60 protein-coding genes and 2 tRNA genes are annotated in these 54,363 nt (G+C 56.9%); 32 read left to right on the top strand and 30 right to left on the bottom strand.

Features of this window, described 5'->3' with window-relative positions:
- Window positions 1–71: 71 nt before the first annotated feature.
- The 3 genes from gor to rpiA are packed head-to-tail and all read right to left on the bottom strand — an operon-like array spanning window position 72 to window position 2,828.
- Window positions 72–1,430, bottom strand: a complete 1,359-nt coding sequence (gene gor, locus AC2FH6_RS00310) for a glutathione-disulfide reductase (RefSeq protein ID WP_496690776.1) — start codon at window positions 1,428–1,430, stop codon at window positions 72–74.
- A 45-nt stretch (window positions 1,431–1,475) separates the two neighbouring features.
- Window positions 1,476–2,036: a hypothetical protein gene (locus tag AC2FH6_RS00305; protein ID WP_496700677.1), complete on the bottom strand. Its 561-nt coding sequence runs from the start codon at window positions 2,034–2,036 to the stop codon at window positions 1,476–1,478.
- A gap of 3 nt (window positions 2,037–2,039) precedes the next feature.
- A complete protein-coding gene (rpiA, locus tag AC2FH6_RS00300; RefSeq protein WP_271946345.1) occupies window positions 2,040–2,828 on the bottom strand; it encodes a ribose-5-phosphate isomerase RpiA in 789 nt (262 codons plus the stop codon).
- Between the two features lie 167 nt (window positions 2,829–2,995).
- Between rpiA and AC2FH6_RS00295 the strand changes: the two genes are divergently transcribed.
- Genes AC2FH6_RS00295 through AC2FH6_RS00280 form a run of 4 tightly spaced genes read left to right on the top strand, consistent with a single transcriptional unit; the run spans window position 2,996 to window position 6,466 of the window.
- Window positions 2,996–3,697 (top strand): glutathione S-transferase family protein, encoded by a 702-nt coding sequence (locus tag AC2FH6_RS00295; protein ID WP_496700675.1) that lies wholly within the window; start codon window positions 2,996–2,998, stop codon window positions 3,695–3,697.
- A gap of 1 nt (window position 3,698) precedes the next feature.
- Entirely contained in the window at window positions 3,699–5,072 is a 1,374-nt protein-coding gene (locus AC2FH6_RS00290; protein ID WP_496678195.1) for an L-serine ammonia-lyase, read from the top strand.
- A 19-nt stretch (window positions 5,073–5,091) separates the two neighbouring features.
- Window positions 5,092–5,508: a GFA family protein gene (locus AC2FH6_RS00285; protein WP_496700673.1), complete on the top strand. Its 417-nt coding sequence runs from the start codon at window positions 5,092–5,094 to the stop codon at window positions 5,506–5,508.
- A gap of 43 nt (window positions 5,509–5,551) precedes the next feature.
- The gene (locus tag AC2FH6_RS00280) at window positions 5,552–6,466 is read left to right on the top strand and encodes a DMT family transporter (protein WP_496700671.1); all 915 of its coding nucleotides are present in this window, start codon (window positions 5,552–5,554) and stop codon (window positions 6,464–6,466) included.
- On the opposite strand, the gene AC2FH6_RS00275 is transcribed toward AC2FH6_RS00280, so the two are convergent.
- Window positions 6,411–7,106: a thiamine diphosphokinase gene (locus AC2FH6_RS00275; RefSeq protein ID WP_496690781.1), complete on the bottom strand. Its 696-nt coding sequence runs from the start codon at window positions 7,104–7,106 to the stop codon at window positions 6,411–6,413. The genes AC2FH6_RS00280 and AC2FH6_RS00275 overlap by 56 nt on opposite strands.
- A gap of 134 nt (window positions 7,107–7,240) precedes the next feature.
- Here AC2FH6_RS00275 and AC2FH6_RS00270 point away from each other — a divergent pair, with 134 nt between their 5' ends.
- Window positions 7,241–8,836 (top strand): hypothetical protein, encoded by a 1,596-nt coding sequence (locus AC2FH6_RS00270; protein ID WP_496700669.1) that lies wholly within the window; start codon window positions 7,241–7,243, stop codon window positions 8,834–8,836.
- A gap of 113 nt (window positions 8,837–8,949) precedes the next feature.
- Here the strand turns inward: AC2FH6_RS00270 and AC2FH6_RS00265 are convergent, their stop codons facing one another.
- From AC2FH6_RS00265 to nthA, 5 genes are all read right to left on the bottom strand, one after another.
- Window positions 8,950–9,192: a DUF2842 domain-containing protein gene (locus AC2FH6_RS00265; protein ID WP_142634590.1), complete on the bottom strand. Its 243-nt coding sequence runs from the start codon at window positions 9,190–9,192 to the stop codon at window positions 8,950–8,952.
- Window positions 9,192–10,487: an adenylosuccinate synthase gene (locus AC2FH6_RS00260; protein ID WP_496700667.1), complete on the bottom strand. Its 1,296-nt coding sequence runs from the start codon at window positions 10,485–10,487 to the stop codon at window positions 9,192–9,194. Before AC2FH6_RS00260 ends, AC2FH6_RS00265 begins: the two co-directional genes overlap by 1 nt.
- 216 nt (window positions 10,488–10,703) lie before the next feature.
- Complete coding sequence (locus AC2FH6_RS00255; RefSeq protein WP_496700665.1) at window positions 10,704–11,039, bottom strand: nitrile hydratase accessory protein; 336 nt, start codon at window positions 11,037–11,039, stop codon at window positions 10,704–10,706.
- Entirely contained in the window at window positions 11,032–11,712 is a 681-nt protein-coding gene (gene nthB / locus AC2FH6_RS00250; protein ID WP_496700663.1) for a nitrile hydratase subunit beta, read from the bottom strand. Before nthB ends, AC2FH6_RS00255 begins: the two co-directional genes overlap by 8 nt.
- Window positions 11,709–12,323 (bottom strand): nitrile hydratase subunit alpha, encoded by a 615-nt coding sequence (gene nthA, locus AC2FH6_RS00245; RefSeq protein ID WP_496700661.1) that lies wholly within the window; start codon window positions 12,321–12,323, stop codon window positions 11,709–11,711. Before nthA ends, nthB begins: the two co-directional genes overlap by 4 nt.
- Before the next feature lie 151 nt (window positions 12,324–12,474).
- Between nthA and secG the strand changes: the two genes are divergently transcribed.
- From secG to AC2FH6_RS00195, 10 genes are all read left to right on the top strand, one after another.
- Complete coding sequence (gene secG, locus AC2FH6_RS00240; protein ID WP_142634600.1) at window positions 12,475–12,840, top strand: preprotein translocase subunit SecG; 366 nt, start codon at window positions 12,475–12,477, stop codon at window positions 12,838–12,840.
- A gap of 161 nt (window positions 12,841–13,001) precedes the next feature.
- A complete protein-coding gene (gene pyrG / locus AC2FH6_RS00235; RefSeq protein ID WP_142634602.1) occupies window positions 13,002–14,645 on the top strand; it encodes a CTP synthase in 1,644 nt (547 codons plus the stop codon).
- Window positions 14,646–14,747: 102 nt separating this feature from the next.
- Complete coding sequence (locus AC2FH6_RS00230; RefSeq protein WP_496690785.1) at window positions 14,748–15,512, top strand: isocitrate lyase/PEP mutase family protein; 765 nt, start codon at window positions 14,748–14,750, stop codon at window positions 15,510–15,512.
- A gap of 103 nt (window positions 15,513–15,615) precedes the next feature.
- Window positions 15,616–16,065: a tellurite resistance TerB family protein gene (locus AC2FH6_RS00225; protein WP_142634606.1), complete on the top strand. Its 450-nt coding sequence runs from the start codon at window positions 15,616–15,618 to the stop codon at window positions 16,063–16,065.
- Between the two features lie 20 nt (window positions 16,066–16,085).
- Entirely contained in the window at window positions 16,086–16,523 is a 438-nt protein-coding gene (locus AC2FH6_RS00220) for a tellurite resistance TerB family protein (RefSeq protein ID WP_142634608.1), read from the top strand.
- 5 nt (window positions 16,524–16,528) lie between these two features.
- A complete protein-coding gene (locus AC2FH6_RS00215) occupies window positions 16,529–17,251 on the top strand; it encodes a phosphate/phosphite/phosphonate ABC transporter substrate-binding protein (RefSeq protein ID WP_496701498.1) in 723 nt (240 codons plus the stop codon).
- Window positions 17,252–17,397: 146 nt separating this feature from the next.
- Complete coding sequence (locus tag AC2FH6_RS00210; RefSeq protein ID WP_271946306.1) at window positions 17,398–18,174, top strand: ABC transporter ATP-binding protein; 777 nt, start codon at window positions 17,398–17,400, stop codon at window positions 18,172–18,174.
- 33 nt (window positions 18,175–18,207) lie between these two features.
- Window positions 18,208–18,921, top strand: coding sequence for a transporter substrate-binding domain-containing protein (locus AC2FH6_RS00205; RefSeq protein WP_271946303.1), 714 nt, complete (start codon window positions 18,208–18,210; stop codon window positions 18,919–18,921).
- A gap of 72 nt (window positions 18,922–18,993) precedes the next feature.
- Window positions 18,994–19,881 carry an ABC transporter permease gene (locus tag AC2FH6_RS00200; protein ID WP_142635158.1) on the top strand — a complete coding sequence of 296 codons (888 nt, stop codon included), beginning with the start codon at window positions 18,994–18,996 and terminating at the stop codon, window positions 19,879–19,881.
- On the top strand, window positions 19,878–20,684 hold the full coding sequence (locus tag AC2FH6_RS00195) for an ABC transporter permease (protein ID WP_142634616.1): 807 nt from the start codon (window positions 19,878–19,880) through the stop codon (window positions 20,682–20,684). Before AC2FH6_RS00200 ends, AC2FH6_RS00195 begins: the two co-directional genes overlap by 4 nt.
- A 149-nt stretch (window positions 20,685–20,833) precedes the next feature.
- Here the strand turns inward: AC2FH6_RS00195 and AC2FH6_RS00190 are convergent.
- A tRNA-His gene (locus tag AC2FH6_RS00190) sits at window positions 20,834–20,910 on the bottom strand.
- A 47-nt stretch (window positions 20,911–20,957) separates the two neighbouring features.
- Entirely contained in the window at window positions 20,958–21,440 is a 483-nt protein-coding gene (locus tag AC2FH6_RS00185) for a GNAT family N-acetyltransferase (RefSeq protein WP_496690787.1), read from the bottom strand.
- A 77-nt stretch (window positions 21,441–21,517) separates the two neighbouring features.
- Here AC2FH6_RS00185 and AC2FH6_RS00180 point away from each other — a divergent pair, with 77 nt between their 5' ends.
- Window positions 21,518–21,706 carry a DUF6324 family protein gene (locus AC2FH6_RS00180; RefSeq protein ID WP_142634620.1) on the top strand — a complete coding sequence of 63 codons (189 nt, stop codon included), beginning with the start codon at window positions 21,518–21,520 and terminating at the stop codon, window positions 21,704–21,706.
- 4 nt (window positions 21,707–21,710) lie between these two features.
- On the opposite strand, the gene AC2FH6_RS00175 is transcribed toward AC2FH6_RS00180, so the two are convergent.
- Entirely contained in the window at window positions 21,711–22,142 is a 432-nt protein-coding gene (locus tag AC2FH6_RS00175) for an MmcB family DNA repair protein (protein WP_496690788.1), read from the bottom strand.
- Between the two features lie 113 nt (window positions 22,143–22,255).
- Between AC2FH6_RS00175 and AC2FH6_RS00170 the strand changes: the two genes are divergently transcribed.
- Entirely contained in the window at window positions 22,256–22,573 is a 318-nt protein-coding gene (locus AC2FH6_RS00170) for an ArsR/SmtB family transcription factor (protein ID WP_496700659.1), read from the top strand.
- Window positions 22,573–22,998 carry an SRPBCC family protein gene (locus tag AC2FH6_RS00165; protein ID WP_496678221.1) on the top strand — a complete coding sequence of 142 codons (426 nt, stop codon included), beginning with the start codon at window positions 22,573–22,575 and terminating at the stop codon, window positions 22,996–22,998. The genes AC2FH6_RS00170 and AC2FH6_RS00165 overlap by 1 nt, the downstream gene beginning before the upstream one ends.
- A gap of 275 nt (window positions 22,999–23,273) precedes the next feature.
- Here the strand turns inward: AC2FH6_RS00165 and AC2FH6_RS00160 are convergent, their stop codons facing one another.
- The gene (locus AC2FH6_RS00160) at window positions 23,274–24,170 is read right to left on the bottom strand and encodes a LysR family transcriptional regulator (RefSeq protein ID WP_496700657.1); all 897 of its coding nucleotides are present in this window, start codon (window positions 24,168–24,170) and stop codon (window positions 23,274–23,276) included.
- A gap of 90 nt (window positions 24,171–24,260) precedes the next feature.
- On the opposite strand from AC2FH6_RS00160, the gene AC2FH6_RS00155 reads away from it, so the two are divergent.
- Window positions 24,261–25,088, top strand: coding sequence for a TauD/TfdA dioxygenase family protein (locus AC2FH6_RS00155; RefSeq protein ID WP_496700655.1), 828 nt, complete (start codon window positions 24,261–24,263; stop codon window positions 25,086–25,088).
- A 112-nt stretch (window positions 25,089–25,200) separates the two neighbouring features.
- Here the strand turns inward: AC2FH6_RS00155 and AC2FH6_RS00150 are convergent, their stop codons facing one another.
- The 5 genes from AC2FH6_RS00150 to AC2FH6_RS00130 all read right to left on the bottom strand — a co-directional run bounded on the left by AC2FH6_RS00150 (window position 25,201) and on the right by AC2FH6_RS00130 (window position 28,417).
- Window positions 25,201–25,506, bottom strand: a complete 306-nt coding sequence (locus AC2FH6_RS00150; protein WP_142634632.1) for a hypothetical protein — start codon at window positions 25,504–25,506, stop codon at window positions 25,201–25,203.
- 59 nt (window positions 25,507–25,565) lie between these two features.
- On the bottom strand, window positions 25,566–26,048 hold the full coding sequence (nusB, locus tag AC2FH6_RS00145) for a transcription antitermination factor NusB (protein ID WP_142634634.1): 483 nt from the start codon (window positions 26,046–26,048) through the stop codon (window positions 25,566–25,568).
- Window positions 26,045–26,596, bottom strand: coding sequence for a 6,7-dimethyl-8-ribityllumazine synthase (locus AC2FH6_RS00140; protein ID WP_496700653.1), 552 nt, complete (start codon window positions 26,594–26,596; stop codon window positions 26,045–26,047). Before AC2FH6_RS00140 ends, nusB begins: the two co-directional genes overlap by 4 nt.
- A 2-nt stretch (window positions 26,597–26,598) precedes the next feature.
- Window positions 26,599–27,720, bottom strand: coding sequence for a 3,4-dihydroxy-2-butanone-4-phosphate synthase (gene ribB, locus AC2FH6_RS00135; RefSeq protein WP_496690792.1), 1,122 nt, complete (start codon window positions 27,718–27,720; stop codon window positions 26,599–26,601).
- A 109-nt stretch (window positions 27,721–27,829) separates the two neighbouring features.
- On the bottom strand, window positions 27,830–28,417 hold the full coding sequence (locus AC2FH6_RS00130) for a riboflavin synthase (protein WP_142634640.1): 588 nt from the start codon (window positions 28,415–28,417) through the stop codon (window positions 27,830–27,832).
- Between the two features lie 138 nt (window positions 28,418–28,555).
- Between AC2FH6_RS00130 and AC2FH6_RS00125 the strand changes: the two genes are divergently transcribed.
- The 3 genes from AC2FH6_RS00125 (at window position 28,556) to AC2FH6_RS00115 (ending at window position 33,086) form a co-directional block, all read left to right on the top strand.
- Window positions 28,556–29,854 (top strand): capsule polysaccharide biogenesis protein, encoded by a 1,299-nt coding sequence (locus AC2FH6_RS00125; protein WP_496700651.1) that lies wholly within the window; start codon window positions 28,556–28,558, stop codon window positions 29,852–29,854.
- Window positions 29,855–29,946: 92 nt separating this feature from the next.
- Window positions 29,947–31,080: a polysaccharide biosynthesis/export family protein gene (locus AC2FH6_RS00120; protein WP_142634645.1), complete on the top strand. Its 1,134-nt coding sequence runs from the start codon at window positions 29,947–29,949 to the stop codon at window positions 31,078–31,080.
- Window positions 31,080–33,086, top strand: coding sequence for a capsule polysaccharide biogenesis protein (locus AC2FH6_RS00115; protein WP_496701496.1), 2,007 nt, complete (start codon window positions 31,080–31,082; stop codon window positions 33,084–33,086). The genes AC2FH6_RS00120 and AC2FH6_RS00115 overlap by 1 nt, the downstream gene beginning before the upstream one ends.
- On the opposite strand, the gene ribD is transcribed toward AC2FH6_RS00115, so the two are convergent.
- The 6 genes from ribD to AC2FH6_RS00085 form a co-directional block, all read right to left on the bottom strand.
- Window positions 33,083–34,183 (bottom strand): bifunctional diaminohydroxyphosphoribosylaminopyrimidine deaminase/5-amino-6-(5-phosphoribosylamino)uracil reductase RibD, encoded by a 1,101-nt coding sequence (gene ribD, locus AC2FH6_RS00110; RefSeq protein WP_496700006.1) that lies wholly within the window; start codon window positions 34,181–34,183, stop codon window positions 33,083–33,085. The two genes, AC2FH6_RS00115 and ribD, sit on opposite strands and share 4 nt — an antisense overlap.
- Window positions 34,180–34,650: a transcriptional regulator NrdR gene (gene nrdR / locus AC2FH6_RS00105; protein WP_142634651.1), complete on the bottom strand. Its 471-nt coding sequence runs from the start codon at window positions 34,648–34,650 to the stop codon at window positions 34,180–34,182. The genes ribD and nrdR overlap by 4 nt, the downstream gene beginning before the upstream one ends.
- A gap of 121 nt (window positions 34,651–34,771) precedes the next feature.
- Window positions 34,772–35,185, bottom strand: coding sequence for a secondary thiamine-phosphate synthase enzyme YjbQ (locus tag AC2FH6_RS00100; RefSeq protein ID WP_142635160.1), 414 nt, complete (start codon window positions 35,183–35,185; stop codon window positions 34,772–34,774).
- 19 nt (window positions 35,186–35,204) lie between these two features.
- The gene (locus AC2FH6_RS00095; RefSeq protein ID WP_142634653.1) at window positions 35,205–35,603 is read right to left on the bottom strand and encodes a hypothetical protein; all 399 of its coding nucleotides are present in this window, start codon (window positions 35,601–35,603) and stop codon (window positions 35,205–35,207) included.
- Window positions 35,604–35,681: 78 nt separating this feature from the next.
- On the bottom strand, window positions 35,682–36,185 hold the full coding sequence (locus AC2FH6_RS00090) for a DUF4166 domain-containing protein (RefSeq protein WP_496701494.1): 504 nt from the start codon (window positions 36,183–36,185) through the stop codon (window positions 35,682–35,684).
- 41 nt (window positions 36,186–36,226) lie between these two features.
- The gene (locus tag AC2FH6_RS00085) at window positions 36,227–36,574 is read right to left on the bottom strand and encodes a thiol-disulfide oxidoreductase DCC family protein (protein ID WP_496701492.1); all 348 of its coding nucleotides are present in this window, start codon (window positions 36,572–36,574) and stop codon (window positions 36,227–36,229) included.
- Between the two features lie 392 nt (window positions 36,575–36,966).
- Between AC2FH6_RS00085 and AC2FH6_RS00080 the strand changes: the two genes are divergently transcribed.
- The gene (locus AC2FH6_RS00080) at window positions 36,967–37,974 is read left to right on the top strand and encodes a helix-turn-helix domain-containing protein (RefSeq protein ID WP_496690799.1); all 1,008 of its coding nucleotides are present in this window, start codon (window positions 36,967–36,969) and stop codon (window positions 37,972–37,974) included.
- Window positions 37,975–38,168: 194 nt separating this feature from the next.
- On the opposite strand, the gene rpoD is transcribed toward AC2FH6_RS00080, so the two are convergent.
- The 4 genes from rpoD to AC2FH6_RS00060 form a co-directional block, all read right to left on the bottom strand.
- The gene (gene rpoD / locus AC2FH6_RS00075) at window positions 38,169–40,157 is read right to left on the bottom strand and encodes an RNA polymerase sigma factor RpoD (protein WP_142634659.1); all 1,989 of its coding nucleotides are present in this window, start codon (window positions 40,155–40,157) and stop codon (window positions 38,169–38,171) included.
- A gap of 114 nt (window positions 40,158–40,271) precedes the next feature.
- A complete protein-coding gene (gene dnaG, locus AC2FH6_RS00070; RefSeq protein WP_496700649.1) occupies window positions 40,272–42,221 on the bottom strand; it encodes a DNA primase in 1,950 nt (649 codons plus the stop codon).
- 80 nt (window positions 42,222–42,301) lie between these two features.
- Window positions 42,302–42,598: a hypothetical protein gene (locus AC2FH6_RS00065; RefSeq protein ID WP_142634663.1), complete on the bottom strand. Its 297-nt coding sequence runs from the start codon at window positions 42,596–42,598 to the stop codon at window positions 42,302–42,304.
- Window positions 42,599–42,743: 145 nt separating this feature from the next.
- Entirely contained in the window at window positions 42,744–44,174 is a 1,431-nt protein-coding gene (locus AC2FH6_RS00060; protein ID WP_142634665.1) for a Glu/Leu/Phe/Val family dehydrogenase, read from the bottom strand.
- 326 nt (window positions 44,175–44,500) lie between these two features.
- Here AC2FH6_RS00060 and AC2FH6_RS00055 point away from each other — a divergent pair, with 326 nt between their 5' ends.
- Genes AC2FH6_RS00055 through AC2FH6_RS00045 form a run of 3 tightly spaced genes read left to right on the top strand, consistent with a single transcriptional unit; the run spans window position 44,501 to window position 47,335 of the window.
- Complete coding sequence (locus AC2FH6_RS00055; RefSeq protein ID WP_496700647.1) at window positions 44,501–46,120, top strand: TadE/TadG family type IV pilus assembly protein; 1,620 nt, start codon at window positions 44,501–44,503, stop codon at window positions 46,118–46,120.
- Window positions 46,117–46,650 (top strand): TadE/TadG family type IV pilus assembly protein, encoded by a 534-nt coding sequence (locus AC2FH6_RS00050; RefSeq protein ID WP_142634669.1) that lies wholly within the window; start codon window positions 46,117–46,119, stop codon window positions 46,648–46,650. The genes AC2FH6_RS00055 and AC2FH6_RS00050 overlap by 4 nt, the downstream gene beginning before the upstream one ends.
- A 4-nt stretch (window positions 46,651–46,654) precedes the next feature.
- Entirely contained in the window at window positions 46,655–47,335 is a 681-nt protein-coding gene (locus tag AC2FH6_RS00045; RefSeq protein WP_496687444.1) for a TadE/TadG family type IV pilus assembly protein, read from the top strand.
- A 71-nt stretch (window positions 47,336–47,406) separates the two neighbouring features.
- On the opposite strand, the gene AC2FH6_RS00040 is transcribed toward AC2FH6_RS00045, so the two are convergent.
- Window positions 47,407–47,877, bottom strand: coding sequence for a hypothetical protein (locus AC2FH6_RS00040; RefSeq protein WP_496700646.1), 471 nt, complete (start codon window positions 47,875–47,877; stop codon window positions 47,407–47,409).
- A gap of 159 nt (window positions 47,878–48,036) precedes the next feature.
- On the opposite strand from AC2FH6_RS00040, the gene AC2FH6_RS00035 reads away from it, so the two are divergent.
- Window positions 48,037–48,948 carry a pirin family protein gene (locus AC2FH6_RS00035; protein WP_496700645.1) on the top strand — a complete coding sequence of 304 codons (912 nt, stop codon included), beginning with the start codon at window positions 48,037–48,039 and terminating at the stop codon, window positions 48,946–48,948.
- A 7-nt stretch (window positions 48,949–48,955) separates the two neighbouring features.
- On the opposite strand, the gene AC2FH6_RS00030 is transcribed toward AC2FH6_RS00035, so the two are convergent.
- Window positions 48,956–49,543, bottom strand: a complete 588-nt coding sequence (locus AC2FH6_RS00030) for a TetR/AcrR family transcriptional regulator (protein WP_496700644.1) — start codon at window positions 49,541–49,543, stop codon at window positions 48,956–48,958.
- 100 nt (window positions 49,544–49,643) lie between these two features.
- On the opposite strand from AC2FH6_RS00030, the gene AC2FH6_RS00025 reads away from it, so the two are divergent.
- The 5 genes from AC2FH6_RS00025 to AC2FH6_RS00005 all read left to right on the top strand — a co-directional run bounded on the left by AC2FH6_RS00025 (window position 49,644) and on the right by AC2FH6_RS00005 (window position 54,363).
- Window positions 49,644–49,892, top strand: coding sequence for a hypothetical protein (locus AC2FH6_RS00025; RefSeq protein ID WP_142634680.1), 249 nt, complete (start codon window positions 49,644–49,646; stop codon window positions 49,890–49,892).
- A 124-nt stretch (window positions 49,893–50,016) separates the two neighbouring features.
- Entirely contained in the window at window positions 50,017–51,303 is a 1,287-nt protein-coding gene (locus AC2FH6_RS00020) for a homoserine dehydrogenase (RefSeq protein WP_496700642.1), read from the top strand.
- A gap of 69 nt (window positions 51,304–51,372) precedes the next feature.
- Complete coding sequence (glpX, locus tag AC2FH6_RS00015; protein ID WP_496700640.1) at window positions 51,373–52,356, top strand: class II fructose-bisphosphatase; 984 nt, start codon at window positions 51,373–51,375, stop codon at window positions 52,354–52,356.
- A gap of 91 nt (window positions 52,357–52,447) precedes the next feature.
- Window positions 52,448–54,190, top strand: a complete 1,743-nt coding sequence (gene recJ / locus AC2FH6_RS00010; RefSeq protein ID WP_281972339.1) for a single-stranded-DNA-specific exonuclease RecJ — start codon at window positions 52,448–52,450, stop codon at window positions 54,188–54,190.
- A gap of 98 nt (window positions 54,191–54,288) precedes the next feature.
- Window positions 54,289–54,363 (top strand) — tRNA-Glu (locus AC2FH6_RS00005).

Raw genomic sequence — 54,363 nt, 5'->3', positions numbered from 1 at the left:
TGTATCTATTCCCTTGTGTTGAACCGTGTGATCACGGGTTCCCTTGTAACTTGTGTGCGCGCGGTTGCAAATCAAGCCGTACGCACAGGATGACGCATTGTTACCAGTTCTTCCGCCATGACCGGATGAACTGCAACGGTGCGGTCGAAATCTTCCTTGGTTGCGCCCATTTTGACGGCAATGCCAGCCAGTTGAATCATCTCGCCGGCGCCCGGCGCCACGATGTGACAGCCCAACACCTTACGCGTGGCCTGAGAGACGATCAGTTTCATCAAAACCCGCTGCGTGCCACCTGCGAATGCCTTTTGCATCGGCTTGAACGAGGTTGCATAGATCTCGACCGGCTCTTGGGCTGCAGCGTCTTCTTCGCTCAACCCGACCGTGCCGAATTCCGGCTGCGTGAAAATCGCAGTTGGAATCAGGTCGTGATCCACAGGTGTCGGGTTGCCTTTGAACACGGTTTCGACAAAAGCCATCCCCTCGCGGATCGCAACCGGGGTTAGGTTAACCCGGTCCGTCACATCCCCAATGGCATAGATCGAGGGCACGCCTGTCTGGCTGTAATCATCCACGATGATCTCACCCTTGCGGCCGCGTTCAACGCCGATGGCCTCAAGCCCCAGATTGTCGGCATTGGGCGCGCGACCAGTGGCATACATGACCACGTCAAACAGCTGTTCCGTGCCATTGGTGGCCTTTACGCGAATCTTGTCACCGTCTTTGGCCATCTCAAGCACATTGGTGCCCAGATGCAGATCAATCCCGTTCTGGCACATCTCTTCGCTGATCAGACCGCGCGCTTCTTCGTCAAAACCCCGAAGGATTTGCGCACCGCGGTAGAACTGGGTGGTTTTCACGCCCATGCCGTTCATGATTCCTGCAAACTCGCTGGCGATATAACCGCCACCAACGATCAGGATGCTTTCGGGCAGTTTTTCCAGATGGAAAATCTCGTTCGAGGTGATCGCCAGGTCCGAGCCCGGAAACTCGGGCACAACAGGGCGTCCGCCTGTGGCGACCAGAATATGCTTGGCCGTCATGCGGGTGCCATCGGCCAGCTCGACGGTATGTGCGTCCACCACGTGTGCACGCTGATCAAAGCTTTCGACGCCGTTGTTTTTCAGGATGTTGCGATAGATGCCTTCCAGCCGGTCCAACTCGGCATGGAGTTTGCCGCGAAAGAAATCCCAGTCAAATGCACCGGGTTTGACGTCCCAGCCATAGGCCTGCGCATCTTCGACCATGCCAGAGAATTCGCTGGCAAATACCATCAGCTTTTTGGGGACACATCCGCGGATCACACAGGTCCCGCCATAGCGATCCTCTTCCGCCAGCGCCACTTTGGCCCCGTTTTCGCCAGCCGCCACACGCGCCGCCCGGACCCCGCCCGAGCCGCCTCCGATGACGAAAAGATCATAGTCAAAGCTCATAGTAGGTCCCGTACCCTCTCTGATTGGGATGAATCTCCGCAACCTTCAAATATGGTTTACGTCAAGAGTTGCAATCTCTTGTTTGCGATCGGCAAGCTTCTCCTGCCATTGGCGGTCAATGTCCGGCCAGAAACGACGTAGCGATTTCACAAACGCCTCGAGATCGGACCGCCTCAAACCAGCAATTGGTAGAATAAAGTTCCGAACCCGACCTTTGTCGTCATTGTAGCTGATGTACAATGCGTCTTTGGGGTTCAACTTTCCATCCGAAGGGAAATCGAAATAGCGGATATCCTTCCACGCAACACCGGCCCATGCAGACTCTTGTTGAAAAATCCCGTGAACGACATATCCCAATCTGAAACCAATCGCTTTGTCGTCGAGCGTGATCGGTTTACGATCTGATCTCAGGACAAGAGATATGCTGATGATCGCGCCTATGAAAAAGATCATATAAGTCATCAGCACATAGTTCGACCGTTCATACCGCAGCACGGTAGGAAGCAATAAGATAAAAACGCCAAAGAAAAACCCGGCGAAAACCACTCTGTAAAACAGCCGCTTCTTCCAAGCTGTGGAACTTTCATAGAATTCTATCGCCGACACGCGCTAATCCGCCAAATCCGTGAACAGGTTGTCTTTGCCGCCATCGAACAACTCGTCCAGTTCCACCGTTCCCTCGTTGATGTCGCGCAGTTCGACCCGGCCATCTCCATAACCGATCACGACCTTGTCGCAAATGTCGATGAACAACCCGTTCTCGACCACGCCGGGTACCTGGTTCAGCACCAGCGCCATCTGCCTTGGGTTTCCGATCCGTTGCAAATGCAGGTCCAGCACGTGATTGCCTTCATCCGTGACAAACGGCGCTTCTCCGTTCATGCGAAGCGCCGAGCGGGTACCGAGAACATCCATGGTATCCAGCACCTCTTCGATCAGGGTGCGTGTGGTCTGCCAGCCAAAGGGGATCACCTCGACCGGCAATGGGAAGGCACCCAGAGTCTCGACCTCTTTGCCGGCATCGGCGATGACCACCATCTGGTCGCTGGCCGTGGCTACGATCTTTTCCTGCAGGTGCGCGCCGCCGCCGCCCTTGATCAGATTAAGCTCTCTGTCGAATTCGTCCGCACCGTCGATAGTGATGTCCAGCCATCCCGCCTGATCCAGGGAAACAACCTCAATGCCCAGTTCACGGGCCAGTTGGGCCGTCCGGGTCGATGTCGGAACACCCTTGATCGCCAGACCTTCTTCTCTGACCCGTTCCCCCAACCGACGCACCATCCATGCAGCGGTCGATCCGGTTCCCAGGCCGACTCGCATCCCATTCTGCACCATGTCAGCCGCACGGCGTGCTGCGACGTATTTTGCAGTGTCGATGGGCGACAGATCACCGGCCATTTCAGCATCCCCCTAATTTGCTGCGGAACTTATACGGAATGCCTACGACAACTGCGAGAGAGAATTGTCCGGATCGGTAGACCAACATGTCGCGAAACTACGCGTTTCCTATGGGAAACGTCGCAATCAGGTCTGTTGAAAACATACGTGAGGTATACATAGTTCGCATGAACACGCCTTACTGCCTGCACTATGCCCCGGACAATGCTTCGCTGGTCATCCGGCTGGCGCTGGAAGAGATGTGCCTGCCCTATGAAACGGTTCTGGTAGACCGCCGCCAAAGCGCACAGGACAGCCCGGAATATCGCGCGCTGAACCCCAATGGGCTGATCCCGGTATTGGAAACACCACAGGGGCCGATCTTCGAAACCGCTGCTATCTTGTTGTGGCTGGCGGATACGCATGGCCGGCTGGCCCCTACCCCCATGGACAGCAACCGCGCCGCGTTTCTGAAGTGGCTGTTCTTTGCCTCCAATACGCTGCACGCTGATCTGCGTATTCTGTTTTACGCCGAAAAATATATAGACGCAGCGCAGGTCAATCCTTTGCGCGCCGGTATCCGCCCTCGTTTGCGCCAGCACTTGCGCCAGCTTGATGAAGTTGCGAAAAGCGCGCCGCCCTGGCTGAGCCCGGACATACCATCGGTCCTGAGTTATTATCTGGCCTGTCAGATGCGCTGGATGGCGCTCTATCCTGCGAAGGCTGATCGCAGCTGGTTTCAGATCGCTGACACGCCGCATCTGCAGCGAATGCTGATGCAATTGGAGACGCGCCCCGCCACACGCGCCGCAATCGCGGCCGAGGGTTTAGGGGTTACACCCTTTACCTCACCAACCTATGCTAACCCACCGGAAGGCTTTGCTACCTGATATGTTTCTGTCTGTCTTCGATATGTTCAAAGTGGGCATTGGCCCGTCCTCGTCCCATACGATGGGGCCAATGGTTGCTGCCGCGCGGTTTCTGGACATGATGCGCGCCTCTCCGTTCGAATTTTCAGGGCTGCGCGGGTCGCTGCACGGGTCGCTGGCCTTTACCGGTGTCGGCCACGCAACCGATCGCGCCACGATCCTGGGCCTGGCCGGATTTGTGCCCGACACATATGATCACGAACGGGCCGAGGCCGCACTGGCTGGCATAAGTGAGACCCACAGCGTGACCCCCGAAGGATTGCCCACGCTGCAGTTCGATCCCAAGGCCGATCTGGTTTTCGACTATGAAAACAATCTGCCGGGCCATGCTAACGGTATGGTCCTGATGGCCACGGACGCACAGGGCGACGTGATCCTGCGGCAGGTCTATTACTCGATCGGTGGCGGCTTTGTTCTGACCGAGGAAGAACTGGCCCAGGGCAAGGCAACAGATGAAGGCGCACCGGTGCCCTTTCCTTTCAAATCGGCGGTCGAGATGTTGGACATGGCCAAAACCAGCGGCAAAAGCATCGCCGAGATGAAGCGCGCCAACGAGATCGCGCGCGGCTGTGCAGACAGTTTTGCCAAAGGCACCGCGCGCCTATGGCAGGTCATGAACGACTGTATCGAGCGCGGTCTGACCACCGACGGCATTCTGCCAGGCGGTTTGAACGTGCGCCGTCGCGCCAAAGGCATCCATGACGCGTTGATGGCCGAGCGTGGCATGAACCTGAACGCGCCCCACACGATCAACGACTGGATGAGCGTTTACGCCATGGCCGTGAACGAAGAAAACGCAGCTGGCGGTCAGGTGGTGACCGCCCCCACCAATGGTGCTGCCGGGGTTCTTCCAGCGGTAATGCGCTATTATCTGGACCATGTACCCGGTGCTTCAGAGAACCACATCGAAGATTTCATGCTAACTGCGGCCGCTATTGGCGGGCTGGTCAAATACAACGCCTCGATCTCGGGCGCCGAGGCCGGGTGTCAGGCTGAAGTCGGCAGCGCCGCAGCCATGGCTGCAGCCGGGCTGTGCGCGGTTATGGGCGGCACGCCGGAACAGGTGGAAAATGCCGCTGAGATCGCGCTCGAGCATCATCTGGGCATGACCTGTGATCCTGTCGCCGGGCTGGTTCAAGTACCCTGTATCGAACGCAACGGGCTGGGTGCGATCAAGGCGGTGTCGGCAGCCTCTTTGGCCCTGCGCGGAGATGGTCACCATTTCGTACCGCTGGACGCTGTCATCGAAACCATGCGGCAGACCGGGCACGACATGCACGAAAAGTATAAGGAAACGTCTTTGGGCGGTTTGGCGGTGAACGTGCCGAATTGCTGAGGCAACGCGGGGAAGCGAAATGGAAGGCCATTGTCTTTGCGGTAAGGTTTCATTTCGGGTGGACTCGCCCGTTCTGTCCTGTGTGATCTGCCACTGCGACAGTTGCCGCAGACAATGCGCGGCCCCGATGACAGCTTATTTCGGGGTCCGCGACGGACAGTTGAAATGGACGGGCCAGGAACCAAAGACATTCGCATCCTCACCCGGCGTAGAACGCAGCTTTTGTCCTGATTGCGGCTCGCCGATCTCATTCCGGTCCGACACGATGTCCGGCGTGATGCATCTGTATGTGGCCCTTCTGGACGACCCTAACCAACTGCAGCCCACGCTGCATGTCGCGCATGAAGAGCAGCTGGGCTGGCTGAAACTGGATGACGGGCTGCCGATCTGCATCGGCCCGGACTACACCAAAGTACAACCGCTGCCCGACCCCTAGCTTTCGCCTTTCCCCGGTTCAATCAAATCGCTAGCGTCTCATCATGACACAGGACCGTCCCGTTTTTGGCATCGTGCTGATGCTTGGCTTTTGCGCGCTTGCACCCTTGGGGGATGCGGTCGCCAAATTACTGGGTGAAACCGTGCCGCTTGGAATGCTGGTCTTTGTCCGGTTTGCCATTCAAGCCATGTTGTTGGTTCCGCTGGTCGTCTGGACCAGCAGACCCTGGCGCATGGAGGGGCGTATATTTCGCCTGGCTGTCATAAGAACCCTGCTGCACATCGTCGGCATCGCCGCGATGTTCTCTGCCCTGCAATACCTGCCGCTGGCCGACGCTGTGGCCATCGCCTTTGTTATGCCGTTTATCATGTTGCTTCTTGGCAAACTGGTACTAAAGGAAGAAGTCGGCAAACGACGCCTGATTGCGTGCCTTGTGGGCTTTGGTGGTACATTGCTTGTCATTCAACCCAGCTTTGCCGAGGTCGGATATGCGGCTTTGCTTCCACTTGTCGTCGCGGTGGTGTTTGCCCTGTTCATGCTCGTGACCCGGCAAATTGCAAAAGCTACAGATCCCATTGCGCTTCAGGCCGTGTCGGGCGTCATAGCTTCTGTCATCCTACTGCCTGCCCTGTTGGTGGGAACACCCGCCGGAATCTGGGAGCTGTCCCTGATTGCTCCGAATTTGGGCGATATCTGGCTTTTGCTTGCAATCGGGCTTCTCGGCACGGTCGCACATCTGTTCATGACCTGGTCGCTGCGATATGCACCCTCTGCAACATTGGCCCCGATGCAGTATCTCGAAATCCCGGTCGCCACGGTGTTTGGCTGGCTGATCTTTCGCGATCTGCCCGACGGTGTCGCCGCTTTGGGCATCTGCATCACCATCGCTGCCGGCCTCTATGTCATTCTGCGTGAGCGGGCCAGCGCCCGGACGGCACCGACAGAAGCGCCTGCATGACCTGATCCAGCATCGCCCTGGGAAACATTACCAAAAGGCCCGGCCCATCCATACGCAATTCAACCGAGCCCAATGCGCGGTTGGACGTTCCGACAGCGCCGTTCGGCTCCATCACCAACCCGTCGATTGGCCATTCAAGGCCGCGGCTTTGCCCTGATACACGCTGCAATGGAAACAATGAGACGACATCTCGAGGCGCCATAGAAACCGAGATTTTGGGGGGTGCGTGAAAGATAATTTCACTTTCGCCAATCAGAATACAGGGCTGATCTTGCCTGCGAACCAAGACGTTGAGTGCTGCTAACTGGTGATCCAGACGCCCCCCGAGAAAACCAACCCCAATCACCAGCGGCGCCTCGATACTGCGCAGGGCCTTGTCGAAATCCGTGCTATTTTGTTCGCCAATTGGAAACAGTCGATCCAGCGGAATCTGATCTTTGTGATCCGGATCGAGCGAATCAAAATCACCGATAACAGCGTCTGGAATGCGCCCAATTTCCAACAAACTTGCCGCCCCACCATCCGCGGCGACGGCCAACTTTGTGCGAATCAACGCCAAATCCAAATCTTCAGGGCCAATTTGACCGCTTCCAACCAGCGTGATTGACTCTTTCGAACGTACAATTCGCGTCTTTTTCATGAGATTGATCATTTTTTCCGGGTTTTGACACATTGAGACCACAAAATGATAGGTTCATGGACAAAGTTCTGAGCCAATAGCTCTGCCCACGACCGGGCTGATGGCTCGTGTAGTTTGTAGAGGACGTACGTCTGATGGTACAGAATAACAAGGTTTTGACAGTTTCCTACGGAACCTTCTCGTGCACTTTGGAAGGATTTGACGATTCTTTTGAAACGATGAAGTCGATTGCCGAATACTTCCGCGACCTTGCAGCGGATGACAGGTATTTTGGGTCCGAACCCCCGCAACCAGACGCCGAAATGCTGACCCGCATTGCTCAGCGAGATGCGACGCGTAAAGTCGAAGCCAGCCAGAGCGAAAACGGATTGCTTCTGCGGGCGCAAGACCGTGCCGCTTCTCCGTCCCTTTCTACCGCGCCCATGACCCCGCCCAGTACCCCGAGTGCTCCGGCCTATACCGCTGCCCCCTCACAGTCCGCGCCCATCGCAGAGGCCGAGCCGGTAGAGGGTCGACCCGAACCAGCCGCCGATAGTATCGCCGCAAAGCTGCAACGGATCCGGGCGGTAGTCTCTCATAGCGAAGAAAACTCGGTGATCTACGCCGAGGATGAAGATTCCCCCCTGATGAAATCCGAAACCGGCCCAACTGATGCCGTATCGGCTGCCTTTCAGGCTGGAACTCTGACCCCCACAGATCTGGTCGAATCCCCCGCGGCCGATGCAGAGGTTGAAGCAGCTCAGGAATTTGAGCCCGAATCTCAGATTGACATGCCCCCACCCGCCGCGGAAGAGGCAGAGATCGAAGGCCCGGCCCAAGAGACCCCCGCCGTGCCAGAAATTGATGTCGCACCCATCGCCGACGATGTGACCACTGTCGAGGCAGAAGAGGTTTTGTTTTCGGATCTGAGTGCCGAGACGGACGAAGCCGAGAGCGACGAAATCGACAATATCCTGACAGAAGACATTTCGGCGGACGCAGACGAACCTGAAGAGGTTGCCGGCTATTTGACCGAAGAAGACGAGGAAACTCTGCTTGACGAAATCGCCAGCGTCGAAGCCGTGTTGTCCGCCCGTGCATCCGAGCCTCTGCCTGAGGAACCGAACCTGGACGAGGACGTTTCTCGCCTGATGGAAAAGGCGGTCGAACAGATGGATGATCCCGCGACTGCCACTCAGCGCGAGACATATTCCCGTCTGCGCAATGCAGTGGCCGCAACCAATGCTGATCGTGCAGATGCGCTGAACCGTAATCAGGCTCAGCAGATCAGCCCGCGCCGCCCCGAAAGCAATGTTACAACTGCCCGTCCCAAGGTAGAGCCTGCCGCTCCCCTCAAGCTGGTTGCTGAACAGCGCATCGACAATAAAGACGAGGATGAAATGGGGCCGATTTCTCCGCGCCGTGTAAAATCCAAACCGCTGGGTCTTCCGATCGAGGAAAGCGGCTTTGCGCACTATGCACAGGAACAGGGCGCACAATCTCTGCCGGACCTGCTGGAAGCTGCGGCATCTTATCTGTCGTTCATCGAAGGACAGGAACAGTTCTCGCGCCCGCAACTGATGAACAAGATCCGTTCTCTCAAGCAGGACGATTTTAATCGCGAGGAAAGCCTGCGCTCATTCGGGCAACTGCTGCGCGACGGCAAGATTGAGAAAGCTGGCGGAGGTCGGTTTGCGGCTTCGGACGAGATAGGGTTCCGCCCTGACGGAGATGAACGCGCCGCAGGCTGAATTCAAACCGAAAAGAAAGAAGGGCCGGAGACCAACTCCGGCCCTTTTTCATTGGGCGATCTTTTGTGGGCAGGCGTATGAACCCGCCGCAGGATGAGCCCGGAATAGGCCGCTCAGTCAGAAGATCCGTTTGGATCTTCTTTTCCGACACCTTTGAAGATGAATTTGAAAGGCAGAGCCCACAAAATGCCGAGCGCTACGTATACCAGAAGTTCCAACCAAATTGGTGGCCGGTCCAACCAGTTTATCACCGTCACCACCGCAACGATATAAGCCGGCAGGCCAATCAGCAGCAGCACCATCGACCAACGACGACGCGCTTTATAGCTCAGGCCATTTTTCTGTTCGCCCGCCATCAGTCAGCAAACGGGTCTGTCACCAAAATGGTGTCATCCCGCTCTGGGCTAGTGGACAGCAATGCAACCGGACATTCGATCAACTCTTCGACCCGACGCACATATTTGATGGCATTTGCAGGCAAGTCCGCCCAACTGCGCGCGCCTTCCGTGGATTCGCTCCAACCAGGCACTTCTTCGTAGATCGGAGTACATCGTGCCTGCTGATCGGCTGCAGTGGGAAGATAATCCAGACGCTTACCGTCAAGGTCATAGGCAACACAGATTTTCAGCGTCTCGAATCCGTCCAGCACGTCCAGCTTGGTCAGCGAAATACCGTTTACGCCGCTAGTGGCACAGGTTTGGCGCACCAGACAGGCATCAAACCAGCCGCAACGCCGCTTGCGCCCGGTGGTGGTACCAAACTCGTGCCCACGCTCACCCAGACGCTGGCCATCCGCATCATCCAATTCGGTTGGAAACGGCCCCTCACCCACACGGGTCGTGTAAGCCTTTACGATGCCAAGGACAAAATCAATCGAGCCTGGCCCGATGCCGACACCGGTCGCCGCCTGACCGGCGATCACGTTGGACGAGGTCACAAACGGATAGGTTCCAAAGTCGATGTCCAGAAGGGCACCCTGCGCACCTTCAAACAGAATACGTTTACCAGCCTTGCGCTTTTCGTTCAGCACTTTCCAAACGGGTGCTGCGAAAGGCAGAATCTTCGACGCGATTTCTTTTAGCTGAGCTACCAGCGCATCGCGGTCCACCGGTTCGATCCCCAACCCCTTGCGCAGCGGATCATGGTGCTGCAGCGCGCGATCTACACGCGCCTCAAGGGTCGCCTCATCCGCCAGGTCCGCGACCCGCACAGAACGACGCCCAACCTTGTCTTCATAAGCCGGGCCGATCCCACGACCCGTGGTCCCGATCTTGGTCCCCTTGCTGGCCGCTTCTTCGCGCGCACGGTCCAGCTCACCGTGGATCGGCAGGATCAGCGGCGTGTTTTCCGCGATCATCAGCGTTTCGGGCGAGATCTCAACACCCTGCGCCTGGATCGTTGCAATCTCTTTCAGCAGGTGCCAGGGGTCCAGAACGACGCCATTTCCGATAACACTCAGCTTGCCGCCACGTACCACACCGGATGGCAGAGCGTGCAACTTATAGACGGCACCGTCGATTACCAACGTATGACCGGCATTATGCCCGCCTTGAAAACGCGCGATCACATCGGCCCGTTCACTGAGCCAATCGACGATCTTGCCTTTTCCTTCGTCACCCCACTGGGCGCCGACAACAACCACATTGGCCATATCTGGTCCTTTTGCGCTGAGATATCAAACCCGGCTCGTATAGCGATGTGTCAGCGACAGGGAAACCGATAATTCGCCGCAGATCATAACCACACTGTGCGTGGTGCCTCCGGCGGAGGTATTTTTGGCCAGATGAAGAGAGGATCCCTTGCTTCATCTGGCCAAAAATACCTCGGGGGAGTCGCGGCTTGCCGCGGCGGGGGCAGCGCCCCCTTTCTAGCCATTCGACAAATGAACCGGTTCACCATGTGGTGTCGCCAGATAGGCCTTCTCCCAATCCAACGAGACTGCGGCGACATCACTTGGGTTCGCGTCACCCATTTCGGCTAAATAGGCCTCGAGTGTTTCCAGCCAGGCATGGAAATAGTCGTTGCCACCATTCAGCTCTTTGCTCAGACCATGGCGTTTTAGCATCTTCGAAAATCGATCGGCCCATTCCGACCATTCGAATCGTCCCGCTTCATTCAGCGCGACCGTGACCGCAAAGGCCTGTGCATGCCAGGGCTCTGCGAATGCCAGCTCGGGTAATGACTGCGCGTTACACTCACTCATCGGGCACCAGATAGCTTTGCCACAGATCTAATATGACCTCGTCATTTCGGTTCTCGGGATCGGCCCAAAGCTCCGAGGCTGGGAATGCAACCGCATATAATGGTTCAGGTGCCTCTCCCAGACCATGAGCGTTGGAATCTGGCAAAACATGCGCCCCATGCAGGCGTAATATCCGACCGCAAGCGCCAGAAGCGTAAGATGGCAACCTGGTATGACCACCGTTTTTCAGGCGGTTGGCAGCCGGTCGTACTGTACGCACCTTTTGGCCGGGATCAAACTGCACCGCGATATTCGAGGGTCGATCAGCCGGACCGCCTTTGGACAGTACGCCCTCAACCGTCCCGGCTGTCAGCGCGCGGGAAGCCAAAGGATGTGAAGCATCCGTTCCTTGGCCCAGAAGGTCTTCCAAAGTCAGGACTCCCTGCTCTACCAACAGATCTGCAAGTGCTGACACCCATTTTTCGTAGTAAGAGAATCGTGCATAGTCTTTGGGCGAAAGTCGTTCGCGTGCATGGCGCGAGATGTCGATATTCCATTGTCCCAGAAACCCGGCAGCCAATGTCAGTGCCAATGCGCGCCCGTGCCATTCTTCTGGGAAAATCGCTGCATCTTGGGATTCGGGGATCACCGGACCGTCGCCGAACCGTCCTCCCATATCGTGAACGCGGGTCATGACGGCACCTTGGGCAGGCCGGTTCCGATCATACTGTCACGGGTCACAAGCGCGGTCAGGTCGTCTTCGGTCATCCCATCGGTGCCATCGGGGCGCATGGGTAGAACAAGATAGCGTATCTCGGCCGTTGAATCCCAAACCCGCACGGCTGTTTCATCCGCCAGAGAAACGCCGAACTCTGACAAAATTTTACGCGGCTCACGCACGGCCCGTGCACGATAGGCATCCGATTTATACCACCCCGGTGGAATCCCCAACAAAGGCCATGGGTAGCAACTGCACAGCGTGCAAACGACCATGTTGTGGAGATCAGGGGTATTTTCGACAACAACTATGTGCTCGCCTTGCCGACCGTAAAAGCCAAGCTTTGCCACCTCGGGCGTTGCATCCTTAAGCAGTGCGGCCTTAAAGGCCGGATCAGTCCAGGCTTTGGCAACAACCCGGGCACCGTTCTGCGGGCCAATCTTGTTTTGGTAAGTGTCGATGATCTCATCCAAAGCGGCCGGGTCTATCAAACCCTTGCGGGTCAGAATCGTTTCCAGCGCCTTGACGCGAAGGGCGGGTTCAGGCGGCAATATGGCGTGCGGATGGTCGGGATCGTCATGTGGCATGGGTCGCAGCCTGCTTTACCATCCCCTTGCCTGTCCAGTCTCTTTGCTGTGATCCCGAAGATCACTTGGCGTGATGGTAACTCGTGACTTGCCCCCGGAACCAAACTTGCATAAGTACCTCGCGATATACGCCACGCTGTACAGGACCACCATGGAAAACGTCGTTCTCATTATCCATCTTCTTCTGGCTTTGGGCCTGATCGCCGTCGTCCTGATGCAGCGGTCCGAAGGCGGCGGCCTTGGCATGGGTGGCGGCGGAGGCGGTGCCATGGCTGGCCGGTCGGCTGCAACAGCATTGGGCAAGGTGACCTGGATTTTAGCCGCGTGCTTTATCGTCACTTCGATCACGCTGACCATTCTGGCGGCACAAAAATCCTCGGGCAGCTCTGTGCTTGACCGGATTGGGACACAGGCACCGGCCGCGACCGAAGAAAGCACACCGGCAATTCCGTCGGCGGATGACCTGTTGCCTCCGGCACAGGGTGACAACGCGCCTTTGATCCCGCAGGCCAACTGACACACAAAACCTAGAAACCGAAAAGAGAACTGCAACAGCATCTTGCGGTTCTCTTGCGCTATTGGCGCGAATCCTTTATACGTGAAGTCCCGTGATGCAGCGGTTTTTCTTGAACCGCCGGGCAGCTGATATTGACGTCTCACGGGGAGCAGCCGAAAAACATGGCGCGTTTTATTTTCATCACTGGTGGTGTGGTTTCATCCTTGGGCAAAGGATTGGCTTCGGCGGCTTTGGGCGCGCTGTTGCAGGCCCGCGGATATTCGGTGCGTCTGCGCAAGCTGGACCCCTATCTGAATGTCGATCCGGGCACCATGTCGCCTTTTGAACATGGCGAAGTGTTCGTTACAGATGACGGGGCAGAAACCGATCTGGACCTTGGCCATTACGAACGTTTTACCGGCGTAGCCGCGCGCAAAACCGACTCGGTCAGTTCCGGGCGGATTTATTCCAACGTGTTGGAAAAAGAACGCCGCGGCGATTACCTGGGCAAAACCATTCAGGTGATCCCGCACGTCACCAATGAGATCAAGGATTTCATCGCCATAGGCGAGGATGAAGTCGATTTCATGCTGTGCGAGATCGGCGGCACCGTGGGCGATATCGAAGGCCTGCCCTTCTTTGAGGCCATCCGCCAATTCAGCCAGGACAAACCACGCGGCCAATGCCTGTTCATGCACTTGACCCTGCTGCCCTACATCAAAGCCTCGGGCGAATTGAAAACCAAGCCGACCCAGCACTCGGTAAAAGAGCTGCGTTCGATCGGTCTCGCCCCCGACATTCTGGTCTGCCGGTCCGAAGGCCCGATCCCGACCAAGGAACGTGAAAAACTGGCTTTGTTCTGTAACGTCCGCCCCGATAGCGTGATTGCTGCGCAGGACCTCAGCACCATCTACGATGCTCCGCTCGCCTATCACCGCGAGGGACTGGATCAGGCAGTTCTGGATGCCTTCCAGATCAGCCCTGCCCCCAAGCCCGATCTGACCAAATGGGAAGACGTCAGTGATCGCATCCACAACGCCGAGGGCGAAGTGAAGGTCGCCATCGTCGGTAAGTACACCCAGTTGGAAGACGCCTATAAGTCGATAGCCGAGGCGCTGACCCATGGCGGGATGGCCAACCGTGTCCGCGTCAAGGTCGAATGGGTCGATGCCGAGGTATTCGATACCGAAGAGGCCGCCCCGCATCTGGAAGGCTTCCACGCGATCCTCGTGCCCGGCGGATTCGGTGAGCGCGGTACCGAAGGCAAAATCAAGGCTGCGCAATATGCCCGCGAACATAAGGTGCCCTACCTGGGCATCTGCCTGGGCATGCAGATGGCCGTAATTGAGGCCGCGCGAAATGCCGCTGGCATCAAAGAGGCCGGGTCCGAGGAATTCGACCATGAATCCGGTAAAAAGCGGTTCGAACCGGTGGTCTATCACCTGAAAGAATGGGTGCAGGGCAATCACAAGGTCGAACGCAAAGTCGGTGATGACAAGGGCGGCACCATGCGCCTGGGCGCCTATGACGCGGTTCTGGCCGAAGGGTCAAAAGTGGCCGAAGTCTATGGCGGTACCGCCATCGAGGAGCGCCACCGCCACCGCTATGAAGTGGACATCAAATACCGCGACAAGCTGGAAAAAGCCGGTCTCAATTTCTCAGGCATGTCCCCCGACGGGCGGTTGCCAGAAATCGTCGAGTGGTCGGATCATCCTTGGTTCATTGGGGTCCAGTACCACCCCGAGCTGAAATCCAAGCCGTTCGACCCGCATCCTTTGTTCCGCGACTTTGTGCGCGCAGCCAAGGACACCTCGCGTCTGGTCTGACACCAGGCACGAAAGCAGATTGTATCGGTCAGCGCGAAAAGACTGTACGCGCTGACCCTTTGCACGGTTAACTGTCCGCAACTCAGAGATAGGAGACCGGCCATGACCGATCAGATCACCAATGCACTGACATTCGCGGCCCTGCACAAAAAGGGCGAACCGGTTATCCTGTACAATATCTGGGATGCTGGCAGTGCCGGTGCCGTGCGCGACGCTGGCGCCCAAGCCATTGCCACTGGAAGCGCTCCTGTTGCGATGGCACAAGGGTTCAGCGACGGCCAAAACATCCCGATGCAGGCCGCGCTGGACAATGCTCGCCGGATTGTCGAATCCGTTGATCTTCCGGTTACTCTGGATTTCGAAGGTGCGTATGCGGCTGATGCTCAGGGTATCTCTGCCAATGTCAGGCTGGCCCTTGAATCCGGCGTTGTCGGCTTCAACTTCGAAGACCAGATCATCGGATCAAATGAGTTGTACGATATTGAAACTCAGGCCGCCCGTGTCAGCGCGATGCGCGAAGGTTGCGATGCGGCGGGTGTTCCTGCGTTTATCAACGCGCGGACCGACATTTTCCTGAAGGCGCAGCCCGAAACCCATGATGATGCGATGCTGGAAGAGGCAATGGTCCGAGCACAAGCCTATTCAGATGCAGGGGCCAGCGGATACTTCGCCCCCGGCCTACGGGATCAGGCCATGATTGCCCGGTTGGTAGAGTCAATCGACCTGCCGCTAAATATCATAGCATTACCCGGCACACCGGACACCGCCACTTTGGCTGGGCTGGGAGTCGCGCGTATAAGCTATGGCCCTGTACCCTATCGGAAAATGCTGGCCTGGCTGCAAGACGAAGCGCGAAAGGTACTCTGACCCAGCGCGCTATCCGGCTCTAGCAGGCGGTCTTTTGATCATTCTGAGCCTTGCGCGATAGTCCGTGCTTGGCGGGTTATCAAATATGGAATAATCTCTGACCATGTTGAAAAAACTCTTTCAGGCTTTCCGCCCGCCACAACACGACAATCTGCCCGACCCAGACGCTGAACTTGCACTCGGGGCGCTTATGGTGCGCGTTGCACAAGCGGACAGGGATTATAAGCTGGAAGAGATCAGCCTGATCGACCGTATCCTCGCCCGACTTTATCAACATAACGCGATCGAAGCCGCAAAGGTCCGCGCCACCTGCGAGAAGCTGCACGCAGCCGCACCGGAAACGGACACGTTCGGTAAGCTGATCCGGGAAACCACGGACCTGCACGAGCGCTTGGCCGCTTTGGATGCCCTCTGGGAGGTGGTTCTTGCCGACGGGAATACAGATGAGGGCGAGATGAAAATCGTCGAAGAAGCCCGCATCGCCATGGGTCTGAGCTTTAACGACAGCAAGACCGCCAGAAAGCGTGTGCAAAGACGCTTGGAAGAGGCGTAAGGCCTCTCTATACCTGTCTCATGTTTAGTGATTTTCTGTCTCGACTGACCCAGCCTCAGCCCGCCCCTTTCACCGATGACGATGCTCGACTGGCCTTGACGGCCCTGCTGGTGCGCGTTGCCCGATCTGACAACGACTATGCCGACAGTGAAATGGCGCGAATCGACCGGATTTCGGTTGAACGCTATGACCTATCCCCGTTCGAAGCCGCCGGCCTGCGCGCCCGCGCCGAAGATCTTGAGGCCGAAGCACCGGACACCGTACGGTTCACTCGCGCAATCAAAGAGGCCGTTGCCTATGACGACCGCCTGGCAGTCGTTCAGGCCTTGTGGTCGGTCGCTCTGGCGGATGGGCACCGCACGGGTGAAGAGGACTCCTTACTGCGACTGGTCGTCAGCCTGCTGGGCATCAGTGATGTCGATTCTGCAATGGCCCGTCAAAAGGCTGCCAAATCTTGATAGCCATGCTGGGCATGTACGACATGTCTGCGCTGCGCCCTGCGAATGATCGGTTTTGGGCATCGATTCGGGATTACCTTGGCTATGGCCCCGCAAACCTAAACCGAGACCGGGATGTCTGGGATGTCTGGTTGGACCCGGATCTGGTTTTTGCCCAGACCTGCGGCATGCCCTATCGCACCCGGCTGCATGGCAAGGTGCAGTTGGTTGGAACGCCGGACTACGCGTTGCCTGGCTGCCCACCTGGCCATTACCGGTCGGTTTTTGTAGCCCGCCGCCACGACCCCCGCGATCTTGATGAATTGGCCGATGGTGTTTTTGCCTATAATGAACCGCTGTCGCAATCCGGATGGGCCGCCCCAATGGTTCACCTTGAACGATACCACCGAACACCATCGTCGGTTCTGCAATCCGGTGGTCATGCGCTGTCTGCTCAAGCCATTTTCGAGGGCCGCGCCGATTATGCCGCGCTGGATGCGCTGACATGGGAGATGCTGAAGGTCCATTCCGACCTTCCAGAAGCTCTGCATGAGGTCGCCGAAACAACCCCAACCCCCGCGCTACCTTATATCACAGCGAAGGATCAGGACGCCGCTCAGATCGCACGCGCTGTTCGCAACGCGATTCTAACTATGTCACCGCAAGATCGGAACCTTCTGCACCTGCATGACCTGATCTCAATTCCTGCCAAAGATTATCTGCGCGTCCCAAATCCGTCGAAATTGTAAACTGCGATGGATAATTCATGATCAAATTGACCAGAACGCTTCGTCAAATTGACGGAATCACCCGCTTACTCTGTCATTTGCGCATTGCATTGATCTGATTTTTAAGCCCTAGTACCGCACCAACACCAATAACACCTGGACCAACCGTGACAGATTCAACTCCCGTCATTGAGATCAAGAACCTACACAAGAGTTTCGGCAATCTGGAAGTGCTGAAGGGCGTGGATATCACTGCCAGACGGGGCGATGTTGTATCTTTGATCGGGTCCTCGGGGTCTGGGAAATCCACTTTATTGCGGTGTTGCAACCTGTTGGAAGACAGCCAGCAGGGCGAAATCCTTTTCAAGGGTGAACCTGTTCGTTGGTCCGGTAACAGCCACACGCGCCGGCCTGCAGATGCAAAACAGGTTCTGCGCATTCGCACAAACCTGTCGATGGTTTTCCAACAGTTCAACCTGTGGGCTCATTTGACCATCCTGCAGAACGTGATGGAAGCACCTGTAACGGTATTGGGCCGTGACAAAAAAGAAGTTGAAGACAGCGCACGCAGATACCTTGAAAAAGTTGGTATTGGCGACAAATGCGACGCCTACCCCGCACAGTTGTCTGGTGGCCAGCAACAGCGTGCCGCGATCGCGCGGGGGCTGTGCATGGAGCCCGAGGCGCTTTTGTTTGACGAGCCCACGTCGGCGCTGGACCCCGAATTGGAACAAGAAGTGATCAAGGTGATCAAAGACCTGGCTGCAGAAGGCCGCACCATGATCATTGTGACCCACGACATGAAAATGGCCGCTGATATCTCTAGCCATGTCGTTTTCCTTCACCAGGGCCTCATCGAAGAAGAAGGCCTGCCTGAAGATCTCTTTACTACCCCTGAATCTCCACGGCTTCAGGGCTTTCTTTCCGCCACTCAGGCGGCATAACTTCAGATCAGAACCAAAACTGGGGAGTATCCAATGAAAAAACTGATCCTGACCACTGCGGCCCTTGCGCTGAGCGCAGGCATGGCTATGGCAGACACCATCCGGATGGGGACCGAGGGCGCCTATGCACCTTGGAACTTCGTCAATGACGCAGGTGAGATCGACGGCTTTGAGCGCGAGCTGGGCGACGAGCTGTGCAAACGCGCAGACCTGACCTGCGAGTGGGTCAAGAACGACTGGGATTCGATCATTCCGAACCTGGTCTCGGGCAACTACGACGTGATCATCGCTGGTATGTCGATCACCGACGAGCGTGACGAGGTCATCGACTTTACCCAGAACTACACACCGCCGGATCCCTCCGCCTATGTAGCAATGTCGGATGACGCCGATGTTGCAGGTGGTGTGGTCGCCGCACAAACTGGCACCATTCAGGCTGGCTATATCGCCGAATCCGGCGCGACCCTGGTCGAGTTCGCCAGCCCCGAGGAAACCATCGCTGCCGTACGCAACGGTGAGGCCGATGCGGTTCTGGCCGACAAATCCTTCCTTGCCCCGATCGTCGACGAAGACGCAGATCTGCGCTTTGTGGCCGATGAGGTTCCGCTGGGTGGTGGCGTCGGCATTGGCGTCCGTGAATCCGACGGTGAGCTGAAAGAAAAGCTCAACGCAGCCATCCAATCCATGAAGGATGACGGCAGCCTGAACGAGCTGATCACCAAATGGGAAGTGTCTTCGACCTTCTAATTCTGATCCGGCGGCGTGCCCCAGTCTACGGGCGCGCCGCCCTAGCGCCTTTACCACCTGAAGAGGCCCGCCATTTTTTCGTTCTGCACTGATCCCGACACGCTGGGAACCTTCCGTTGGTTCTCGTGCTATCTGACCAATGGTGTGCATTGGTCCTTTTACCTGTCCTTCCTCAAGGTACTGGCCCTGCTTGCCGTGACGGCGCCCGTAGCGCTGGGTTTCGGGTTCGTCGGGGCCATGGCTGCCCGTTCGCACGTTCTGCCGGTCAGTTGGCTGGGTAAGGGTTATATCGCCATCGTGCGCGGCGTGCCGGATATCGCCTTTTTCATGTTCTTCGTGATTGCTTTGGATCAGGCATTCGAATGGACGCGGCATCAAATTCTCTGCCCGGACTGGACGGATTCGATCCGACAGGGCAACGACTTTATCGTCTGCCAATCTGCCAAACTGCCACTGGGCACCTCGCCGGAATGGGTGCACGAAACCTATGGGTTCTTTCTGGCTGTCATCACTTTCTCTATTGTTTTCGGTGCTTTCGCCGCCAATGTTCTGTTCGGCGGCATGCGGGCCGTACCCTATACACAGCTGGAAACCGCCGAAGCCTATGGGATGTCCCGCCGCCAGACATTCTGGAAAATCCTTGTGCCTCAGATGTGGGTTTATGCCCTGCCCGGTCTCAGCAATCTCTGGATGGTTCTGATCAAGGCCACGCCGTTGCTGTTCCTTCTGGGCATCGAAGATATCGTGTACTGGGCCCGCGAACTGGGCAGCACCAAGACTCCGAAGTTTACGCAATACCCACACGGTGACTGGCGCATGTGGTATTTCCTGTTCCTGCTGGTTTTCTACCTTGGCTTCACCCGTATGTCCGAGATCGGGCTTGAACGCCTGATGCGTCGGCTCTCGCACGGACAGGCCACCGCCGCCGGAGAATTGCTGCGCAAGGAGACCACCGCATGAGCTGCTTGCAGACCATTCAGGACTACGGCCTGCGATCTCTTGGATATGGCGAGCGCCTGCTGCCAAAATCCGACTTTACCTTATGTGAGCACTTTACCCTGATCGGGTCTGGTATGATCTGGAATATCTATTTCGGAGTCATGGCGCTTGCGACCGGATTTTTCCTGGCCACAGCACTGGCGCTTGGCAAAGCTTCACCCAGTTTCTGGCTGCGCAAACCTTCGGAATGGTTCATTTTCATCTTTCGAGGTTCGCCGCTGTTCATTCAGTTTTTCTTTGCCTATTTCTTCTTCCTGTCGCTGAAGAAATCCTATCCGATGTTCGATTCTCTGACGTCGGCCTGGATAGGGGCTCTGATCGTTCTGTTTCTGAACACAGCCGCCTATTCAGCCGAAATTTTCTTTGGCGCGCTCCGATCCATTCCCAAGGGCGATACCGAGGCTGCAGATGCTTATGGCATGTCCGGCTGGTCTCGCTTCCGGCGGATCGTCTGGCCCACCATGCTGCGGCTTGCCTGGCCCGCCTACACGAATGAGGCGATCTTTCTGTTCCATGCCACCACGCTGGTGTTCTTCTCGGCCTTCCCCGCCTGGCAGCAACGAGGCGATGCGCTGTATTACGCAAGCTATTTCGCGGACAAGACGTTCAACCCCTTTGTCGCCTATCCAATCCTTGCCTTCTATTTCATCTTACTGACGCTTGTGATCGTTGGGGGGTTCGGCCTGGTGAACAAGCATCTGAACCGTCATTTACCTGCGGAACGAAAAACAAAAATGCGCTTTCGCCTGAATCTGGCACGCTAAGAACCTACCGGGGATGCAGCCGCTGCAATCCCCGGAAAAGACAATTTCTCAAATAATAATCGGTACCGTTTTGAGTGAAGGCAGCCCTTCGATTTGCGCGGTGGCTTAGGGGCCGAACTAGCTTGGGAATTTTCTGACAATCGGGGAGATGGTACCGCCTCCCTGGCTTGAACAGGGGACCTCTGGATCCACAATCCAGCGCTCTAACCAACTGAGCTAAGGCGGCACTTGTGAAGGGCGATGTACCGAACGCGTTCACGGAATGCAAGAGGATTAAAGCTGAATTTTCCAGCTTTGTTCGACCAGATCAACCCCGAAGGAATGGACCGGTTTGCTATCCATCAACTGCCACCCAGTGGACCCATAAAGCGCACAGGCAGCCTTGTGGCTTTCATGCGTCCACAGCCTCATTTCAGTGTAACCGGCGCCGCGAGCAAAGCCCATGCAGCTCTCCAGCATCCGCTTTCCCAGGCCCATCCCACGCGCTTCGGGCAACAGCAAGAACAAGCGCAGTTTTGCGGTCGTTTCACTCAGGGCAACGCAGAAAATACTGCCCAAAGGTTTACCGTCACATTCGGCTATCCAGCCACGCTCGCGCTTGGCATCATGGTCCGAGATGAAATCGTCGAGGATTTCTTTCACCAACACGGCAAAAGAGTCGTCAAAACCTTCGTCTCGTGAATACAAAAGATCATGCACAGCCACCAACCACGGCGCGTCCAAAGCTTCAAAGGGTCTGATCTGAATAGAGTGCATCCCCTATTTGAACGCAAAGGTAACTTGATTCTCAAGCCTTTGCGCGCTAGCACGAACTCTCATCCCCGGAGGCACACATGAGCATCAATACCGAAAGTGACATTCAGGCGAATTTGCAGATCGGACCAACAGATCAGGGGATGGTGCGCCTATTCATCGAAGCGGAAAACCTTGAAATTCCAATGGATTTCGATCCGGAAGAAGCCGAAGAGATTGCCGATGAACTCCGTGCTGCTGCGCATGCCGCACGGGCGGTAAAAAGCTAACCTATCAGATTCTGGGATCTCTCAGGGACTGCAAGCGCCGGGCTGCATCTGTGGCAAATTTCTGGATCATCTTCTTCCGCCGGGCCGGAGCTATCTTGTCCTCTGGTGCCATACGCACGATCTCGGCGTCATAAGCATCGGCAATGATCAACCCGGTCTCGGCAGGCAACAGCTCGGTCGGAAACTCCGTATCCACTGCCCAGAAGAATCGATCACACCACTCCAAATAACCATGCCATTTGGAATCCGACTGGAAATCAGCGCGGCTTGATTTACATTCGATCACCCAAAGCTCACCCTTAGGACCCAGCCCCATCACATCAACCCGCAGTCCGCGTATAGGCACGAATTCCTCAACGGATACAAAGCCATGCGCCGTCAGGTGACGGGCGACGCCACGTGCAAGTCTTTGTCCGGGTTGCAGGTCCAATGTCATATCCCAAATGTGAACAATTAGTGAACAAATGTAAAGTGAGCCCATACGACTTGACATAGTACCATTTGGTATCGCATTAATGTGAAACCAAATGGTATCTCTTTAGGTTGCATATGGAAAATCAAACTCAAAACGCGTTCCGCGCTCTGGCTGACCCTACCCGCAGGGACATTGTGCAGATTCTGGCACTGCAGGACATGACGATTGCACAGTTGACTGATCGCTTCGACATGACCCGCGCGGCAGTCAAGAAACACCTGACCGTGCTCTCGGATGGCGGCCTGATTGCCGTCGAAGCCCGTGGCCGGGAACGCATAAACCGACTCGAACCAAAAGGTATGGCCCCTGTTCTGGATTGGCTCAGCTACTTTGATCAATTTTGGGATGAACACCTTAACTCTCTTAAAGAAGCTGTTGAAAGGAAATCATAATGACTGATGCCGTTCTAAGGAAATCCATCTTCCTGAGGGCCGAGCCCGAGACCGTCTGGGCCTATCTGACCGAACCCGACCGGTTGGCGGAATGGTTTCACAAACCCGAACGCCCCCTGGCGCAGGGCCAAAAGCTTGAGATGTTCGGAACGACCAGTGGCGACCTTCTGATCTGGGGAGAAGTCCGCGAAGCGCGCCCGCCGTCATATCTGGAGTATTCGTTTACGGTTAAGCCAATGGGCGACGCAGTCAGCATCGTAAAATGGACGCTGGAACCGGTTGCGGGCGGTACACGCCTTGATCTGTTGCACGAAGGTCTGCCGCAAGGTGCCGATGCCTTTGGCCTGATCCTGGCGCTGGACAATGGCTGGGACGAGCATTTCGGCAAGATGCGCGTGGCCTTACACGAAACTGTTGACGCCTGACCCCTTGTGCGAACCCGCCGGACGCCCTACTTAGGCCCGTGGCGGGTTCTGCCCTTCTTGTGACTGGTAGCATTCTGGTGGCCTTAAGCAATTCCGAGGGGGCTGGCTCTGTTCAGGTCCTGGCCTGATTACCTGGCGCCCACCTGTACATACAGGTCCTCGGGAATCAAACCGCACGGTTGACTGGTGGTCCCGCCACACTCGATCCAAACTCCGGCAGGAAATAGCCGGATTTACGAGCTCTGAGTTCTGACCTGCGGGCCAGATCGCGCTAATCATACCTGGAGCAGACAGGCATCAAGAAATGCTTTTACGGGTTCGGGTTTCCGAATGGCGCGGGGCTGCACAATCACAACATTGAAATACCCGATATCCTGTGCCAGCGGACGCGCGACGACCGCATCGCCTTCTATCGTGCGGCTCGCCTCTGGCGGAAAACCAACCAGCGTGAACCCAAGCCCTTTGCCAACATAGGCATGCACCAACTCTCGTGATTGCGAGGTCAGCGGCACTTCTGGATCAAGCCCGGCGGCCTGCAACAGGTCAAGATAGCTTGGACCCGGACCGGAACGCGACACTGCAATGTAGGGCAAGCCTGTCAGCTGCTCAAGCTGTACGCTGTCGGCATGCGCCATAGGGTGGGAGGCCGGAAGTAAAACCAGAGGCGCCAGTTCTTTAAGTACTTCAACGTGATGACGTTGGGGATCAAACCCTTGATCAAACACCACAAGCGCGTCCAACTCGCCCGCATCCAGCGCAGCAACGAGGTTTGGGAAATCATCCTCAACAACCTCGATGCGGATACCGGGATGGCTTTGGCGAAAAGCCAGAACAGCTGGTAGAATGATCTTCTGCGCAATTGCATAGTGTGTCCCGATCACAATAGACCCTGTTTTACCCTCAGCCATCACAGCGGCCCGATTGCCGAGCGCGCCTGCTTGCATCAGCAACGCTTCGGAATCCGTCAAAAAGGCTGCGCCATCGCGGGTCAACCTCATCCCGCGTGCGGGAAAGCGGTCAAACAACGTCAAACCAGTGACATCTTCGAGTTTGTCGATTGCCGATGAAATAGCGGCGGCCGAAACATTCAGGTTCCTGGCTGCCTGCGCGATACCGCCACATCGCGCCGTCTCGGCAAAGAACGACAACTGGCGCAAAGTGAAACGTATCATCAATAAAATCTTCTTTTTTCAAATTTTAAATCAGTTTTTTCGACCTTTAGCAATGCGTTACCCTGCGTTTGAAACTCAGGGAGAAAGCAGATGGACATCAGACCACTTACCGGCGGTGTGGGCGCAGAGATCATCGGCGCCGATATCCGAGACGGCAGCCAGTTCGACGCCATTCATACGGCCTTTGCTCAGCACTCTGTCATCGTACTCAGAGCGCAGGATGTCGGCCCGGATGAGCATCTGGCGTTTGCCCAACGCTTTGGCGCGATCAACATCAACCGCTTCTTCAGGCCGGTCGATGGGCATCCAGAAATCGCTATGGTGCTGAAGGAAAAGGATCAGAAAGAGGCCATCGGAGAGGGCTGGCATACCGATCATTCCTACGACCAAATGCCGGCGATGGGGTCTATCCTGCATGCTTTGGAAACCCCGCCCTTTGGAGGCGACACGCTGTTCGTCTCGATGGGTGCGGCTTATGAGGCGCTGTCACCTACCATGCGGAGCTTTCTGGATGGGCTCTGGGCGGTTCATTCCTCTCGGCACGTTTTTGGAACAAGCACACAGGACAGTGAAGCGGCGCAAAGTGGTCGGCTAAGCAATGCACAGGCAGCCACCCAAGACGCGCGACATCCTGTGATCATAAAACACCCCCTCAGCGGGCGGCGTGGTATTTATGTGAATCCAGTGTTCACGACCCATATCGAAGGCCTGAGCGCCGATGAATCAGCAGCCATCCTTGCAATGCTATATGACCACTGCCAGCAACCCGAGTTCCAATGCCGCATTCGTTGGCAAACAGGCGACATGACCATCTGGGACAATCGGGCCACATGGCACAAAGCGGTCAATGACTATCATGGATTTCGACGATTGATGCACAGGGTTACCGTGGAGGGGGTCGCCTTGTCTGCCGAATGACCCGAACCCTGTCAGACAAAAGTCACAACGCAGTCAGACTAAAACTGACGCCCTGACCTACCAATTACGGCGGGCAAGCTCTGCGTCCACCTCAGCCGGCGTGTCACCTGTCTTAACGCCCAGTACGTGCCTCTTGTTTGATCAAGGCAGGCTTTAGCCTGACAGAAACCGGCGTTCCGCCGCGCGGACCGCCGGGTTTTTCGGCCATGCTCATAATGGCATAGGCAAACTGTACACCGGCAAAGACGATCCCGTTCATGAACCAGATCATCGCCAGAGCAACCAGACCGATATCAGAACCAGTAATCAGATGACGCAGGTTGGCGACGTTCAGGGCCAGAAGCACCCCGACAAAAATTGCCGAGATGGCAAAGCCCCAGGCCACTTGCGTGATATACAAACGGATCAGTTTGGGCATGGCGGACCTCATTGCGCTATAATATTCAGTTTAACGCATATTTGATCCGTGTAAACGCGTCAGAACGCCTCGGGCTTGGCCTCGTGCGCCATGTGATCCAGCACTGCGTTGACAAATTTTGTCTCTTTACCTTCGGGGAAGAAGGCCCGCGCCACATCGACGAATTCAGTGATGACCACCTTGGGCGGTGTGTCGTTCTGTGTCAGCTCTGCTCCGGCGGCCCGGAAGGCCGCACGCAGGGTCGGGTCGATCCGGGCAATCGGCCATTTGGCAACCAAAGCGCGATCGGTCATCTGATCGATCGGCGCCTGATAATTGACCGCATCTTCAACCAGCTTGCGGAACAGGCGAATATCGCCGTCCAGCATTTCCTCGCCCTCATAGACGGCGCCAAAGCGGTGATCCAGAAACTCGGTCACAACCTGATCGGTTGTCTGACCCGATTGCTCCATCTGGAACAGCGCCTGCACGGCATAGAGCCGAGCGGCGGATTTCATCAGGCGTTTCTGGTTGGCCGGTTTTGGCGCGTCTGTCTTGGTCATGCTGTTGTGGGTCCGTTGCTGTCGCCCGCCACAAGGATGGACTCGGACGGCGGCTTGAACCCGACGCCCTTTTTGGAAGAGCCCCACTTACGGCTGAGCGCGATCAGATGCAAGGCCGCAGCGGCAGCCCCGCCCCCTTTATTCATTTTTTCCGGATTGGCGCGCACTTCGGCCTGATCGTCATTCTCGACTGTCAGGATACCGTTGCCGATGCACAGCCCCTGCAGACCCATCAGTTGGATGGCACGGCTGGAGTCGTTGCAGACGGTTTCGTAATGCGTGGTCTCTCCGCGAATGACACAGCCCAGCGCGACATAGCCGTCAAAATTGCACTGACGGTCTGCCATGGCGATAGCCGTCGGGATTTCCAAGGCGCCGGGCACTTCGACCACATCACAGGTGCCGCCTGCCCCTTCGATCTCGGCCTTTGCGCCAGCCACCAAATTGTCAGCGATGGCACGATAGAACGGGGCCATAACGATCAACAGCTTGACGGGTTTGTCGAAACTCGGTGTCGGCAACACGCCGTGTTTGTCTTGTTCAGCCACAATCAGTCCTCCCTGAGGATTGAACGGGTCCCGACAATGGACAGGCCAAAAGCGTCGAGCCCGAGATAAACGGTTTCCGGCGAGTCGGTCAGCAGCACAAGTTCCTGGATCCCCATCTTGGACAGGATCTGCGCCCCCAGACCGGTTTGTTTGATGGTGCGTGGGCCCTCATCTTCAGCCGCATAGAGCGAGTTGCGCGGTTGGCGGAACAGACAGACCACACCGCGCCCTTCATCCGCAATCTTTTCCATCGCGCGCGGCAGCTCACGTGAGGATTTCGGGCCAAGACCCAGAATGTCGGGCGCCTCGTGCAGCGCATGGGTCCGGGTCAAAACCGGCTCGGGCGTGGTGATGTCACCCTTGACCATCACGACATGTTCGATGCCATGAGTCTGATCGGTGAAAATCCGCATTTCCCAATCGCCGCCATATTCGGATGTGACGGTTTCCCGAGATGTCTCAACCACCAGATTGTCATTGCGCGACCGGTAGGCGATCAAGTCGCTGATCGTGCCGATCTTCAACCCGTGTTCCTTGGCGAATTCGACCAGGTCAGGCAGCCGCGCCATGGTTCCGTCAGGGTTCATGATCTCGCAGATCACACCCGAAGGGTTCAGCCCGGCCAGGCGTGAGATATCAACGGCGGCCTCGGTATGGCCCGCGCGCACCAGCACCCCGCCCCGCTTGGCCCGCAAGGGGAAGACGTGACCCGGCGTGGCGATATGGGCCATCGTGTTTTGCTCGTTGATCGCAGTCGCCACAGTCAGCGCCCGGTCACCAGCGGAAATGCCAGTCGACACTCCCTCGCGCGCTTCAATCGACACGGTGAACGCGGTCTCATGACGTGACGAGTTGTTCACCGCCATCATAGGCAGACCCAACGTGTCAATCCGTTCCGCCGTCATTGGCAGGCAGATCAGGCCGCGACCATGGGTGGCCATGAAATTAATTGCCTCAGCATCAGCGAACTCGGCGGCAATCACCAGATCGCCCTCATTCTCGCGATCTTCGTGATCAACCAGGATATACATCCGGCCTTTGCGCGCCTCGTCGATGATCTCTTTGATCGGGCTGATTGCCGCGCGCAGCTGGGCCTCGACCGGTCCGGGAGTTTCAAAGCTCATGGGGCAGCCTTTCACATGCCAAGTTTGACCGGGTGGATAGACCACCGCGCGGTCAAAGACCAGACCGCATGCGGCACCGTTCCGGTCAGACGCGACGTTGAGTTGTGGACTATGACATTTCAGCTAGGCGCGCGACATAGCGAGCCAGCGTGTCGATCTCAAGATTGACCCGGTCGCCGATGCCGACATCCCCCCAGGTCGTCACCTCTTTGGTGTGCGGAATGAAGTTGATACCAAAATCGCACCCGTCCACATCGTTTACGGTCAAAGAAGTACCGTTCAGCGCAACTGATCCCTTGGGCGCAATGAAGCGGGCCAGATCTTTGGGTGCGCGCAAGGTTACCCGCGTGCTGTCGCCCTCGTCCAGAACGGCGACCACTTCTGCGACGCCATCAACATGACCAGACACGATATGACCGCCCAACTCATCTCCGACCTTCAGCGCGCGTTCCAGATTGACACGTTTGCCGACGGTCCAGCGATCCAGATTGGTTTTCGAAACGGTTTCCGCGCTGATTTGCACATCATACCAGTCTTCGCCCAATGCGATGACTGTCAGGCAAACGCCGTCGCTGGCAATGGATGCACCAATATCAATCCCCGGGGTATTGTAGGCGGTTTTGATCCGCGCCCGCAGATCGCCTTGCTGCTCCAGTTCGGTGATGGTGCCGATATCTGTGACGATCCCCGTAAACATTGCGTTAACCCTCTGTTTCTAACCTGATGCCAGCGCTCACCGTCGAGGTAAGCGTAAGCGCGCCTACGGGCAAGCCCCAGGTTGCCGCAAATACGACAAACAGGCATAATTCCTCATCTAACGACAAGAGCAGCAGAAATGTCACCACTCAACGGCGCTGCGCAAAAACGCGTATTTCTTTTCCTGCAAGGACCGCACGGGCCGTTTTTTGGCGCGCTTGGTAAGATCCTGCGCGCAGCGGGTTCCGAGGTGTGGCGCGTGGGTTTCAACGCCGGGGATCAGGCTTTCTGGTCTGATAAGGCCAGCTTTATTCCCTATGCTGGCAAACCCGAGAACTGGCCGGTAAAATTTGTTGACCTGGTTGTCGGCCGCGAGGTGACAGACATAGTCCTGTATGGCGATACGCGTCCAATCCACGCCCAAGCCATCCGCATCGCCCGCGCCCACGGGATCACTGTTCATGTTTTCGAAGAAGGGTATCTGAGGCCCTGGTGGGTCACCTACGAACGCACAGGTACGAATGGCAATTCGCATCTGATGAATCTGGAAGTTACCCAGATGCAGCGAGCGCTGGAGCGTACTGATGCGCCGATGCCGCCCCCTCCGACGCATTGGGGTGATATGCGACAGCATATTTTCTATGGCGCGCTGTATCATTGGTTTGTTCTGTTCCTGAACGGCAAGTATCGCAATTTTCGAACCCACCGTGACCTACCGGTTTCGAAAGAGTTCAGGCTGTATTTCAAACGGCTGGCAATGATGCCGTTTCACAGAATCCGGAGGCGAATGGCGACGGAGCGGGTCCGGCGGGGCGGGTTTCCCTATCACTTGGCATTGCTGCAACTGGGACATGACAGTTCGGTTCAGTCACACTCGGACTTTGACTGCATGTCCGAGTTTCTTGAGCAGGTACTGCACGGTTTTGCAAATGGCGCACCAACGCACCATCATCTGGTCATCAAAGAACACCCGCTGGAAAATCATCGGGAACCATTGCGCCAGGTGGCACGCAAACTGGCCAAAACACTGGGTATCGCTGATCGGGTCCATTATGTACCCGGGGGCAAACTGGCCACATTGCTCAACGAAGCGAGCTCGGCCGTGACGATCAATTCAACTGCGGGTCAGCAGGTATTGTGGCGCGGCATTCCTCTGCGCGCCTTTGGCAAATCGGTCTATGACAAGCCCGAATTCGTTTCCAGCCAACCGATCACTGATTTCTTTTCCAATCCAGATATCCCCGATACCGAAGCCTATCAAAGCTATAGGCGTTTTCTGCTTGAAACCAGTCAGGTCCCCGGCGGGTTTTATTCACGCCGTGGGCGGCGACAGTTGCTTAGGCGCGCCGTGGATATGATGCTAAGGGCGAAAGATCCCTACCAATCCGTGCTGACCGACAAAGAGGCGCGGACGCCACAGTTGAGGATCGTTGAGTAAATCACCCCTCTTGATGCTGGCGATTGCAGTTGGAAACAAGTACGCTGCTGGAAACAAAAGACCAAAACCAAGACGTTCGAGGATATTCGGCAGTGCAGCGCTTTCCAATCCGATGGGGACGGGGTGTAACCCTTGTGGCCGCTCTTGGCCTGCTGGCCGCGTGCCAACTACCTAAAACTGGCCCAAACAAATCCGAAATCCTTGCCGGTTCGACCACGAAAGGTGGAAACGCCTATGTTGTTGAGGTTGACGACCGGGTGGCGCAGGTCACGTCCGCAGTGCCTCAATACGGGTTCTCGCAAACCTTCCGTAGCGCTCAGAACCTGACCGCCGACACGGTTCGTCCGGGTGATGTACTGGGCCTGACAATCTGGGAAAACGTGGATGACGGGCTGTTATCCGGAGAGACCGGTGCCTCAACATCCCTGGAAGAGGTACAGGTCGACAGCGAGGGCTTCATCTTTGTTCCCTATGCCGGGCGCCTGCGCGCAGCCGGAAACACGCCGGAACAGCTTCGCATGTTGATCACGGAAAAGCTCCAGGACCAGACCCCTGATCCTCAGGTCGAAGTGCGCCGTATCGCCGGGGACGGATCAACCGTCTCACTATCGGGCACCCTGTCCGCACCCGGGATCTATCCGATCGAACGACCAACCCGCACACTGGCCGGAATGCTGACACGGGCTGGCGGCGTGATCGAAGGGTCCGATATCGCCCTGGTGACACTGATCCGAGGCAATCAAAAAGGGACGGTCTGGTACAATGACTTGTTCCGCAACCCGGAATTTGACGTTGCCCTGCGGGGTGGCGACCGCATTCTAGTCGAAGCCGACAACCGGTCCTATGTCGCCTTGGGGGCGACGGGCGGTCAGTCGCGCGTGGCATTCGACAGTCAGGATCTGTCCGCGCTGGAAGCGCTGGCACAGGTTGGTGGCTTACAGCCCCTGTCTTCGGACCCGACCGGTATTTTCGTTCTACGAAAGGAACGGCAGGACATTGTCCGGTCAGTCATGGGAAAACCGGACCTGCAGGGAGAGCAGCGCATGATCTACGTGCTGAACCTGACAGCTCCCAATGGCCTTTTCATCGCCCGTGACTTTGTCATCCGCGATGATGACACAATTTACGTCACCGAAGCACCTTACGCGCAATGGAGCAAATCCATCTCGTTGATCGCCGGTGGCCTGACCCCGCTTGCCAATGTCACGACTCTGACAGGCGGATGATGCCCTCCGTTCCACAAGGAACGTATGCCAAGGCCGAACGCAGTCGTCTTTTGGTCTATAATGGCGGATTTCTGACAGCCGCGCGCGTGCGGAGAATTCTGTCACTGACCGGATATGATATCGGCATCGGCACGCCCAAAGGGTCGGATCTGGTGGGTATCTGGGGCAATAGCCCGACGGCACATCGTGGACTGCGAATAGCGACCAAATACAATGCTCCGATCTTGCGCGTAGAGGATGCATTCCTGCGATCTCTGCACTCAGGACGCAGTGGCGAGGCTCCGCTGGGTCTGCTGCTTGATCGCAGCGGTGTGCATTTTGATCCAACACAGCCTTCGGATCTGGAAACACTTCTTGCGACCGACCCGTTGGATAATACGGCCCTGCTGAACCGGGCACGTGGCGGGATGGCGCGGCTGCGCGAACTGCATCTGAGTAAGTATTCCGCCTATGATCCCGCGACCCCTGCGCCGGATCCAGGGTATGTCCTGGTTGTCGATCAAGCACGCGACGATGCTTCTGTAAGGGCAAGCGGCGGCGATGAGGCCCGGTTCCGCGAGATGCTGGTTATGGCGCAAGAGGAGAACCCCGGCGCGACCGTTCTGATCAAAACCCACCCCGACACGATCGCAGGGCACCGGCCCGGATATTACTCTGCCGATGATCTGACCGACCGCGTATCCTTTCAGCACAGCGCCATCAGCCCCTGGACCTTGTTAGAGGGCGCTGTGGGCGTCTACACCCTGTCCTCGCAACTTGGGTTCGAGGCCATATTGGCCGGTCACAAACCCCGCGTCTTCGGCCAACCGTTTTACGCCGGTTGGGGTCTTACCCAAGACGAAGCCCATTTCCCAAGACGCCAACGAAACCTAACGCGCGCGCAACTCTTCGCCGCCACCATGGTTCTTTATCCCAAGTGGTACGATCCCTATCGGGATCAGCTGTGCGAATTCGAATCCGTGCTGGACACGCTTGAAGGTCTGACCCGCGCCTGGCGACAAGATCACAAGGGCTGGACGGCATCCGGGATGCGGCTTTGGAAACGCAGGCACCTGCAGCACATGTTTGGGCGCGAGAAAAAGGTAAAATTCACGCCTGACGTTCCCGAAAACCCAGATCGTCCCCACATGGTTTGGGCGCGGCACGGCCGTGATATGGAAAAGGTCACACGGGTCGAGGATGGCTTCGTTCGGTCCCGTGGGTTGGGGGCCAGCCTTGTGCCGCCTCTGTCGCTGTCGCTGGATGACCTTGGGATCTATTACGACCCGACCAAACCCAGCAGGCTGGAAGAGATGATCGCCAAGCGTGAAACCCTGCGGCCGGATCAGGAATTGCGGGCCGAGCGGTTGGTGACACAGATCATAGCTGGAGCGGTTAGCAAATATAACACCGGCGGCCCGGTTCCGGACTTGCCAAAAGGTCACCGCATTCTGGTGCCCGGACAGGTCGAGGACGATGCCTCGATCCTGTTTGGAACCAGCACCGTTCGCACCAATACTGAACTTCTGCGCACGGCCCGCGAGATGAACCCGACCGCCGTTCTGATCTATAAACCGCATCCCGATGTCGAAGCTGGCCTGCGTGAAGGTGAGGCCGAGGCTGAGGGGCTAGCAGACCTGATCGTCACGAACACCGATCCCGCCGCATTGTTGGGTGAGGTTCAGGAGGTCTGGACCATGACCTCTCTGCTAGGGTTCGAGGCCCTGATGCGCGGATTGCCGGTCACAACGCTCGGTGCACCCTTTTATGCTGGTTGGGGTTTGACGCAGGATTTGGGGTCCGTCCCCGCCCGTCGTGGTGCACGGCCCTCCCTGCTGGGATTGATCCATGCCGCACTGATCGATTACCCGAGGTATATGGACCCTGTCACCGGCATGCCCTGCCCTCCGGAAGTGGTATTGGAAAGGCTGACAGACGGCTACCAGAGCCGATCTGGCCCCGGCCTTAGACTGCTCTCGAAACTACAGGGCGTTTTCGCAACACAGGCGCATCTCTGGCGCCGTTAGCGCAATGCCCGCGCCCAGCGATGCATCACGTCCTGACCGATGATGCGGGTCTCCAGCAGCTCAAACCGCGGGGCCTCATCCAGTCGATCCATACCAAGCGCCCCGATGGCAGGCAAACCTTCGGCACCAATCGCAAGCCCGGCACTGAAGCCGATCAACTCATCAACCAGTTCATCCACCAAAAGCGACGCAGCCAGGGACGATCCGCCCTCGCAAAAGACGCGGGTCAAACCCTCCTGCCCCAACTGCAGCAACAGGTCAGCGGCATCAATGTGATGATCGCGTAACGCGCAGGGGATAAGCCTTGCGCCCAGTCCTTCCCACGCTTTTGCACGTTCGGCATCCGGTGACGGTCCATGGCACAACCACACCGGAATTTTCGAGGCGGTGCGTGCCAGTTGACCCATCAACGGGATATCCAGATGGCGCGAAACGACGACGCGCACAGGCTGACGTTCAATCCCAAGATCCCGAACTGTCAGAGAGGGGTCGTCTACGCGCGCCGTACCTGCCCCAACCATAACAGCATCATGCGTTGCCCGCATGGCATGAACAGCCCGCCGCGAGGTCTGACCCGTAATCCACTGACTATGGCCGCTTTCGGTCGCAATGCGCCCGTCAAAACTGCTGGCCAGTTTAAGCGTGACAAATGGCCGGCCCTGTTCGGTCTTTAGAAAGAAACCGGCGTGGTCGCGGGCCGCCTGATCCGCAAGAACACCGGTTGTCACGTCAATCCCAGCCTCGCGCAGCATGGCAAAGCCCTGCCCGGCAACACGCGGATCACTGTCTTCGATGGCTGAAACAACACGCGCCACACCGGCCTCAATCAAGGCCTGAGCGCAAGGCGGGGTCTGTCCGTGATGGGCGCAGGGTTCAAGCGAGACATAAGCAGTCGCGCCACGCGCCTGCGATCCCGCCTGTCTTAACGCTTCGGTTTCCGCATGTGGCCGACCACCAGGTTGCGTCCAACCACGCCCAACAATCCGCCCGTCCTGTACGAGTACGCAGCCAACGGATGGGTTGGGCCAGCACGTCCCCTGTCCGCGCCGCCCCAAGGCAAGGGCCAGCGCCATATATCGCTTATCTGTTTCGCTCACTCGTCCGTCGAAGGCTGCGGCGGGCGCAGTTCGTGGACAAACTCCTCGAAATCATCGGCCGCCTGGAAATTCTTATACACGCTTGCAAACCGAACATAGGCAACGGTGTCGATCCGCGCCAGAGCTTCCATAACAATTTCACCGATCTTGCTGGACGGAATGTCGGTATCGCCCATGCTTTCCAGCCGTCGCACAATACCCGAGATCATCTGATCAATGCGTTCCGGATCAATCGGGCGTTTCTGCATCGAGATACGGATCGACCGTTCCAGCTTGTCTCGATCGAAATCCTCGCGTTTTCCATTGGTTTTGATCACAACCAGATCGCGTAACTGAACGCGTTCATAGGTGGTGAACCGTCCGCCGCAAGCCGGGCAGAAACGGCGCCTGCGGATCGCGACATGATCCTCTGCCGGGCGTGAATCTTTGACCTGAGTGTCGATATTTCCGCAAAACGGGCAGCGCATCCGCCGTCTCCTCGTCTCTTGTTCCGCCTCTTTTAGTAAGCGCTGTGGCCCACTTATCCACAACTATAGGGCAGCCTCTAGGATTTGGGTAGTCGGAAATTTTTACCGCTAAATAAAGGGGTCACGCGAAATGCGCAGCGACGCGTCGGTTGTGTGATTGGGTCCGGTGTTCAAACAGATAAACGCCCTGCCATGTCCCCAGCATGGGCACCCCTGCGGCGACAGGAATGCCCAAGGACACAGGCAGCAACGCAGCTTTGATATGTGCTGGCATATCGTCTGGCCCCTCATAGGTGTGCCTTAAATACGCCATCGACGGATCATCCGCCGGTGGCACTAGACGTTCGAAAAAGGCCTGCAAATCCGTCCGCACCTCGGGGTCCGCATTTTCCTGAATGGCCAGAGAACACGAGGTATGGCGCACAAACAGGGTCAACAATCCGTCGCGACCGCTTGGGGCAAGCCAGTCTCGTATACCCGAGGTGAACTCATACAGCCCCGGCCCCTGCGTTGAAATTATAAACTCGGTCTGCAAAACGCGGGTCTTACCTTCTTTAATCAAAAATTGGCTGCCGGAAACACAGGCCATTCGCGTTCTGGACGGACCTGCTCTGCCCCGGCTGGAAACCAATGGAAACAAAGCTTGTGCTCTGCTCGACATTTGCTGGAGGGGTCAACGAGAATTGGACCGCCGTGCGGCGACCGGTGGCTTCGCTTGGGCCATATCCACGCACAACATAGATATTCTGCTGCCACCCTGCCCCCAAGCTGCGACGAGCAAAATCTGCAGCAGCGCACCAATAGCCATCCACATCCCTACGCGCGCGCGGGATCACCTCAAACACTTTGTCGTTTACTGCAACAGTCTGAAAACCGTTTGGTGCTGCTGTCACCGCCCCCGGTTCAAACAACGTGGCGGCGGCCAGAACCGCAGATGTGATCACTTTTTTCATAATGCTACTCTCTCATGTTTCTTGATAAATATTAAAGTAGATTGCAGGAGGCCATGGCAAAGCCACCTCACGTTCAATTCAGGCATTGTTCCTATTTACGTGAACCGGCATCAGCCAGCCCCGATATCTGATCAGTTGACCCAACATCGGCATTTCTGCCGAAACATCGAACCGAAACCGGCCTTGATCATCCTGCCATTCCACCGTCGCCGAACGCGGTAAAAGAAAGTTTGGGCATGGCACCCACAATAGAGTGAGGCGCAGGATGTTCAAATGCAGCTTTTGACCTCGAACCTGTGGGCGCATCCAGATGGTCAGCCCTCCGATCCTCTCTTTCACGCACCGCCTGTCTGCGTCGTAGACCAGATGAGACAGCGTCTCATGCCCGCCAAAATCCCTGAGCCATTCCCATTCCTGGCCAGTGAGTTTGGTTCGAATGCGGACCGTCTGAATATCTGCAGCGGGGGGAAACCCACCCAACCACAATGACAAAGAGGTCAACCACCCGGTTCCTCTTTGGATGCTGCAAAGTCCTGTAAACTCTGCCGTTTCACTGTGGAATTTTCGAACCGCATCCGGCACCTCAGAATTGGCTGGAAGGGCCTGCAGAAATGGGTCCGGCCTCACGCATACCCTCCGGGGAAGAACCGCGCTTTCAGGGATGAATCCGGAACCAGGCACGTTTCGAACCGTCCAAAGAATGCTAATCGGTGGCGCGCGATGAAATGATAAAGCGGATCCTTCAAAAACCGCGGAAGAAATCGACAGGCCGACAGAACAGGCCACAAAGCGGGTAAGCTGCGCATTGCAGCAGCAAAAGCATCCAAGCGCTGATGCACAACACCGTCAACGATCACAAGATTGGTTTCAAACTCGTCGGTGGGCAGGCCGAGTTGCCGGTAAAGGCTTTGTCCTATGGGGGACTGGGCAATTACAAACTTGAACCGCTTCTTTGTGTCAGCCCACAGCATGAACCTGAAAAACCGAGAACACAGCACGCATTCTCCATCAAAAACGATGAGGTTCTGCTCGGTTCCCACATCTGAGATCGCCCGGTCTTGCATTGGATACCAGATCAATTTCGCCACAACCGGACCGTGCCATTGAAGGGTAAAATCCGCAATGCGACACGTAGGTTTTCAGATGAAACGTGCCGGGGAGCCACCGATCGCTAGTCTGAGACGACCGGAGCTCTACCCTCATCCCCACAAGGTGCTGACCCGACAACACGAGGTAACTATGCCTTTGCGTTGCTATATCCTTGCTGAAAAGTGCCAGAAACTTGTGAAAACCTGCCAGATGGGTTTGCCTGCACCCGTGCAAACTGGGTTCAAATTTTTCGCGAAAGCATTAAGAATTGGATATGGAGCTTGATATTGCCAGAATTCAACACCTGACCCGAACGGTAGATGAGCGTTCGGGCGGCCCAGAGTTAGCAGACCAGCTTTTGGAAGGCAGCGGTCTAAGCCGAGCGGCAATCGCTCCCCCCACTACAGTCTACAGTGCGCAAACTGAGGCGATGTTCATCAGATATGCCTGCGACGCTATGCGCGACATAACTTTTGCCGCCTATGCGGGTTCGAAAGTCAGTTCGGCCTCTAGTATTACGGCCTATATCAGCAAGTACTCTCGTGACCTCCGACAGGTGTTTGAAAACACAACCCGCTTCTCTCGCATCATAGATCCCACAATCACCTTCAGTCTGCGCCATGCCGGGAACTTTGTGTCCTTCGAGGCGGAATGGGAAGACGCAAGTTTTGCCCGGTATCATAGACGCACAGAGTTTTTGATGTTTGGGACGCTGGCGCGAATGCGGAACCTGACGCAGTCAGACTTCCACCCCATAGCAATTCGCTTTCAACACGAGGTTGGAGAGAAAAGAAATCTATTTCAAAAGCTTGCAGGATTTTCGGTAGAATTTGGAGCAGAAAACCTAGAGATTGTTCTGTCGCCTTCATCTCTGGATCTTCCCGTGCCCACATATGACCCGATGCTTCGAGAGCATCTGATTGAGTACGGGGAACGCGTCCTGGCAGAACGGGCTTCGCCTAAGCAAAAATTGCGGGCGCAGGTCGAGGGTCTGATTACACGTTCGATGCCGGGGAATTTTCCGCAATCCGATGACATAGCCGCCAATCTCGGCATGAGCCCGCGAACATTTGCGCGTCGGCTAAAAGATGAAGGGTCAAGCTATCGAGAGATCGCAGACGATCTGCGCTGTGATCTGGCCCAAACTTTCATCACCAACGGTATGCAGCTATCTGAAATTGCATTCTCACTTGGCTACGCAGACCAACCCGCCTTTTCCACCGCTTTCAAACGGTGGACGGGTCGCGCGCCCAGCGCTTTTCGCAGCCGCCTGGATCCTTGATCGTAACTTTGAGGTAGCCGGGGGTCGTCAGCCTTGCAGCCTCGCCCCGGCCCGTCCCATGAGTGGACATTGCGGATATAGGAAGACGCGCAGCGGGCTTCTTGTGAGTTCTCGCCAAATTGATGTTTCTACAAGCCACCGTGAACATTGGTTTCAAACGAAAAAGGCGCCTCGGTCGAGGCGCCTTTTCTAGGTTACTGATCCAGGAACGACCGCAACTTTCGCGACCTGCTGGGGTGTTTCAGTTTTCGCAGCGCCTTCGCCTCGATCTGGCGGATGCGTTCGCGAGTCACGCTGAACTGTTGGCCGACCTCTTCCAGGGTGTGGTCCGTGTTCATACCGATGCCAAACCGCATCCGCAGAACCCGTTCTTCCCGCGGGGTAAGTGAGGCCAGAACACGCGTGGTCGTTTCCTTGAGGTTTTCCTGAATAGCACTGTCCAACGGCAGCACAGCATTCTTGTCCTCGATGAAATCGCCAAGCTGGCTGTCTTCTTCGTCGCCAATCGGCGTTTCCAGGCTGATCGGTTCCTTGGCGATCTTCATCACCTTGCGGACCTTCTCCAGCGGCATCTGCAGCTTTTCGGCCAGTTCTTCCGGCGTCGGCTCGCGGCCGATTTCATGCAGCATCTGACGTCCGGTCCGAACCAACTTGTTGATCGTCTCGATCATATGGACCGGGATACGGATCGTGCGTGCCTGATCCGCGATGGACCGGGTGATCGCCTGACGGATCCACCAGGTGGCGTAGGTCGAGAACTTATACCCGCGGCGGTATTCGAACTTGTCTACGGCCTTCATCAGGCCAATGTTACCTTCCTGAATAAGATCAAGGAATTGCAGACCACGGTTCGTGTATTTTTTGGCGATCGAGATCACCAGACGCAGGTTGGCTTCGACCATTTCTTTCTTGGCCTGGCGCGCCTCTTTCTCGCCTTTCTGGACCTGCTGTACGATGCGGCGGAATTCGCTGATGTCCAGGCCAACATATTGCCCGACCTGAGCCATATCGTTGCGCAGTTCCTCGACCTTGGAGGTCGAGCGTTCGATGAACATCTGCCAGCCCCGGCCCGGCTTTTCAGCCATCTCAGCCAGCCAGTTCGGGTCCAGTTCACGCCCACGATAGGCGTCAACAAATTCGCGACGGTTGATGCGGGCCTGATCCGCCAGCTTCACCATCGAGCTGTCCAGCGACATGATCCGACGATTGATGCCATAGAGCTGGTCGATCAAAGCATCGATCCGGTTGTTGTGCAGATGAAGGCCGTTCACCAGCTCGACAATCTCGGCGCGCAGCTTCTGATAGGTCGCTTCGTCCGTGTCGCTGAATGTGCCGTCTTCGTTCAGGGTTGCCGAAATCCGGCTGTCCTGCATTTCGCTCAGCATCGCAAAATCAGTCGAAATACGCTCGAGCGTAGTCAGAACCTGATCTTTCAGAGCAGCTTCCATAGCAGCCAGCGACATGTTCGCCTGCTCGTCTTCGTCATCGTCATCATCGGTCGCAATCGGGTTGCCATCGGCATCCAGCTCGGGGCCTTCTTCTTTGGCGGGCTTTGCGGCCTGCACGGTCGAAGTGTCGACGACCGGCTCTTCGACATCGCCGTCTTCGTCCATCTGATTGCCGAAAGTGGCCTCCAGATCAATGACGTCGCGCAGCAGAATGTCTTCGGACAGCAATTCATCATGCCAGATCGTAATCGCCTGGAAGGTCAGTGGGCTTTCACAAAGCCCCAGGATCATCGTATTACGACCAGCCTCGATCCGCTTGGCGATTGCAATCTCGCCCTCACGGCTGAGCAGTTCGACCGAACCCATTTCGCGCAGATACATGCGCACCGGGTCATCGGTACGATCAAGCTTTTCGGCGGCGGCACCGGCCAGCGTGACCTCACGGTTGCTTTCCGTTGTGATCAGGTCGGTCGAGCCTTTATTCTCTTCCTCTTCCGCCTCTTCATCTTCGATGATGTTGATCCCCATCTCGGACAGCATCGACATAACGTCTTCGATCTGTTCCGAGCTGACCTGATCAGGCGGCAGGACCTGATTGAGCTGGTCGTAGGTGATGTAGCCTTTCTCACGAGCCTCGGCGATCATCTTCTTGACCTGAGTCTGGCTCATGTCCAGCGAGATTTCCTGTTCCTGCTCGTCGGATTTGCTGTCTTCGTTTGTATCCTTGGCGGCCATTCAATGCTCCTGCAGGGATGGGTGATTCGATTGAACCGAATCATTAGCGCGTTGAAGTGATTCGGCCACCCGTTTACCTGTTTTTCTTTTCCAGTGCCTTACGAAAACACCACATTACCGGCGTTTTCGCTCGAAATTGATACCTGACATGATTGCCTTAAACGCATCCTTCTCGTCGCGGTTGATTCGCGCACCATTGTCAGCGATGTCGAAAACGGCCCTGTCTTCATTCTGGCTTCGGCTTGTTCTGTTGCGCTCTTCGGCGGCTTGCGCCAAGCGATAGGTCAACGCTTCATCGTCCAGATCAGACAGCTCCTCTGCGGCTTCGGCAATCTCTGCGTCCAGACCCCTGAGAGCTTTGATTTTGGCGAGTTCCTCAGCCAATGTCATTTCGGCCTTTTCAACGTCGCCCGGTTTATTCACGCAGGGGATCACTGCGACATGGCGAAGGGCCAGCAGGTTTTCAAGGGCGTGATGTCCCAAAGTTTCCGCAATATGTTGTTTGAGGTTCTCAGGATCATCTATCGCGTGCCGTAGAATGGCATCGCGCAGGCCCGCGTGATCTTGGTCACGGCACTCCATTTCTTCCAGTTGGTGTTCAAACTGCACCACGACTTGGGGGTTCAATGCGGCGATGGCCAGAATGGCGGCTTCGCGCATCTGGATATCGGCATTGTCGGATGATGCCAGGAATGACGCCCGCGCGCCCGGTGTGGCCGGTTGCGGCTGGGGCTTCCATTTCCCGCGTGTTTGCCAGGTGCGGTTTTGTGGCTGCCTTTGAGGGCGAAACAGCTGCCAGCGCAGGTCTTTGATCTCTTGCCCGTAATGCGACCGGATCGACGGGTCACGGATCAGCTTGATCTTGTCGCGCAAGACCTTGTCCAAAGCTGCTTTGCGTTCGGGGCTGTCGAACACCTTGCCTTCGGTTTCGCGCTGCCAGAGCAGCCTGACCATCGGCATTGCCCCTTCCAACACCGCCTGCACGGCTGCCGGTCCTTCCGCCCGCAATAGGTCGTCAGGGTCTTTGCCCTCGGGCATCAGCGCAAAGCGCAAGGACTTTCCTGCCTCAAGCAGCGGCAGGGCCAGATCGACCGCCCGCATCGCAGCACGCAAACCCGCCGTGTCGCCATCCAGCGCAATGATCGGCTCGTCCGAGATACGCCACAGCAGTTGCAACTGATGCTCGGTGATTGCGGTGCCCAATGGGGCCACCGATGCGCCAAAACCGGCCTCGGCAAGCGCGATCACATCCATATATCCTTCGGCCACGATCAATGGCTGCCCTTTGCCGGCAGCCTGCCGCGCGGGGCCTTGGTTATAGAGGCTGCGCCCCTTGTCGAACAGTTCGGTTTCGGGCGAGTTCAGATATTTCGCATTGTCATTGGGGTCCATCGCCCGGCCACCGAACGCAATGCAACGCCCGCGCGGATCCCGGATCGGATACATGATCCGGTTCCGAAACGTGTCATAGGGCTTTTTACCTTTGTTCGAGGGTTTCGCCAGACCCGCACCAAGGATCAGATCTTCGGCCACGTTCTTGCCGCGTAGGTGATCCCAAAGCGCCTGCCAACCGTCGGGAGCAAAGCCGATTTCCCACCGATCCAGCGCCTGCACTTTCAAGCCGCGCCGCGCCAGATAATCGCGCGCCTCCCCACCTGCCCCTGTTTTCAGTTGCAACCGAAAGAACTGCACCGCCTGTTCCATCACCTCGGCCAGTTGCGTGCGACGATCCTGTTTCTCTTGCGCCTTGGGGTCACGTTCTGGCATCGGCATTCCGGCTTCACGCGCGAGAATTTCGACCGCTTCGATGAACGAGACATTCTCGGTCTCTTTCACGAAGCTGATCGCATCCCCTTTGGCATGGCAGCCAAAGCAGTAATAGAAACCCTTTTGGTCATCGACGTGGAACGATGCTGTCTTCTCGTGATGGAACGGGCACGGAGCCCACATGTCGCCCTTGCCCTGATTGGACTTGCGCTCGTCCCACATGACTTTGCGCCCGACGACCTGAGACAAGCTCAGCCGGGTGCGCAACTCATCCAGAAAACCGGGTGGTAATGACATGGGTTAAACCTGACAGAAACGGCAACGCGCGCCAAGGGGAAGGCGCGCGTTTGTCCGCAAAGAAATCGCAAGGTTTTGGATTACTGCTGCAGGCACAGCTCCATCCACGTGGCGCCGAGATCCTTTTTGCGCACATCGCGCATCTTCTGCTCATAGACCCAAGGGGTGATCAGCGGGATCGCGGCATTATAGTTCGCGGGCCAGGTCGGACCTGTATCGGCCACGGCTTGCGGCACGTCGCGCTCTTTCACGCGGTCAAGTCGCGCCTGCTGGATCGCCGCCACGACATCCGCCTGATGCTGGCAGCTTTGTTCTTTTGTTTCCTGAGCAGCCAGAGGTGTGGCCAGTAAAATAGCCGCAACGGCAATACGCAACATGGTGGTCTCCGGGATTCGTTCTCGTCGCTGAAGTCTACTGCCGGGCGCGGATGCGCGCCATCGTCGAATTGCATCTTGCGCAGCCCTGTTGCGCCTTGGTCCTGCGGGCGATGGATCAGATGCCAACCGCCCGCAGAGAGTATTGTCAAAGCCCCTTAGCGCGGTAGCTTTTCGAGACACGGTCAATGGCCACGATGTAGGCCGCGGTCCTCAGATCCTCGACATCGTCGCGACTGTGCCAGACTTCACGCATCGACTGGTAAGCAATCCGCATGGTGTCATCGAGCCCCGAACGAACCAGCTCAAGCTCATCCGCACCTTTCAGGTATTTCGCCTTGAAGTTCGGAGACATGGACCAGGCATCGCCCAGATAGCGGTCCAGCCGTTCCAGTTCACTGACGATCAGCTCGTGCCGCGACTCTTCCTGGCGACGCTGCATGCGGCCAAACCGGATATGGCTTAGGTTCTTAACCCATTCGAAATACGAAACGGTCACACCGCCAGCATTTGCGTACATATCAGGAATGATCACGACGCCCCTATCTCGCAGAACTTCGTCTGCACCAGCTGTCACTGGGCCGTTTGCAGCTTCGATGATCAACGGGGCCTTGATGCGATCGGCATTATCAAGGTTGATCACACCTTCCAGCGCCGCCGGGATCAGGATGTCGCACTCTTCTTCTAGCACGGCCCCTCCCTCGGCGGAATGGGTGGCGTCGGGATAATCGCTGACGCCGCCATGCTTGACAATCCATTGGCGAACCGACTCGACGTCAATCCCGTCCGGATTATACAGCGCTCCGTCCCATTCAATGATGCCCACGATACGAGAGCCGTCTTCCTCGCTCAGGAACTTGGCAGCGTGGTAGCCCACATTTCCCAGACCCTGAACAATAATGCGCTTGCCGTCCAACTTGCCCGACAGCCCTGCCTTTTGAATGTCCTCAGGATGGCGGAAAAACTCGCGCAGCGCATATTGAATGCCGCGGCCCGTGGCCTCGACCCGTCCGGCAATACCGCCAGCATTCAGCGGCTTGCCTGTCACGCAGGCGCGCGCGTTGATGTCAGTTGTATTCATCCGGGCGTATTGGTCCGCCATCCACGCCATTTCACGCTCACCCGTCCCCATATCCGGGGCTGGCACGTTCTGTGACGGGTTGATCAGGTCGCGCTTGGCCAACTCATAGGCGAACCGGCGGGTGATCTGTTCAAGCTCATGCTCTTCGTATTGGCGTGGGTCGATACACAACCCACCCTTTGATCCGCCAAACGGCGTTTCGACCAGAGCACATTTATAGGTCATCAGCGCCGCAAGCGCTTCGACTTCGTCCTGGTTGACCGCCAAGGCAAAGCGGATACCGCCTTTCACCGGCTCCATATGCTCGGAATGCACCGATCGATATCCGGTGAATGTGTGTATGTCACCGCGCAGCCGGACGCCGAAGCGTACAGTGTAGGTGGCGTTGCAGACCCTTATCTTTTCTTCAAGGCCCGGAGGCAGATCCATCAGGGACGCTGCCCTGTTAAACATTAGATCTACACTCTCTCGAAAGCTGGGTTCTTTTGTGGCCGTCATTTAAACCTCCGTGCCGGCGAACGACTTGCGTTCTGACGTTTTGTCGCACCCCTTTGCTAAACGATCAATGTTTAAGCAGAAATAAAATCTCAAGTTACGGGGAAATATTCGAACTCTGGCTGAGTCGCCAAACCCAGACATTATCCGCCGAATTGTTCACGCATCGAATACAGCCCCGCGCGACAGTCCGGAATTATCCCTCAATTTCCCTCAAACCAGCCAAAACTGGGCCCTTTTCGCCCAATTCCCGCCACGTTTCGCAGTTAATTTCCATACGTTAACTTTTCCTTAGCAGCTTTGGATGTCTGCTCAGCGAGGTCTGCAAGATGAAAATGCCCAAGTTTCTACGCGAAAGCAAAAGCGGCGCTAAATCCGCGCTAAGCGCGCGCCGGTTCGCAAAAAGCGAAGACGGTACATTCACAATCTTTGTATTGTTGGGTTTCCTGGTGATCTTCGCTTCGACCGGAGCTGGCGTTGACCTAATGAATTTTGAACGCGACCGCGCCAATCTGCAATCAACATTGGACCGCGCCGTTCTTGCGGCCGCTGACCTTGATCAGAAAAAGCCCGCACGCGAAATTGTCGATGCCTATTTCGAGAAGGCCGGGCTGGGCGGCAAAATCACTTCTGTCGTGGTGGAAGAAGGCTTTGGATCACGTAAAGTATCAGCCACCGCCGAGGCGACCATCAAAACCCACTTTATGCATTTCTCTGGTGTCAACAGCTTGACCGCTAACGCGGCCAGCACGGCCGTCGAAAGCATTGGTGCTGTTGAAATCTCGCTGGTTCTCGACATCTCAGGCTCAATGAACAACTATTCGCGTTCTGGCGGGAAGAGCAAAATTGCGCTTCTGCAGGATGCGGCCACAGAATTTGTCACGCTGATGCTGGATTCAGATGATCCGAACCGCACGGGCATTTCGATCTCGATCGTGCCTTACGCGACTCAGGTCAACGCGGGTGAACCCATCCTGAGCAAATTCACCAACGTTACAGCAGAGCACAACTACTCCCATTGTGTGAACTTTATCCCGGAACAGTATAGCGACGCGGACCTAGAGCGTGATGACACGCTGGAACGCACCGCGCATTTTGACCCCTTCACCTATTCCGAAGGCTCGATCAGAACACCGGTTTGCCCTGTCCGCGATGGCAGTGCGATTACGCCTGTTACCGATAATCTGGAGGCATTGACCAAACAGATCAAGGCGTTGACTGCAACCGGGAACACCTCGATTGATGTCGGCATGAAATGGGGCGTGGCCTTCCTGGACCCAAGCGTTCGTGGCATTGTGAGCGACCTGGCTGACGACAACATCGTTCCAAATCACTTCCGGACCCGCCCGTCAGACTATAACTCGGACATCTTGAAAATTGTAATCGTAATGACCGACGGTCAGAACACGGACCAGTATATGCTGAACCCGTCCCTTCGGGAGGGCTTGTCTGATGTCTGGTACAATGCTGAGGCCTCCGAATACACAGTCTACCATTCGCAGGGTCGCCCGAACTTTTTCTGGCCACAGCAGAACACATGGGCGGACCATCCGTTCGGAAATCCTGATCCAGAGACACCAGCCAACGAAGAATTGGGTACGGCTGTTCGCCTGACCTATCCAGAACTTTTCAACCGTGTGTCGTTGGCCTGGAATGCAAGATATAACTATTACTGGCAGTCAAGTGCTTGGGCCGAGTGGTACTCGAAAGCGTATGCCAAGGTTGAAACTTCGGCCAAGAACCAGCGCACCAAGCATATCTGTGACGCAGCCAAGGATGAGGGCGTCATTGTCTATGGCATCGCCTTCGAAGCACCCAGAGCCGGGTACAAAACCATCAAGGACTGTGCCAGCTCGGACAGCCATGTATACAATGTGAACGGTCTGGACCTGGAAGACGCATTTGCTTCTATCGCGTCGTCGATCAGAAAACTGCGGTTGACCCAATGATCGGAGCCCTTGTTTCAAAGCTGCGAAGCCTGAGACGCAGGGAAGATGGGGCGGTCACCGTCGAGTTTGTGATCATCTTCCCGGCATTCATGTTCTTCATCCTGAGTGCGATGGAATATTCGGTGGTCACCTTGCAGCAGGCGATGTTAGAGCGGGCTGTGGACCAGACAGTTCGCGACATTCGCCTCGGCACGGGCACCAACCCAACGCATGATCAGATAAAAAGTACGATCTGTGATCGCGTCGTAGTGATCAAACGCTGTACCACCAACTTGCAGCTGGAGATGCTGCAACAAAGCGCGTTTGTCGGGTTGAACCTTCCGCCTGTCCCGGATTGCACTGACAATTCTGAAGAAGTGAACCCAGTTCGCGCTTTCGAAAATGGCCTTTCGAACGAGTTGATGATCCTTCGGGCCTGCGCAAAGGTCGATCCGATTTTCCCTACATCGGCGATGGGGCGTATTTTGTCGGATGAATCAGGCCAGATCGAACTTACCGCGACGACTGCCTTCGTACAGGAGCCTCTGTAAGCCTATGTTTTTCATTTCAAAGCTCCGGAATCTTCTGAAATCCAAGACGAAAGACGAGAGTGGGGTACTCACGGTTGAGGCTTTGCTTGTCTTTCCGATGCTGGTGTGGACGATCACAGGCGCTTTCACGTATTTCGACGGCTTCCGCCAAAGCGCATCTAACCTTAAAGCGGCATATACGGTTGGCGATTTGATCTCTCGCGAGACCGGCACGATCACGGACACTTATATCACCTCATTGCATTCGCTGCTGGTGGCGATGGTCAATAACCGATCACAGATGAATCTGCGCGTGTCGCTGGTTGTGTTCGACGAACAGGATGATCGTCATTACGTCAGATGGTCAACCGCGCGCGGTTACGACAGCATCTGGACCGACGACAATATCGACCGCATGCGTGATAACCTGCCGCCTATGCCGAACCAGGACACACTGATCATTGTTGAAACGGCGAATGCTTACATTCCGGTCTTTGACTCGATCTATGGGGTAGATTTCCTCAAAGGCGAACATGTCTTTGAAAATTTCGTCTTTACACGCCCACGCTTTACCAATGAGGTTGCGGCAAATGTGTCGGGCGTTGTTGAAATTGAGGAAAATCCCGACGGGTCTGGCGAGATCGGTGAAATCGAGGACCCTGGCACAGGGGATTCCGGTGCGAGTGCGGAAAGCGCAACGAACTAGGACAGGGTGGGTTGGCATCTTAGTGCCTTCCACCCCGCCTTCGAATAACGAGGTGGCGCTGAAGGTCTGACCTAGCCGCGTTCTGCCACCATCACAGACAAAATCTCGGACATGAATTTGGTTTCGGCGGCGGATGTCATGCCGCCTATGCCAACGCGGCGTCCCAGGCGCCACCACAGCCCCGGCGCCCATCTATTTGCACCTGATTGCCGGGTTGTTACCAGAAAGCCATTCGACGGCTTGAAGGCAAACGCACCTCTTTCGACGGTTTCAATGTCTTCTATTGCGGCGATCGGCTGCCCTGCCCCGGTTCTGAGTTCGGTCTCAGTCAGCTCGATCCAATCCGAGGTTGCCTGCCACATGCGATAGGCCAGCCAAAAGGACGCCGCGCCAACCACAAACAGGAATACTTGCCAGGATGGCTCCGGCGGCGCGGCAAGCGCGACGAAAACAACCAGAAAGCCCACGGTCGACAACATTCCGACACCCATCCACCGCCTGGGTGATGAGGCTTTGACCACGGCCAGAACTTCATGTTGCATTTGCTGCTCTCCCACTTTGCAGTTGGGTTTAGCCACTTTCCCAGCCAAACAACAGAGGCGAACGCACCTGCTGAATTTCGCACAGGTTGCGTGTTTCAGCGCAAATTGACCCGCCATGGCGGTGCGGTACATCTTCCCCATAGCAACAGGAGCGCAGCAATGTCCCTCAGACCGACTTTGGAAACCCGAAAGGCCATACCGACGATGGAGGGGGCAGGCGTTAAACTGCACCGCGCTTTCGGCTTTCAGGACCCGTCAGAACTGGATCCTTTTTTGCTGTTCGACGACTTTCGCAATGAACGCCCGCAGGACTATCAGGCTGGATTTCCATGGCATCCGCATCGCGGGATCGAGACGATCACCTATGTTCTGTCCGGCTCGGTTGAGCATTCGGATTCACTTGGCAATAACGGAACACTTGGCGCGGGTGATGTGCAGTGGATGACGGCAGGGTCCGGAATCCTGCATCAGGAAATGCCCAAGGGAAGCCGAACCGGCCAAATGCACGGGTTTCAGCTGTGGGGCAATCTACCCGCGGCCCAAAAGATGACAACACCGCGATATCAGGACATGCCGCGCAAAGAGATCCCTGAAATCATGGACGATGACGGAACCGTTGTCCGCGTGATCGTGGGGACGTTTTGGGGCAAGACAGGCCCAGTCGACGGCATCGCCGCCGACCCTCAGTATCTGGACATCCAAATTCCGGCAGGTGTGAAGAAGACCTTCCCCATAGACACCTACCGTCGCGCATTTGCATATGTATTCGAAGGCGCGGGCGCCTTTGCTGATTCCTCGCGGCCTGCGGGGGTCCTTTTGGAAAAAGAAGTTGGTGGCCAAGAGGTGAACATTCGTGACATGTCGGGAGACCGAACACTGGTTCGCTTTGGGAGTGGTGACGAAGTGACCGTTCAGGCAGGTCCGGAAGGTGTCCGGTTCCTGCTGATTTCCGGCGCACCGATCAATGAGCCGGTCGCGTGGCACGGCCCCATCGTCATGAACACCCGGACCGAGCTGGAACAGGCTTTTCGCGAATTGCGCAACGGGACGTTTATTCGGCCGGCACATTGACTGCCCCTTAAGCAGTCATCGCCTTTCGGACCATGTCCCAATAGACGGCTTCAACCTCGTCCAGCGAAAGCCGCCCACCGGCGCGATACCACGTCATGACGCCGTTCAGCATGGCGATGACCGCCAATGTCGCAATCTTCGTATCCGCGACCGCAAAGATACCCGCCCGCTGACCTTCGCGCAAAATGGCCTCAAGCCCGTCTTCATACTTGCGGCGCAGATCCTCTATTTCGGCGAAGTTTTCGGGCGTGAGGTTCCGAAGTTCCATATAGGCGATGAATACCTCGTCAGGGCGCTGCAGGTGGAACCGGATGTGAAATCCAACAAACCGACGCAAAGCATCCTGCGGATCGCCAGTTTGCTTTTGCTCGCCATAGGCGGACAACAAATCCTGCATATGGTCGCGCATCAAACGGAACAGAAGGCTCTGCTTATCCGGGGTGTAATTGTACAATGCCCCGGCCTGCACCCCAACCTCGCTCGCAATTTTCCGCATGGAAACAGCAGCATACCCATGGCGCGCGAAAAGCCGAAGCGCTGCCTGCCGGATACGCGGGCCGGTAATGTCCGAGTGTGAGCCTTGTGTACGTGCCATGTATCCACCATATCTGAACGGATGTTCAGATAGAAGCCCGCTTGAAACGACCGGACAAAAAGTGCATCACCGATGCCAGTTGCCACAATAAGGTTTCATCATGAAGCCCCTTCTTCTTCTGCCCCTAGTTTTGCTCTGCCTGGGATGCACCAATTTTCCCGAGCTGAAAGACCGCGAAGGGCCAAATGTGCAATCGGCCCCCTACCCCAAATTAACCCCACTGGCAGATGTTTTCGCTGTGCCTGTTGACCCGCTGTACGAAGCGGCAGAGGTCGAAAGTGAATTGACCGACCGCAGCAAGGCGTTGAAGAAAAAGGCAACGGCATTGCAAAACGCTCAGACCAATTAATCCTCAGGTTTTCTGTCGCCCGGCATGGGTGTCGCGGATTGCGCCTCGGCGCCGAACCCGCTAAGGCAGCGGGAACGGGGAAACACCCCAGATTAGGATATTCGAGCGGAAAGGAACCCACAGGATGACACAGGCGCTGCGGCTTGGAATTGCGGGCTTGGGAACTGTTGGTGTGGGTGTCGTCAGGATCGTGCGCCGCCATGCCGACCTGCTGCAGGCACGAACGGGTCGTCCCATCCAGATCACAGCGGTTTCCGCGCGTGACGCTGGCAAGGATCGCGGTGTGAACCTGTCGGATTATGCCTGGGAAACTGACCCTGTCGCTTTGGCGCAGCGCGACGATATTGATGTTTTTGTTGAACTGATGGGCGGGGAAAACGGACCTGCCAAAGCCTCGGTCGAAGCGGCGCTAGCCAGTGGTAAGGATGTCGTCACCGCCAACAAGGCCCTGTTGGCCATTCACGGTCAGGAACTGGCTGAAATGGCCGAAGCCGCGGGCCGTGTGATCCGCTTCGAAGCGGCCGTGGCTGGCGGCATTCCAGTGATCAAATCCCTGACCGAAGGACTTGCGGGCAACGAAATCACCCGCGTCATGGGAGTGATGAACGGCACCTGCAACTATATCCTGACCCGGATGCAATCGCAGCGGCAGGGATATAGCGCCCTGTTCGACGAATGCGCGCAGCTGGGTTACCTTGAAGCCGATCCAAATCTGGATGTGGGCGGGATAGACGCCGCCCATAAACTGGCGCTGCTTGCCTCAATCGCATTCGGCACCAAACCGAATTTCGACGGGATCGAGATCGAAGGCATTCAGCAGATCAGTCTGGATGACATCGACCAGGCCCATGACATGGGATACCGGATCAAACTGTTGGGCGTGGCTCAGCGCACGGCACGGGGGCTTGAACAGCGGATGCAGCCGTGTCTGGTGCCCAGTGACTCGCCCCTGGGCCAGCTTGAAGGCGGCACCAATATGGTGGTGATCGAAGGCGACGCGGTCGAGCAGGTTGTTCTGCGTGGCCCCGGAGCTGGCGAAGGGCCAACGGCCAGCGCGGTGATGGGCGATGTCTGCGATCTGGCACGTGGGCTTCAGATTCCGACCTTCGGCCGCCCTGCCAGTTCGTTGCAGGACGCAGTGCCAGCGCTGACTGGTCGCCCTGCCCCCTATTATTTGCGTCTGGGTCTGCTGGACAAACCCGGCGCCTTGGCCAAAGTTGCGGCCATTCTGGGCGATGCCGGGGTCTCGATTGATCGCATGCGCCAATACGCCCATGCGGAAAGCACCGCGCCGGTTCTGATAGTTACCCACAAAACCACCCGTGCCACGCTGGATGTCGCCTTGCTGGGCCTGCACGAGACCGATGTTGTTTCGGGCACACCGGTTGCTTTGCGGATTGAAGAGGTTTGACACTTGCGGCCTGCACGATACGCAGGCTATGCCGGACAAGACGCCGATACTGACCTGAGGATAGTGAAAATGAGTGCTGCCAAGATCGATTTCAATGACCGCCTGTTGTCTCTGGGCCTGGCGCGGGTTGCGGAACAGGCTGCGCTTGCTTCGGCGTCGCTGGTTGGACGGGGCGATGAAAAGGCCGCTGACCAGGCTGCTGTGAATGCCATGCGCGAACAGTTGAACCTGCTGGATATCGCCGGTGTTGTCGTGATCGGTGAAGGCGAGCGCGACGAAGCGCCGATGCTGTACATTGGCGAAGAGGTCGGGTCCGGCAATGGTCCCGGCGTCGACATCGCGCTGGACCCGCTGGAAGGCACCACGCTGACCGCCAAGGACATGCCCAACGCGTTAACTGTGATAGCAATGGGCCCGCGCGGATCAATGCTGCATGCACCGGACGTTTATATGGACAAACTGGCCGTTGGCCCGGGTTTCCCTGAAGGCGTTGTCAGCCTTGACATGAGCCCGCGCGAACGTGTGGAAGCGCTGGCCAAGGCCAAGAATTGCGAGCCTGCCGACATTACCGTCTGCATCCTGGAACGCCCTCGGCATGAGGCTATGATTGCCGAAGTTCGCGAAACCGGTGCATCTATCCGCCTGATCACCGATGGTGATGTTGCTGGCGTCATGCACTGCGCCGAAAGCGAAGTCACCGGGATCGACATGTATATGGGCCAAGGCGGCGCCCCCGAAGGTGTTCTGGCCGCCGCAGCGCTGAAATGTATGGGCGGGCAGATCTTTGGCCGCCTGCTGTTCCGCAATGATGACGAACGCGGCCGCGCCGCCAAAGCGGGCATCACCGATCTGGACCGCATCTATTCGCGCGATGAGATGGTAACCGCCGATGTGATCTTTGCCGCAACCGGCGTCACCGGCGGCTCTTTGCTGCCGCGTATCAAGCGCGAGCCGGGCTGGGTTGAAACCACCACCCTGTTGATGCGGTCGAAAACCGGGTCGGTTCGGCGTATGTCGTACCGCACGCCGACGTGGTCGCATAGCGACGGCTAAGTTCTTGCGCCTGACCATCGTGCAGGGCTATCCATAGAAATGATAAGGCCGGGTCCGCGAGGGTCCGGCCTTGGCACATCAGGGGCAGGACATGAGCTTTCTTGGGGTTGAACATTCACTGTCAGCACGTCGCTGGGTCGGCCCCTCGGCGGATGTAGAGCGCGCGACCGAGATGCTGGTACAACAAGCCGGCCTGCCGAGGGCTGTCTGCCAGGTTCTGGCCCGGCGCGGTGTTCCGGCAATGGAAGCACCGGGATTTCTAGAACCCAAACTGAAAGAGCTGTTGCCCGATCCGCGCGCGATGAAAGACATGGAAACCGCTGCAACGCGATTTCTGACTGCGGTCCGTCTAAAGCAGCGCATTGCGATCTTTGCCGATTATGACGTGGATGGCGGCAGCTCGGCTGCTCTGCTACTCACGTGGTTGCGTCAGATGGGCCTGCAGGCGACGCTCTATGTGCCTGACCGGATTGATGAGGGCTATGGCCCCAATGTCCCGGCGATGCAGGAACTGGCCGCCGCGCATGATCTGATTATCTGCGTCGATTGCGGAACCCTCAGCCATGAACCCATCGCCGCCGCAAAGGGGGCCGATGTCATCGTCCTGGACCACCACCTTGGTGGTGAAACTTTGCCCGATTGCGTGGCCGTGGTGAACCCGAACAGACAGGACGAAAGCGGCGATCTTGGCTATTTTTGTGCCGCCGCCGTTGTGTTCCTGATGCTGGTCGAGGCCGGACGGCAGTTGCGCGAAGCGGGTGCAAAAGGGCCTGACCTGATTGCAATGCTAGACCTTGTGGCGCTGGCCACGGTGGCGGACGTGGCCCCGTTGATCGGTGCAAACCGCGCGCTTGTGCGTCAGGGGCTGAAGGTCATGGCGCAACGACAAAGACCGGGTCTGGTGGCGCTGTCGGATGTGGCGCGGATGGATTCCGCGCCCAACAGCTATCATCTGGGGTTCATGCTGGGCCCGCGCGTCAACGCAGGGGGCCGGATCGGCCAGGCCGATCTGGGTGCCCGGCTGCTCAGCACCGATTCAACCCATGAAGCAGAGGCTCTGTCCCAACGGCTGGACGAGTTGAACACCGAGCGGCGCGATATTGAAAATGCGGTTCGGGCAGCCGCCATGGAACAGGCCGAAGAACGGGGCCTTGATGCACCCTTGGTCTGGGCGGCCGGGGAAGGCTGGCATCCGGGCGTTGTCGGCATCGTCGCGTCGCGCCTGAAAGAAACCGCAAACCGCCCGGCCATCGTCATCGGTCTGGACGGGGATGAGGGCAAAGGATCGGGCCGATCCGTGAGCGGTGTCGATCTGGGCGCTTCGATTCAGCGGCTGGCTGCGGAAGGTCTGTTGGTCAAGGGCGGCGGCCACAAGATGGCGGCTGGCCTGACGGTCATGCGTGATCAGCTGGAACCGGCGATGGAACGGCTCAGCGAATTGCTGGCAAAACAAGGGGCAGGTCAAACCGGCCCTGCAGACCTGAAACTGGAAGGCACACTTATGCCCGGCGCGGCCACTGTCGATCTGATTGAACAGATTGAAAAAGCAGGGCCTTTCGGCGCCAGTGCTCCGGCTCCGCGGTATGCCTTTCCGGACTTACAGGTGCGCTTTGCCAAGCGGGTCGGCGACTCCCATCTGAAGCTGTCGCTATCAGACGGGGTGGGTGCCGGGTTGGAAGCCATCGCGTTTGGCGCCTTTGACGGACCAATGGGGGAACGGCTGACCAATCACGGCGGCGCGCGCTTTCATTTCGCCGGACGACTTGAGGTGAACACATGGGGTGGACGGCAAACCGTACAACTCAGATTGGAAGATGCCGCCGAGGCGATCTAAGGCCGCATTCGCCACCGCCAAAAAACTTTCACAACCCTGCGTTTTTCGGCTTGCGGGGGTCAGAGTGAAACCGTAAAAGGCCCCCCACAAGCTAGCGTGGCCCGTTCGTCTATCGGTTAGGACGCCAGGTTTTCAACCTGGAAAGAGGGGTTCGATTCCCCTACGGGCTACCA

This window comes from Ruegeria sp. CDSC045, assembly GCF_059610725.1.
This window is presented reverse-complemented; position numbering and strand designations above follow the sequence as displayed.

What these genes read in the sequence shown, in the direction of transcription:
- nthA (WP_496700661.1), bottom strand. Translation starts at nt 12,323, where the DNA reads ATGCCACATGACGATCCCGACCATCCGCACGCCATATTGCCGCCTGAA.
- pyrG (WP_142634602.1), top strand. Translation starts at nt 13,002, where the DNA reads ATGGCGCGTTTTATTTTCATCACTGGTGGTGTGGTTTCATCCTTGGGC.
- AC2FH6_RS00185 (WP_496690787.1), bottom strand. Translation starts at nt 21,440, where the DNA reads ATGCACTCTATTCAGATCAGACCCTTTGAAGCTTTGGACGCGCCGTGG.
- AC2FH6_RS00175 (WP_496690788.1), bottom strand. Translation starts at nt 22,142, where the DNA reads ATGACATTGGACCTGCAACCCGGACAAAGACTTGCACGTGGCGTCGCC.
- AC2FH6_RS00095 (WP_142634653.1), bottom strand. Translation starts at nt 35,603, where the DNA reads ATGAAAAAAGTGATCACATCTGCGGTTCTGGCCGCCGCCACGTTGTTT.
- rpiA (WP_271946345.1), bottom strand. Translation starts at nt 2,828, where the DNA reads ATGGCCGGTGATCTGTCGCCCATCGACACTGCAAAATACGTCGCAGCA.
- AC2FH6_RS00060 (WP_142634665.1), bottom strand. Translation starts at nt 44,174, where the DNA reads ATGACGGCCACAAAAGAACCCAGCTTTCGAGAGAGTGTAGATCTAATG.
- glpX (WP_496700640.1), top strand. Translation starts at nt 51,373, where the DNA reads ATGAGTGCTGCCAAGATCGATTTCAATGACCGCCTGTTGTCTCTGGGC.
- AC2FH6_RS00035 (WP_496700645.1), top strand. Translation starts at nt 48,037, where the DNA reads ATGTCCCTCAGACCGACTTTGGAAACCCGAAAGGCCATACCGACGATG.
- gor (WP_496690776.1), bottom strand. Translation starts at nt 1,430, where the DNA reads ATGAGCTTTGACTATGATCTTTTCGTCATCGGAGGCGGCTCGGGCGGG.
- AC2FH6_RS00280 (WP_496700671.1), top strand. Translation starts at nt 5,552, where the DNA reads ATGACACAGGACCGTCCCGTTTTTGGCATCGTGCTGATGCTTGGCTTT.
- AC2FH6_RS00275 (WP_496690781.1), bottom strand. Translation starts at nt 7,106, where the DNA reads ATGAAAAAGACGCGAATTGTACGTTCGAAAGAGTCAATCACGCTGGTT.
- AC2FH6_RS00195 (WP_142634616.1), top strand. Translation starts at nt 19,878, where the DNA reads ATGAGCTGCTTGCAGACCATTCAGGACTACGGCCTGCGATCTCTTGGA.
- secG (WP_142634600.1), top strand. Translation starts at nt 12,475, where the DNA reads ATGGAAAACGTCGTTCTCATTATCCATCTTCTTCTGGCTTTGGGCCTG.
- AC2FH6_RS00045 (WP_496687444.1), top strand. Translation starts at nt 46,655, where the DNA reads ATGTTTTTCATTTCAAAGCTCCGGAATCTTCTGAAATCCAAGACGAAA.
- recJ (WP_281972339.1), top strand. Translation starts at nt 52,448, where the DNA reads ATGAGCTTTCTTGGGGTTGAACATTCACTGTCAGCACGTCGCTGGGTC.
- AC2FH6_RS00115 (WP_496701496.1), top strand. Translation starts at nt 31,080, where the DNA reads ATGCCCTCCGTTCCACAAGGAACGTATGCCAAGGCCGAACGCAGTCGT.
- AC2FH6_RS00170 (WP_496700659.1), top strand. Translation starts at nt 22,256, where the DNA reads ATGGAAAATCAAACTCAAAACGCGTTCCGCGCTCTGGCTGACCCTACC.
- AC2FH6_RS00030 (WP_496700644.1), bottom strand. Translation starts at nt 49,543, where the DNA reads ATGGCACGTACACAAGGCTCACACTCGGACATTACCGGCCCGCGTATC.
- nrdR (WP_142634651.1), bottom strand. Translation starts at nt 34,650, where the DNA reads ATGCGCTGCCCGTTTTGCGGAAATATCGACACTCAGGTCAAAGATTCA.
- AC2FH6_RS00020 (WP_496700642.1), top strand. Translation starts at nt 50,017, where the DNA reads ATGACACAGGCGCTGCGGCTTGGAATTGCGGGCTTGGGAACTGTTGGT.
- AC2FH6_RS00025 (WP_142634680.1), top strand. Translation starts at nt 49,644, where the DNA reads ATGAAGCCCCTTCTTCTTCTGCCCCTAGTTTTGCTCTGCCTGGGATGC.
- AC2FH6_RS00270 (WP_496700669.1), top strand. Translation starts at nt 7,241, where the DNA reads ATGGTACAGAATAACAAGGTTTTGACAGTTTCCTACGGAACCTTCTCG.
- AC2FH6_RS00165 (WP_496678221.1), top strand. Translation starts at nt 22,573, where the DNA reads ATGACTGATGCCGTTCTAAGGAAATCCATCTTCCTGAGGGCCGAGCCC.
- AC2FH6_RS00085 (WP_496701492.1), bottom strand. Translation starts at nt 36,574, where the DNA reads ATGCTGTGGGCTGACACAAAGAAGCGGTTCAAGTTTGTAATTGCCCAG.
- AC2FH6_RS00040 (WP_496700646.1), bottom strand. Translation starts at nt 47,877, where the DNA reads ATGCAACATGAAGTTCTGGCCGTGGTCAAAGCCTCATCACCCAGGCGG.
- AC2FH6_RS00080 (WP_496690799.1), top strand. Translation starts at nt 36,967, where the DNA reads ATGGAGCTTGATATTGCCAGAATTCAACACCTGACCCGAACGGTAGAT.
- AC2FH6_RS00155 (WP_496700655.1), top strand. Translation starts at nt 24,261, where the DNA reads ATGGACATCAGACCACTTACCGGCGGTGTGGGCGCAGAGATCATCGGC.
- rpoD (WP_142634659.1), bottom strand. Translation starts at nt 40,157, where the DNA reads ATGGCCGCCAAGGATACAAACGAAGACAGCAAATCCGACGAGCAGGAA.
- AC2FH6_RS00295 (WP_496700675.1), top strand. Translation starts at nt 2,996, where the DNA reads ATGAACACGCCTTACTGCCTGCACTATGCCCCGGACAATGCTTCGCTG.
- AC2FH6_RS00160 (WP_496700657.1), bottom strand. Translation starts at nt 24,170, where the DNA reads ATGATACGTTTCACTTTGCGCCAGTTGTCGTTCTTTGCCGAGACGGCG.
- AC2FH6_RS00150 (WP_142634632.1), bottom strand. Translation starts at nt 25,506, where the DNA reads ATGCCCAAACTGATCCGTTTGTATATCACGCAAGTGGCCTGGGGCTTT.
- AC2FH6_RS00255 (WP_496700665.1), bottom strand. Translation starts at nt 11,039, where the DNA reads ATGAGTGAGTGTAACGCGCAGTCATTACCCGAGCTGGCATTCGCAGAG.
- AC2FH6_RS00130 (WP_142634640.1), bottom strand. Translation starts at nt 28,417, where the DNA reads ATGTTTACGGGGATCGTCACAGATATCGGCACCATCACCGAACTGGAG.
- nthB (WP_496700663.1), bottom strand. Translation starts at nt 11,712, where the DNA reads ATGACCCGCGTTCACGATATGGGAGGACGGTTCGGCGACGGTCCGGTG.
- AC2FH6_RS00050 (WP_142634669.1), top strand. Translation starts at nt 46,117, where the DNA reads ATGATCGGAGCCCTTGTTTCAAAGCTGCGAAGCCTGAGACGCAGGGAA.
- dnaG (WP_496700649.1), bottom strand. Translation starts at nt 42,221, where the DNA reads ATGTCATTACCACCCGGTTTTCTGGATGAGTTGCGCACCCGGCTGAGC.
- AC2FH6_RS00215 (WP_496701498.1), top strand. Translation starts at nt 16,529, where the DNA reads ATGCTGGGCATGTACGACATGTCTGCGCTGCGCCCTGCGAATGATCGG.
- AC2FH6_RS00220 (WP_142634608.1), top strand. Translation starts at nt 16,086, where the DNA reads ATGTTTAGTGATTTTCTGTCTCGACTGACCCAGCCTCAGCCCGCCCCT.
- AC2FH6_RS00285 (WP_496700673.1), top strand. Translation starts at nt 5,092, where the DNA reads ATGGAAGGCCATTGTCTTTGCGGTAAGGTTTCATTTCGGGTGGACTCG.
- AC2FH6_RS00065 (WP_142634663.1), bottom strand. Translation starts at nt 42,598, where the DNA reads ATGTTGCGTATTGCCGTTGCGGCTATTTTACTGGCCACACCTCTGGCT.
- AC2FH6_RS00180 (WP_142634620.1), top strand. Translation starts at nt 21,518, where the DNA reads ATGAGCATCAATACCGAAAGTGACATTCAGGCGAATTTGCAGATCGGA.
- AC2FH6_RS00125 (WP_496700651.1), top strand. Translation starts at nt 28,556, where the DNA reads ATGTCACCACTCAACGGCGCTGCGCAAAAACGCGTATTTCTTTTCCTG.
- AC2FH6_RS00260 (WP_496700667.1), bottom strand. Translation starts at nt 10,487, where the DNA reads ATGGCCAATGTGGTTGTTGTCGGCGCCCAGTGGGGTGACGAAGGAAAA.
- AC2FH6_RS00055 (WP_496700647.1), top strand. Translation starts at nt 44,501, where the DNA reads ATGAAAATGCCCAAGTTTCTACGCGAAAGCAAAAGCGGCGCTAAATCC.
- AC2FH6_RS00265 (WP_142634590.1), bottom strand. Translation starts at nt 9,192, where the DNA reads ATGGCGGGCGAACAGAAAAATGGCCTGAGCTATAAAGCGCGTCGTCGT.
- AC2FH6_RS00225 (WP_142634606.1), top strand. Translation starts at nt 15,616, where the DNA reads ATGTTGAAAAAACTCTTTCAGGCTTTCCGCCCGCCACAACACGACAAT.
- ribB (WP_496690792.1), bottom strand. Translation starts at nt 27,720, where the DNA reads ATGAGCTTTGAAACTCCCGGACCGGTCGAGGCCCAGCTGCGCGCGGCA.
- AC2FH6_RS00205 (WP_271946303.1), top strand. Translation starts at nt 18,208, where the DNA reads ATGAAAAAACTGATCCTGACCACTGCGGCCCTTGCGCTGAGCGCAGGC.
- AC2FH6_RS00230 (WP_496690785.1), top strand. Translation starts at nt 14,748, where the DNA reads ATGACCGATCAGATCACCAATGCACTGACATTCGCGGCCCTGCACAAA.
- AC2FH6_RS00290 (WP_496678195.1), top strand. Translation starts at nt 3,699, where the DNA reads ATGTTTCTGTCTGTCTTCGATATGTTCAAAGTGGGCATTGGCCCGTCC.
- nusB (WP_142634634.1), bottom strand. Translation starts at nt 26,048, where the DNA reads ATGACCAAGACAGACGCGCCAAAACCGGCCAACCAGAAACGCCTGATG.